Source organism: Enterobacter sp. NFIX58, from assembly GCF_900110475.1.
Lineage (GTDB): Bacteria > Pseudomonadota > Gammaproteobacteria > Enterobacterales > Enterobacteriaceae > Enterobacter > Enterobacter quasiroggenkampii.
In genome coordinates this window covers 148,701-206,371 of record NZ_FODW01000002.1, presented here as the reverse complement: position 1 = coordinate 206,371, position 57,671 = coordinate 148,701, and the positions used below count along the sequence as shown (strand labels likewise).

Genomic DNA, 57,671 nt, shown 5'->3' with positions numbered 1-57,671 from the left:
CCGATCTGGCGAAAACCATTCAGGATCCTCTTGCCGCCAAGTTGCGTGAACGCCTGAAAAGCGACTTTAATGTTGTGAAAAATAGCAAAGGCAAGCTGGGCGTTGACTGCGTGTTCTCGACCGAAGCGCTGGTCTACCCGCAGGCGGATGGCTCCGTGTGTGCGATGAAAAGCACGGCGGAAGGGCCAAAAAGAATGGATTGTGCCTCAGGCTTTGGCGCGGCCACCATGGTGACCGCTTCCTTCGGCTTTGTGGCGGTGTCTCACGCCCTGAAGAAGATGATGGCGAAGGCGGAACGTCAGGCCTGAGCCTGACGGGCGGCGTCCAGTACCGCGTCGCTGAGCGCGATCAACCCCTGACCGCGCGAGGCGCTGAGCTGCGCGCGCAGCCCCAGCTCATCAAATAACGCCAGCGGCGAGTGCGCCAGCAGTTCCGCCGCGCTTTTCCCTTCCACTGCCGTCAACAATACGGCCAGCAGACCCCGAACGATACGGCCTTCGCTGTCGCCGAAGAAGTGCAGTTTCTCGCCGGACACGCTTACGCCCAGCCAGACGCGGTTTTCACAGCCAGCGATCTCTTTCGCCTGCGCCTTGAGATCGTCAGAGAGGGTCGGTAATTGCTTACCAAGAAGAATCAGCTGGCGATATTTATCTTCCCACTGTGAAAGCGGGGCAAAGGTCTGTTTTAACGTCTCTTCAGTGATGACGGTGCCAAACGGATGTCCGGCTAAAGCAGCGTGAGTCATTAATCCACCAGTATTTCAAGCGCGCGGTCAACGGCAGCGACCAGCGCGTCAACATCGCTTTGTGTGTTATAGGGCGCGAACGAGGCACGCAGCGTACCGCTCACGCCGAGCGCCGCCAGCAGCGGCTGCGCACAGTGCTGCCCGGCGCGCAGGGCGATGCCATACCCGGCCAGCAGCGTCACCATGTCGCTGTGATGCACGCCCGTAAAATCAAAGGCGAGCAGGCTTGAGTCCTGAACGCGGAACGAGCGGAAACCCGGGCGCTTTTTCAGTTCTTCCTCTGCCAGCGTCGCCAGTCCCCGGCTCCAGCTTTCAGCCTGAACAACGTCTGTTTCTGCCAGCCACTCCAGCGCCGCGCTTAGGCCAATGACACCCGCCACGTTCGGCGTACCGGCTTCCAGGCGGTAAGGCACATCCTGCGTTTTGAAACCGTCAAAAGTCACTTCGGTGATCATCTTGCCGCCCCCTAGCCACGGCGTCATTTTTGCCAGCAGTTCCGGCTTGCCGTACAACGCCCCTATACCGGTTGGTCCGTAGAGCTTGTGCCCTGAGAAAGCATAGAAGTCGATATCCAGCGCCTGTACGTCGGCCGGGAAGTGCACCACGCCCTGCGCGCCGTCGACCATCACCACCATACCGCTGGCATGGGCTATCCGAATAGCCTGAGCCAGGTCCGGGCAACCACCGGTAACGTTGGACATCTGTCCGAGCGCCAGAATGCGGCTGCGGGGGGTAATCAACTCGGGGAGACGGGCCACATCGGGCAGAAGGTCTGCGCCAAGCGGAAGCTTCACCACACGTGCACCCGTTTGTTCGGCCACCATTAGCCACGGCACCAGGTTGGCGTGATGTTCCGCCTCGCTGATGACGATCTCATCACCCGGCTGAAGAAGCGGGCGCGCGTAGCACTGGGCCACCATATTGATGGCCTCGGTGGTGCCGCGCGTCCAGACGATGTTCTTCCCGCTTTCGGCATTGATCAGGTGCGCAACCCGATCGCGCGCCGCTTCATAGCGCGCGGTTAATCGCTGCGCTTCGGCAAACTGGCTGCGATGCACGTTCCCGGCGCTCAGGCTGTAGAACTGCTGCGTGGCGTCAATGACCGCCTGTGGCTTGAGGGCGGTGGCGGCACTGTCCAGATAAATACCGGCATCGGCCAGCGCCGGAAACTGTGCGCGGAACTGCGCAGGACTGAAAGCGTTCATGGGATTCCTCATTTCAATATCACGATCGTCGCGCAATTTCAGCGGCAGGGCAAGGAGGTTGATATCTATCGGAATTGTCTGCTTATCCAGATGACCCCAAAAAAGCAGGTTATGCTAAATAGTGTTAGGCGGATGTTTTAGCCTGTTATAAATCGAGGTTTGAATAGCATTAATTGCTAAAGGAGAATAATCATGAATAAGACAGCTGCAATCATCTCTGCCTGTGCGTTTACTTTTGCCCTGAGCGCCTGTTCCGGTAACAACTACGTGATGCACACCAACGATGGTCGTTCCATCGTTTCGGAAGGGAAACCGACAACCGATAACGATACCGGGATGATTTCGTACAAAGATGCTAACGGGAACAAGCAGCAGATCAACCGCACGGACGTGAAAGAGATGAAAGAGATCGAGCATTAACAGATCGCAGGCGAAAAAAAAGCACCGCAAATTGGCGGTGCTACATTAATCACTATGGACAGACAGGGTAAATGTACAGGAAGTGAAAAATTGGTAGCGTTGCTACCGTGGTCTGAATCGCAGACCAATTGCAAACACAACAACACAACATCACAACCGTAAGCCAAAAGCCCTTCAGAACACGCATTCCGAAAAAAGCTCTTCGTTCCGGCTCAGGAAGTGCCGCCACTATAGGTATTTGCTGGTAGTTCCTCAACGGACAAATTATAATGGCTCAGATAAAAAAAACTAATAGGTTAAGCGTTGTTTCCTATTTGTTAAATTCCGTTAACATCTAAGCCAGATAACCATGTCAAAGCGATTGCCCCCCCTCAACGCATTACGTGTTTTTGATGCAGCAGCACGTCACCTGAGCTTCACCCGCGCAGCCGATGAGCTTTTTGTGACACAGGCCGCAGTAAGTCACCAAATCAAGTCTCTGGAGGATTTTCTGGGCCTTAAGCTGTTTCGTCGACGCAACCGCTCGTTGCTGTTGACCGAAGAGGGGCAGAGCTATTTTCAGGATATTAAAGAGATTTTTTCGCAGCTCACTGAAGCCACGCGTAAGCTACAGGCCCGCAGTGCAAAAGGTGCCCTGACTGTCAGTTTATTGCCCAGTTTTGCCATTCAGTGGCTGGTGCCAAGACTCTCAAGCTTTAACTCAGCTTATCCGGGGATAGACGTTCGAATCCAGGCCGTGGATCGTCAGGAAGACAAGCTGGCCGATGACGTGGACGTCGCGATTTTTTATGGTCGCGGTAACTGGCCGGGCTTGCGTGTTGAGAAATTATACGCAGAATATCTCCTGCCGGTCTGTTCTCCCCTGCTGTTAACGGGTGACAAGGCGCTGAAGTCCCCCGCTGACCTGGCGCAGCATACGCTTTTACATGATGCCTCTCGACGCGACTGGCAAACTTATACCCGTCAATTAGGTCTTACTCATATAAACGTGCAGCAGGGACCCATCTTTAGCCACAGTGCGATGGTGTTACAGGCTGCCATTCACGGGCAGGGCGTGGCGTTGGCGAACAACGTCATGGCGCAGTCCGAAATTGAGGCAGGTCGCCTGGTCTGCCCTTTTAATGATGTACTGGTCAGCAAGAATGCGTTTTATCTGGTTTGTCATGACAGTCAGGCAGAACTGGGTAAAATAGCCGCCTTCCGGCAGTGGATACTGGCGAAAGCGGCAAGCGAGCAAGAAAAATTCCGCTTCAGGTATGAACAATAACGTTTGTGTGCCGGGCACGCATTAATTCAGGACTTAAACATGACCAGCCGATTCATGCTGATTTTTGCCGCGGTGAGTGGCTTTATTTTTGTTGCACTGGGCGCCTTCGGCGCACATGTCTTAAGCAAGTCGTTGGGCGCTGTAGAGATGGGCTGGATCCAGACCGGCCTTGAATATCAGGCGTTCCATACGCTGGCGATCTTTGGGCTGGCGGTGGCGATGCAGCGCCGTATCAGCATCTGGTTTTACTGGAGCAGCGTCTTCCTGGCGCTGGGCACGGTGCTTTTTAGCGGCAGCCTCTACTGTCTGGCACTTTCGCATTTACGCCTGTGGGCGTTTGTTACACCTGTCGGCGGCGTCAGCTTCCTGGCGGGTTGGGTATTAATGTTTATCGGAGCTATCCGTCTGAAACGCAAGGGCGTTGTTCATGAATAAGGTTGTTTTATATTGTCGCCCGGGGTTTGAGAAAGAGTGCGCCGCGGAAATTACCGATAAAGCGGCGAAGCGCGAAATCTTCGGCTTTGCTCGCGTAAAAGAAAACGCGGGTTACGTGGTTTTTGAATGCTATCAGCCTGAAGATGCGGATAAGCTGGCACGCGAGCTGCCGTTCAGCTCGCTGATCTTTGCGCGCCAGATGTTTGTCGCGGGTGAGTTGCTGAAGGATCTTCCCCCGGAAGACCGCATCACCCCCATTGTCGGCATGCTGCAGGGCGTGGTGGAGAAGGGCGGCGATCTGCGCGTTGAAGTGGCGGATACCAACGAAAGTAAAGAGTTGATGAAATTCTGCCGTAAGTTCACCGTTCCGCTGCGTGCGGCGTTGCGTGATGCGGGCGTGCTGACGAACTACGAAACGCCGAAGCGTCCGGTGGTGCATATCTTCTTTATCGCACCGGGCTGCTGCTATACGGGCTATTCGTACACCACCAACAACTCTCCTTTCTTTATGGGCATCCCGCGTCTGCGCTTCCCGGCCGATGCGCCAAGCCGTTCCACGCTCAAGCTGGAAGAGGCGTTCCACGTCTTTATCCCGGCGGATGAATGGGATGAGCGTCTGGCAAATGGCATGTACGCCGTCGATCTCGGCGCGTGCCCGGGCGGCTGGACCTATCAGCTGGTGAAACGCAACATGTGGGTATCGTCTGTTGATAACGGTCCGATGGCGCAAAGCCTGATGGACACCGGGCAGGTCATCTGGCTGCGTGAAGACGGCTTCCGCTATCGCCCGAACCGTAACAACATCTCATGGATGGTGTGCGACATGGTTGAGAAACCGGCGAAAGTGGCCGCGCTGATGGCCTCCTGGCTGGTAAACGGCTGGTGTCGCGAGACCATTTTCAACCTCAAGCTGCCGATGAAAAAGCGCTATGAGGAAGTGTCGCAGAACCTGGCCTACATTCAGGAGCAGATGGACGAACACGGGATTAACGTGGAGATCCAGGCACGTCAGCTGTATCACGACCGCGAAGAGGTGACGGTGCATATTCGTCGCTGGTGGGCGGCCGTAGGCGGGCGTCGCGACGAGCGATAGTACGTGCTTTGTTTTGCCCGGTGGCGCTGCGCTTACCGGGCCTACAAAACCGTGTCGTCGCTTTAACGTTCTAATCTTAACTGCTGTAAATTCCCGTCCAGCTGTAAATCCGTCTGTAGCGTTGCGATTTCCCGGCAGATAAACGCCATCTCTTTATGCGCCTCCAGCTTCTTGCGCCATTTTTCTGGCACCTCGTCCAGACGCGCGTAAATGCCTTCCAGACTCTGAAAATCGGTCAGCAACTGCGCGGCGCTCTTCGGCCCAATCCCGGCCACTCCCGGTACTTTAGAACTGCTGATGCCAGCCAGGCCCCAGTAATCCGGCAGTTGCTCTGGCGATACGCCAAACTCGCTGGCGATGAACGGCGCGTCCAGCCAGCGTTTTTGAAAATAGTCGCGAATACGGATAGTGGGGGAGAGCAGCTGGCAGTAGCCTTTGTCTGTAGAAACGATAGTGGCCTGATGCCCGGCACTCGCCACCTTTACGGCCAGGGTGGCTGCGAGATCGTCGGCTTCATTTCCCTGTGCGCCCCAGCAGGGGACGCCCCGCTGTTCAAATGCGGCGCGCAGCATGGGCAATTCGGCGTGAAGATCGTCCGGCATCGGTGCGCGTCCTGCTTTGTAGTCGGGCAGACGCTGGTGCCGCCAGCCCGTATTGCGGGCTTCGTCATCAAATACCGCGACCGCATGGGTGGGTTCACTGTGGCGGATAAGCTGTTCCAGCGCGTGCAGGCAGGTGTCTTTACAAGGCGTCCCCTGTACCGCATGGATACGGCGAATCAGGTTAAGTGCATCGACGATAAGTAAATGAACGGCCACAGATAATCTCCCTTCTATCTAATGCATGAAGGGTAACACTGTCAGCAGCATGAAACTATGAATGGTGGGGAAAACAGGAAGAAGCCTCGCAAAACGAGGCTTCCTGAGAGGCTTAATCGCAGGTTACGATCTTCATCGCCAGGCCGCCGCGAGAGGTTTCGCGGTATTTGGCGTTCATATCTTTACCGGTTTCGTACATGGTCTCGATAACTTTATCGAGACAGACGCGCGGTTCGCTGGTGCGGCGCAGCGCCATACGCGCCGCGTTCACCGCCTTCACGGAGGCAATCGCATTACGCTCGATGCACGGAACCTGTACCTGGCCGGCAACCGGGTCACAGGTCAGCCCCAGGTTGTGTTCCATGCCGATTTCCGCAGCAATGCACACCTGCGCCGGGCTTGCGCCCAAGAGCTCCGCCAGACCCGCTGCCGCCATGGAGCACGCCACGCCGACTTCACCCTGACAGCCCACTTCCGCACCGGAAATGGAGGCGTTCATCTTATACAGAGAACCAATCGCACTGGCCACCAGCAGGTAGCGCGCCAGCGAGTTCGCATTCACTTCACGGATAAACTTGTCGTAGTACGCCAGTACCGCCGGAACGATACCGCAGGCACCGTTGGTCGGCGCGGTGACCACACGGCCCCCTGCGGCGTTTTCTTCGTTTACCGCCAGGGCGAACATGTTGATCCAGTCCACCACGGCCATCGGGTCCGTTGTCGTTTTGTCGGTGCTCACCAGCATACGGCGCAGCGCTGCCGCACGACGCGGTACGCGAAGCTTGCCCGGCAGAACGCCTTCGGTGGTGATGCCGCGCTCAATACCGCCGCGCATCACATCCCAGACGTTAGCGAAGTGCTGTTCCAGCTCCTCTTTGCTGTGCAGCGCCAGCTCGTTTTTCATCATCAGACCGGAGAGGGAAAGGCCCGTCTCCTGGCAGTGGCGCTGGAGGTCTGCCGCCGTTTTGTACGGATACGGCACCTCGACAGAGGAAGTACTGGTTTGACCAAAGTGGTCTTCGTCGACGATAAAACCGCCGCCGATAGAGTAATAAGTCTGGCTGTATACCGCTTTGTCGCCGGCCAGCGCGGTGATGCGCATACCGTTTTCGTGCAGCGACAGGTTGTCCGCATGGAAATTCATGCAATGGTCAACCGGGAATTCAACCTCATGCTCGCCGTTCGCCAGCAGCAGGCGCCCGTGGGTGTTCACGTCCTGGATAAAGCCAGGGATCGCATCAATATCAACGGTATCCGGCAGGTTTCCCGCCAGGCCCATGATAATGGCGATATCGGTGTGGTGGCCTTTCCCGGTCAGGGAAAGCGAGCCGTATACATCGACAACCACGCGGGTGACGTCGTGCAAAATGCCGCGTGCAATCAAGTCATCCGTGAACTGCTTACCGGCTTTCATCGGTCCGACGGTGTGAGAGCTGGAAGGACCAATACCGATTTTGAAAATATCGAATACGCTAATCATGATGCGTCCATTGCTTTCAGTCAGAGAGGAGGGAGTGCGCCGTCCGGGGACGGCGCGGGTGAGAATCAGAACATGGTGTACAGGGAGTAGAAGATCGCAGAGATAGCGATAAGCCCCATGATAACCACAAAGACGTTGCTGACATGACCGCTGTACTTACGCATAGCCGGGACTTTCTGAATCGCGTACATCGGCATCAGGAACAGAATCATCGCGATTACCGGGCCGCCCAGGGTTTCAATCATGCCCAGGATGCTTGGGTTCAGCGTCGCTACCGCCCAGGTGGTGAGCAGCATGAACAGTGCAGTGATTTTGTTCAGCTTGTTGATTTCAATGCTCTTGCCTTTACCGCGCAGAGATTTAATCACCATACCGTTGAAGCCTTCACGTGCGCCCAGATAGTGGCCCAGGAAGGATTTGGTGATGGCGATCATCGCGATGATCGGTGCCATCCACGCAATCAGTGGTGCGTTAAAGTGGTTCGCCAGGTAAGACAGAATAGAGATGTTCTGCTCTTTCGCTGCCGCCAGGTCCGCCGGGGAGAGGCTCAGTACGCAGCTGAAGACGAAGAACATAACGGTCAGCACCATCATGACGTGAGCGCGTGCCAGAATGCTGGAGCACTTCTTCTCTGCGCCATCACCGTACTCTTCACGTTTCGCCACGGCGAAAGAGGAGATGATAGGAGAGTGGTTGAAGGAGAAGACCATTACCGGGATCGCCAGCCACAGGGTCATCAGCAGGCCGTTACCGGTCGCAGACGCGCTGCTCAGGGAGAGGGTTTCCAGCGCTGCACCGTTCCACTGTGGGATCAGGTAGCAGGCCAGCAGCATCAGTGCGGCCACAAACGGGAACACCAGTACGCTCATCGCTTTCACAATCATCTGCTCGCCGAAGCGCACGATGGTCATCATGCCGACAATCAGGATCAGAGACAGGATGGCACGCGGTGGCGGCGTCATGTGCAGCTGGTGCAGCATGAAGCTTTCAACGGTGTTGGTGATCGCCACGCTGTAAACCAGCAGGATAGGGTAAATCGCGAAGAAGTAGAGCAGGGTAATCAGTTTACCTGCGCCCACGCCGAAATGCTCTTCAACCACTTCAGTGATGTCTTCACCCGGGTTTTTACCGGACAGCACGAAGCGGGTCAGACCGCGGTGTGCAAAGAAGGTCATCGGGAAAGCAATGATAGCCATAATGATCAGCGGGATCAGACCGCCGACGCCTGCGTTGATAGGAAGGAACAGTACACCAGCGCCGATTGCCGTGCCGTAAAGGCCAAGCATCCACATGGTATCCGTTTTGCGCCAACCACTTCGGGATTCAATCGAAGCAACGGTGCTGGTTTGAGTGGTTTCCATCTGTATCTCCTGGAGGAAGCGAATTGTCAGGTTTTTAGTCAAATCCGATGAAAAAGTGCCTGACGGTAATATGAAATTCGTTCAGTGACGGTTTTTTAATAATTTTTGCCCGTAACTATTGGCGGGCGGAAAGATACATTCTAGTTATGAATCTATCAGTGATCGTGATCCCAAATGCAATAATCCACTTATGATGTGGGCATCTTTAGACCATTAATCTGTTAAAAAAACATCAAAGAGAATTTACGGGCGCGAAGGCTATCACCAACGACATGTGCGCTGAAAGACCGCCCCGTGATATAGGTGTCTTTCGCTGTAAAGAAATGGGTTTTTAGTATTTTCTGGCAGGTAATTTGGATTAAGGCTGATAATTTACGGTTGCAAAATGCAGGTAATCGTTTGCGTATGTGACAACTTTGTAAAAGATATAAGTGATGCCTATGAATTACATCAGGAATAAAAAAAGCCGGGACGCGCAACAGGGCGCCCCGGCTTTGATGAGATATCGCTAAGCGTTAGGTGCAGATTTCGTAGCAAGGAATATAGGCTGAGCCCGGCAGCTTCATGCGGTGCTGGGCGACAAAGCCCTGAAGCATGTCATCCATACGGCGCATCATCTCCGGATCGCCGTGGATCTTGTACGGACCGTACTGCTCAATGGCGCGGATACCGACCTCTTTGACGTTGCCCGCCACAATCCCGGAGAAGGCGCGACGCAGATCGGCGGCCAGGACTTCCACCGGCTGATCCGGGTAGAGTTTCAGGTTCGCCATGTTCTCGTGTGAAGGCTCGAACGGGATCTGCAGATCCGGTGCAATGCGGATTGACCAGTTAAAGCTGTAGGCATCCCCGGTATCGCGACGGTTCTCTTTCACCAGCGGCATCGCTTTTTTCATCTGGCGCGCCACTTCCGCAGCATCGTCGATGATGATGCGATAGTGACGACGCGCGGCTTCACCCAGCGTGTGCACGATAAACTCGTCCAGCACGCGGAAGTAGTCGGCGCTCTCTTTTGGCCCGGTCAGGATCAGCGGCAGAACCTGATCTTTGTTGGCCGGGTTCATCAGAATACCCAGCAGATAGAGCAGCTCTTCCGCTGTCCCCACGCCGCCCGGGAAGATGATGATGCCGTGGGCGATACGGACAAACGCTTCAAGACGTTTCTCAATATCCGGCATGATAATCAGTTCGTTAACCAGCGGGTTAGGTGGCTCTGCGGCGATGATGGACGGCTCGGTCATGCCGATAAACCGTCCCTCTTTGTAGCGCTGCTGCGCGTGACCCACTGCGGCACCTTTCATTGGCGCTTCCATCGCACCCGGACCACACCCGGTACAGATATTGAGTTCGCGCAGGCCAAGCTGGGTGCCCACCCGACGCGCATAAAGGTATTCGGTTTCGTTAATGGAGTGACCGCCCCAGCAGACGACCATGTTCGGCGCTTCACCCACGTGCAGGGCACGGGCGTTGCGCAAAATGGAGAACACCAGGTTGGTGATATGGACCGAGCTTTCCAGATCGAGATGCTGGAAACGGCCTGCGTTGTGGATCTGCCCGTTAACAAACAGGATGTCACGCAGCACGGCAAACAGGTTAGCCTGAAGTGAACGGATGATGCGTCCGTCGACAAACGCCTCTTCCGGCGGGTTGATGACTTCAAGCTTCACGCCGCGCTCGCGGCGCAGCACGTTGATATCAAAGCTTTCGAAGCGGGACAGCAGTTCTTTACTGTTATCTGTCAGGCTTCCGGAGTTCAGAACGGCAAGTGAACAGTTACGAAACAGTTGATAAAGATCGCTGCTGGCCGTGCGTTTAAGCATGTCCACTTCCAGCTGCGACAACATATCCATTGAGCCAAGCGGGCTAATATGTGTAATCAAGTGAGCTCCTTACGGGACGATTATCGTCTTTCCCTGTTGATTACAATAGCCCTGGCGCGTGACGTTTCACAACCTAAAGCGCGGAAGATACCGCGCATATTGTGAAAATATTTATATTACTGACGCACCAGCCGGCCCGTCGCCGGCACAAAATCGGTATTGGTGCGCCACGGGTTAATGTCCAGACCGCCGCGGCGGGTGTAGCGCGCGTAAACGCTCAATTTTTCTGGCTGGCAGAAGCGCTGAATATCGCTAAAGATGCGCTCCACGCACTGCTCGTGGAATTCATTGTGATGGCGGAACGACACCAGGTAGCGCAGCAGCTTTTCCCGGTCAATTTTCGGGCCGCGGTACTGGATCTGCACCGAGCCCCAGTCCGGCTGATGCGTGATCAGACAGTTGGATTTCAGCAGATGGCTGACCAGCGTCTCTTCGACCACCTTGCCGCTCGCCGCGTTTTCGAGGTAGTCCGCGCTGAATTCATAATTCTCCACCTCGATGTCCTGATCGTCGATGCAGGTTCCGTTGAAGTGGGCGACCGGCTGGCCTTCCAGCTCGTGCAGGCGATAGAGTGAGACGCTCACCTTTCCCTGCGCGCAGGCGCTTAAATCACGTTCCAGGGTGTGCTGAACGTCGTCCCAGCTGTTGAATTTGGTCTGGTTAAAGCTGTTGAGATAGAGCTTAAAGCTTTTCGACTCGACGAGATTCACGCTGGCGTAGTCCAGCTCAACGTGACCCACCGCCACCTGCGGCAGGCCGCGCGCGTTGAGCCACGAGAGTTCGTACAGCGTCCAGATATCGCCACCCACGAACGGCAGCGCGTCCGCGTGCAGTCCCAGAGGATCGCGGTTCAGGCTACGCGGCACGCCCTGCAGCAGGCTTGCATCGTAGGTATCGCGGTAATCGGTCGATTTACCCAGCGTTAAGCCGGTTAACGCCTGATGATTTTCGTAAGACATGTTTCATAGCCACTTTACAGGTACACTTATGGCCTGAGTTTATCCTGTCTGACAAGAAGAGAGAAATCGGTGGACATCGAAACTGCAAATGCCCTCACTACCTTTACGACCCGCTACTGCGATGCATGGCATGAAAAGCAGGGCACGTGGCCGCAAAGTGCTGATTTATATGGCGTCCCTTCGCCGTGCATTATCTCTTCGCTTGACGATTACGTGATCTGGCAGCCGAAGCCGAATACCGGCGAGCAGAATGTAAATGCGGTTGAACGGGCAATGGACATTGTGGTACAACCAGCGGTTCATGCGTTTTATGCCACGCAGTTTGCAGGGGATATGCCTGCGCGCTTTGCGGACATGACGCTGACGCTGTTGCAGACCTGGAGCGAAGACGATCTGCAGCGTGTTCAGGAAAACCTGATCGGTCATCTGGTCACGCAAAAGCGCCTTAAGCTTTCTCCGACGCTCTTTATCGCCACGCTGGACAGCGAGCTGGACGTTATCTCCGTCTGTAACCTGTCAGGTGAAGTGATTAAAGAGACTATCGGTACCCGCAATCGCGAGACTCTCGCCCCCTCTCTTGCGGATTTCCTCACCCGACTTGAGCCCCTTCTGTAATCCATGCTGCTACAGCGCGTGTGAGAGATCTCTTACAAGGTTTGTGAGAGATCGCTGGAACATTCAGTATTACCTCATTAAATTCAGATTAATATCACTCTATTTTTCAATGGATTAGTTGTTCATCCTATTATTTTTAGGGAGTCCCGGCGTCTTACAACGCTGGCTGAGTGGGTTGTAAGACGAAGCGGAATAGCGGATTCTATCTCCGTCGACAGGAAGCCGACACGAGAAACGAACATCAGGATGATGGCGTTTCTCACACAGGACTCGTCAGGATGGCGCTGCAGGAAGGCTTCAGGATGAAGCAAAGTGGATAACGCAGGATGCGTAAGGGACACCTCCAGGAAGGAGAACGAGAGCCGGTCAGGATGATCGGTGGGTCAGGAAGGCCAGGACGTTTCAGGATGAAACAAACACGTCAGGAAGATGTGTGCAGGATGCGAAAGGTAGACGGATGACCAGGCCTTCGGGCTTCAGGAAAAGTTGTCACGGATGAGCAGGGAGCACGAATTGTAGCTGGAATGCTGCGGAACGAACCGGGAGCACTGTTTTTACAGTGCTCCCTTTTTTTATTTCTGCCTTTCGCAATGCTATGCTGCGCGCCGTTCACATTTTCAGTTGAGGTTACTATGACGCAACACGATAGCGTTCGTGCTCAGTTGCACGCCATCGAAGCCCTTTTGCGCCAACATCAGCTGTGGCAGGAGACCGCGCCGCAGCCAGAAGCGTTCGCCAGCACCCAGCCCTTCTGCCTGGATACGCTGGCGCCTTTCGAGTGGCTGCAGTGGGTGTTAATTCCGCGCATGCACGCCCTGCTTGAGGGGGGGCACCCCTTGCCGCAGGCGTTTGCTGTCTCTCCCTATTATGAAATGGCGCTCGAAGCGACGCACCCTGCGCGCGACGTCATGCTGGTCGAACTGGAAAAACTGGATGCCCTGTTTGCCGGTGAAGATGCATGACGCTTGAGATCCTCTATCAGGACGAGTGGCTGGTGGCGGTGAATAAACCGTCAGGCTGGCTGGTGCACCGCAGCTGGCTGGATCGCGACGAGAAAGTGGTGGTGATGCAGACCGTTCGCGACCAGATTGGTCAGCATGTATTTACCGCCCATCGCCTCGACCGGCCGACCTCCGGCGTGCTGCTGATGGGGCTTTCAAGCGAAGCTGGCCGTCTGCTGGCGCAGCAGTTCGAACAGCACCAGATCCAGAAGCGCTATCACGCGGTCGTGCGTGGCTGGCTGACCGAGTCTGCCACCCTGGACTACCCGCTGGTGGAGGAACTGGACAAAATCGCCGATAAATTTGCCCGGGATGACAAAGGACCGCAGCCCGCCGTGACGGATTATCGCGGCATGGCGACGACGGAAATGCCGGTAGCCACCAGCAAATTTCCGACCACACGCTACAGCCTGGTTGAGCTTCTGCCCAAAACCGGGCGTAAGCACCAGCTGCGACGCCATCTTGCGCATCTGCGCCACCCGATTATTGGCGACAGCAAACACGGTGATTTGCGCCAGAACCGCAGCGCGGCCGAGCATTTTGGCTGCCATCGTCTGATGTTACACGCAAGCGAGCTCAGCCTGACGCACCCGTTTACCGGCGAGCCGCTGACTATCCGCGCGGGGCTGGACGACGTCTGGATGCAGGCGCTGTCACAGTTTGGCTGGCTCGGACAACTCCCCGAAAATGAAAGGGTTGAGTTTGTATCGGGCAACGTTCAGGATGAAGAGTAAGCGCATTCAATATGGGAAAATAGCATGGCTGAAGTAGGCATTTTTGTCGGCACAATGTACGGCAACTCGCTGCTGGTCGCGGAAGAGGCGGAGGCGATTCTGGCAAGCCAGGGCCATAAAGCCACGGTCTATGAAGATCCTGAGCTGGCGGACTGGGAAAAGTATAAAGATAAATACATTCTGGTGGTGACCTCCACCACCGGGCAGGGCGATCTGCCGGACAGCATCGTGCCGCTGTTCCAGGGCATTAAAGACCAGCTTGGCTATCAGCCTGATGTTCACTACGGCATCATCGCCCTCGGCGACAGCTCTTACGCTAACTTCTGCGGCGGCGGCAAGCAGTTCGATGCGCTCCTGCAGGAGCAGAGCGCCCAGCGCGTGGGCGAGATGCTGCTGATTGATGCGGGTGAGCACCCGGAGCCAGAAAGCGAATCAAATCCGTGGGTGGAGAACTGGGCCTCACTTCTCAAATAACGCTCTGCCCGGCGGCGCTTCGCTTGCGCGGGCCTACGGGTTTTCCAGGCCGGGTCAGGCGTAGCCGCCACCCGGCATTACCCCCCGCCCCAAACGCCATTTCCGTGAACCACCTTCCACTCCTCTGGGCTTATGCCCTAAACAACCTCCCTTACACCCTTTAATACTGTGTTTTTGCACGGTGAGGTGAAGAGGCACTCCTTCATATACTTTTCCGGTCACGATAAAACGGCTTCAGGCCGTACCAAAACGACAAAATCTATCTCATTCTGCTTACCCTACCGGTGCTGTACAGAATGAACCAGGCGAAAGCTATGTTTCAGGAGTGCAACAATGAGTTCATTAAGCCACGCAGCGAGCAGCGCTGAAAAGCGCACCAATGCCCGCTACTGGATAGTGGTGATGCTGTTTATCGTCACGTCCTTTAACTATGGTGACCGCGCCACGCTGTCGATTGCCGGCTCGGAAATGGCAAAAGATATCGGCCTCGATCCCGTGGGCATGGGTTACGTTTTCTCCGCCTTCTCGTGGGCCTACGTCATCGGGCAAATTCCTGGCGGCTGGCTGCTGGACCGCTTTGGCTCTAAACGGGTCTATTTCTGGTCCATCTTCATCTGGTCTGCCTTTACCCTGCTGCAGGGCTTCGTCGATATCTTCAGCGGCTTCGGCATTATCGTGGCGCTCTTCACGCTGCGCTTCCTGGTGGGGTTAGCGGAAGCGCCTTCCTTCCCGGGCAACAGCCGCATTGTAGCGGCCTGGTTCCCGGCGCAGGAGAGGGGAACGGCGGTGGCGATTTTTAACTCCGCACAGTACTTCGCGACGGTGATCTTTGCGCCCATTATGGGCTGGCTGACCCATGAGGTGGGCTGGTCGCACGTGTTCTTCTTTATGGGCGGACTCGGGATCGTCATCAGCTTTATCTGGCTGAAAGTGATCCACGAACCCAACCAGCATCCTGGCGTAAACAAAAAAGAGCTGGAGTACATCGCAGAAGGCGGCGCGCTGATCAATATGGATCAGAAATCCTCGACGGCGAAAGTCCCGTTCAGCCAGAAATGGGCGCAGATCAGGCAGCTCGTCGGTTCGCGCATGATGATCGGGATCTATCTGGGCCAGTACTGTATCAACGCCTTGACCTACTTTTTCATCACCTGGTTCCCGGTTTACCTGGTGCAGGCACGCGGCATGTCGATTCTGAAAGCGGGGTTTGTCGCCTCGGTTCCGGCCATCTGCGGCTTCGTGGGAGGCGTGCTCGGCGGGGTCATTTCCGACTGGCTGATGCGCCGCACTGGTTCCCTGAACATCGCGCGTAAAACGCCTATCGTGCTCGGCATGCTGCTCTCCATGACCATGGTGTTCTGTAACTACGTCAATGCCGAGTGGATGATTATCGGCTTTATGGCGATGGCCTTCTTCGGCAAAGGCATTGGCGCGCTGGGCTGGGCGGTGATGGCGGATACGGCCCCGAAAGAGATCAGCGGCCTGAGCGGCGGTCTGTTCAACATGTTCGGCAATATCTCCGGGATTGTTACACCCATCGCTATCGGCTACATCGTCGGCACCACCGGATCGTTCAACGGTGCGCTAATCTACGTGGGTGTGCATGCGCTGGTGGCGGTCCTGAGTTACCTGGTGCTGGTGGGGGATATCAAACGCGTCGAACTTAAACCTGTTGCGGAGCGTGGCTGATGACAACGCAATCGAGCCCAACCATCACTGAGATGAAGGTCATCCCGGTGGCCGGGCAGGACAGCATGCTGCTCAATATTGGCGGTGCGCATAACGCCTGGTTTACCCGTAATATCGTCGTGCTGAAAGACAGCGCAGGAAATACCGGCGTGGGCGAGGCGCCAGGCGGAGAGGTGATTTACCAGACGCTGGTCGATGCCATTCCGCAGGTCGTGGGGCAGGAGATTGCCCGCCTGAACAAGGTGGTTCAGCGGGTGCATAAGGGCAATCAGTCGGCAGACTTTGAGACGTTCGGAAAAGGTGCCTGGACGTTTGAACTGCGCGTCAACGCGGTTGCCGCCCTGGAAGCGGCTCTGCTTGATTTACTGGGGAAGGCGCTCAATGTCCCGGTCTGCGAACTGCTGGGGCCCGGCAAACAGCGCGATGCGGTCACCGTGCTGGGCTATCTGTTCTACGTTGGCGATCGCAATAAAACCGATCTCCCCTATCTGGCCCGAACCGCGGGCGACCACGACTGGTATCAGTTACGCCACCAGGAGGCGCTCTCCAGCGACGCGGTGGTGCGGCTGGCCGAGGCGGCGCAGGATCGCTACGGCTTCAAGGATTTCAAGCTGAAGGGCGGCGTACTGCCCGGCGAGCAGGAGATTGAAACGGCCCGGGCGCTGAAAAGGCGTTTCCCGGATGCACGGATCACCGTCGATCCCAACGGCGCATGGCTGCTGGATGAAGCCATTAGCCTGTGCAAAGGGCTGGGGGATGTTCTGACCTATGCGGAAGACCCCTGCGGCGCGGAGCAGGGCTTCTCGGGCCGTGAAGTGATGGCCGAGTTCCGACGCGCCACCGGGCTGCCGGTGGCGACCAATATGATCGCCACGAACTGGCGCGAAATGGGTCACGCAGTGATGCTGAACGCCGTCGACATACCGCTGGCGGACCCGCACTTCTGGACGCTCTCCGGCGCAGTGCGCGTGGCCCAGCTGTGCGATGACTGGGGACTCACCTGGGGCTGTCACTCGAACAATCACTTTGATATTTCGCTGGCGATGTTTACTCACGTTGGCGCCGCAGCGCCGGGTAACCCGACCGCCATCGACACCCACTGGATTTGGCAGGAAGGGGAAGCCCGCCTGACGAAAAATCCGCTGGAAATCACAGAGGGCAAAATTGCCGTACCGGATGCGCCGGGCCTGGGCGTGGAGCTGGACTGGGATCGGATCCAGAAAGCCCATGAGGCGTATAAAAAATTGCCGGGCGGCGCGCGTAACGACGCGGGCCCGATGCAGTACCTTATTCCCGGCTGGACATTTGACCGTAAGCGCCCTGTTTTCGGACGTCACTGATAAAAGGATTGAATGATGAGTACTTTTTCTACCCCTGTCGTCACCGCCATGCAGATCGTTCCGGTTGCGGGCCATGACAGCATGTTGATGAACCTGAGCGGCGCGCACGCGCCGTTCTTTACCCGCAACATTGTCATTATCAAAGACAATGCTGGCCATACCGGCGTGGGCGAAATTCCGGGCGGGGAGAAGATCCGCAAAACCCTGGAAGAGGCCATTCCGCTGGTGGTAGGCAAAACGCTGGGCGAATACAAAAATGTCCTCAACACCGTGCGCAATACCTTTGCCGATCGCGATGCCGGGGGCCGGGGCCTGCAGACCTTCGATCTGCGCACCACTATCCACGTGGTGACCGGAATTGAAGCCGCGATGCTGGATCTGCTGGGCCAGCATCTGGGCGTTAACGTTGCGTCGCTGCTGGGCGAGGGGCAGCAGCGCAGCGAAGTGGAAATGCTGGGCTATCTGTTCTTTGTCGGCGACCGCAAGCTGACGCCACTGCCGTACCAGAGCCAGCCCGAAGAACAGTGCGACTGGTACCGGCTTCGCCACGACGAGGCAATGACCCCTGATGCGGTGGTGCGCCTGGCGGAAGCCGCTTACGAGAAATATGGCTTCAACGATTTTAAACTGAAGGGCGGCGTGCTGGCCGGGGAAGAAGAGGCGGAAGCCATCACCGCGCTGGCAAAACGCTTCCCGCAGGCGCGCGTGACGCTGGATCCGAACGGTGCCTGGTCGCTTGATGAAGCGATCGCGATCGGCAAGCAGCTGAAAGGCGTGCTGGCGTATGCGGAAGATCCATGCGGCGCTGAACAAGGCTTCTCTGGCCGTGAAGTGATGGCGGAATTCCGTCGCGCTACAGGGCTGCCAACCGCGACCAATATGATTGCTACCGACTGGCGTCAGATGGGGCATACCTTATCCCTCCAGTCAGTCGACATTCCGCTGGCTGACCCGCACTTCTGGACGATGCAGGGCTCGGTGCGCGTGGCGCAGATGTGCCATGAGTTTGGCCTGACCTGGGGTTCGCACTCCAACAACCACTTTGATATCTCTCTGGCGATGTTCACGCACGTCGCCGCCGCCGCGCCGGGCACCATCACCGCTATCGACACCCACTGGATCTGGCAGGAAGGTAATCAGCGTCTGACTAAGCAGCCGTTTGAGATCAAAGGCGGCATGGTGCAGGTGCCTTCCACGCCGGGGTTGGGGGTTGAGCTGGATATGGATCAGGTCATGAAGGCCCATGAGTTGTATCAGAAACACGGTCTGGGCGCGCGCGACGATGCGATGGCGATGCAGTATTTGATCCCGGACTGGACATTCGACAATAAACGTCCGTGCATGGTACGATAAACGCATTGGGACCGCTCCCACGAGCGGTCTTTTACGTGGTGTATGCTTAACGTAACGACTATGCGTAAGGATGGCTTATGAAAATTGTTATCGCACCGGACTCGTATAAGGAAAGTTTGAGTGCGCTTGAGGTTGCGACAGCGATAGAACGTGGTTTTCGCGAGATCTTTCCCGAGGCGGTTTATGTGAAACTGCCGGTCGCGGACGGTGGCGAAGGGACGGTTGAGGCGATGATCGCAGCAACGCAGGGAAGCATTGTGCATGTTCCGGTGACCGGCCCGCTGGGCGAGCGCGTGGAGGGGTTCTATGGCTTGTCCGGAGATAAGCAGAGCGCCTTTATTGAAATGGCGGCGGCAAGCGGCCTGGAGTTGGTTGCACCTTCGCTGCGTAATCCGCTGAAAACCACCTCCTGGGGCACGGGCGAACTGATTCGTCACGCGCTGGATGCGGGCGTTAAGCATATCATTATTGGCATTGGCGGCAGCGCCACCAATGACGGCGGCGCAGGCATGGTGCAGGCGCTGGGGGCGAAGCTGCTGGATGACAATGAACAGCCTCTTGGGCTGGGCGGGGGCGAGCTGGGAAAACTCGCGCGTATCGACCTGAGCGGGCTGGACAAGCGCCTGGCGGAGTGCCGGATTGAGGTGGCCTGCGATGTCACCAATCCGCTTACCGGGAAGGACGGCGCGTCAGCGGTATTCGGCCCGCAGAAGGGGGCCACATCCGAGATGATCGTCACCCTGGACAACGCGCTTGCGCACTATGCGAGCGTGATTGCCCGGGACCTGGATATTGATGTGCTAAACCTTGCTGGCGGCGGCGCAGCGGGGGGCATGGGCGCGGCGCTCTACGCCTTTTGCGGCGCGCAGCTGCGCCAGGGCATTGAGATCGTGACCGATGCGCTACACCTGGCCGACCAGGTGGCCGATGCGGATTTGGTGATCACCGGTGAAGGCCGCATTGACAGCCAGACGATCCACGGCAAAGTCCCGGTGGGGGTGGCGAAGGTGGCGAAACGCTTTAACAAACCCGTTATCGGCATTGCAGGAAGCCTGACGTCGGACGTTGGCGTGGTACACGATCACGGCATTGATGCGGTGTTTAGCGTGATCTACACCATCTGCTCGCTGGAAGACGCGCTGGAAAATGCCGGCGAGAACGTCAGGATGGCCGCAAGAAATATCGCGGCGGTGCTGAAAGTGGGGCAGGCATTTTAGCTGTGATTGCCGGGTGGCGGCTTCGCCTTACCCGGCCTACGTTAGTGCACCTGTAGGCCCGGTAAGCGGAGCGCCACCGGGCTTTTACCTCAGATCCCCAACACCTTCATTGCTTCCCGCGTCACGTTATCCATTTCATCCAGCAGCTCCAGGAACTCCGGTTCAAGCTCCGATTCCGGCGTGCCCGCACGCAGCTGCTGCTCCAGCAACTGACAGAGGTTTTTCAGCCGCGGTACGCCGCTGTACCCGCAGCTACCGTGCAGCTTGTGGATTGCGTCCAGCAGATCTTCCGGGTTTTCACCCACCAGCTGCTCTTCCACCTTATTGCGAATTTCCGGCAGAAACGCGACCAGCATTTGCAGCATGTCGCGGGCGAGATCGGGTTTACCTGCCGCCTGGCGCAGCGCAAGCTGCCAGTCAAAGGTGGCGTTCTGATTAACGCTTATCTCAGCCTGCTCGCTGGAAACCGTGTACGTTCCGCCAATATGACCCGGCTTGTAGCGCAACAGCAGGCTATGAAGTTTCTCTTCATCGATGGGCTTTGCCAGGTAATCGTTCATTCCGGCGCTCAGCAGCTTCTCCTTCTGGCCCGCCATCGCGTGCGCGGTGACAGCAATAACCGGCGTTTGCTGCTGATGCGGCAGCTGGTGGATCAGCTCGCAGGCCCGGATGCCGTCCATGCCCGGCATCTGTATATCCATCAGGATTAAATCGAACTGCATCTGCTTAGCCTGTTCAACCGCCTGCGCGCCGCTGGTGCACAGCTCAACATGCTGAACCTGGTCTTCAAGCAATGCGCCAATGAGCTTCAGGTTGGCCGGATTATCATCCACCGCCATCACGCTCATCGGCAATTTTTGCTCATCGTTAATCAGCGGAAGGGCATGCTGGCTAAGACGGCAATATTCCGTGAGCGCGGGCAGCAGGCGGGTCGCAGTGAGCGGTTTAAGCAAGCAGGCGGCGGCTCCGTCATTTTTCAACTCTTCTGCATTCAGCTGCGCGTGGCAAGGCAGCGCCAGCAGCAGGTAGTCGGTCATCGACGCGGCTTTCGCCAGCCGCTCCTGCTGCATGGTCAGCTCGCCGGTGAAGGTGACCGGGATCCCCATCAGCAGGATGTCGTAATGCTCAACGGCCAGAGCGGAGAAGGTTGGGCTGTAGACCACCTCCAGCGGCGTGGTGCTTAAGATGTCGAGCGCACACTGCGCCGCCGCAGCGTTAGGTTCAACGTAGGCCAGACGCTTGCCTTTCAGGCAGTCCGTTACCGGGCCATCGGTCAGCACGTTCGGATTGAGGTCCAGATTAATGTGGAACCAGAAAGTTGAACCGCGATTTGGCTGGCTGTGGAAAGAGATATCGCCGCCCATCTCGTTAACCAGACGCTGGGTGATCACCAGCCCCAGACCGGTGCCGCCATGACGGCGGGAGATACTGGCATCCGCCTGACGGAACGCCTGGAACAGACGCGACTGGTCGCGCTCCGGAATGCCGATGCCGGTATCGCGGATCTGGACTTCAATCTGGACCTTATTGCTGCTGATCGAGCGTTTCTCTACCAGGACGTCGATATTACCGCTTTCGGTGAATTTAATGGCGTTCCCGACAAGGTTAGTAATGACCTGCTGCAGGCGCAGCGGATCGCCAATGACGTTATCCGGCACGTCGTTTTTAATGTTAAGCGTCAGCTCAAGGCCTTTGTCGTGAGACGAGTGCGCGAGCAGCGTCACCACTTCATCGAGCGTGCTGCGCAGCGGGAAGGGAATACTCTCGAGGATCAGCTTGCCCGCTTCCAGCTTGGAGAAGTCCAGCACGTCGTTGATGATCGCTAGCAGGTTGTTGGCCGAGCGTTCAATGGTGTGCAGGTGATCGCGCTGAGTAGGGTTGAGCTCGCTTTTCAGGGTCAGACGGGTAAAGCCGATCACGCCATTGAGCGGCGTGCGCAGCTCGTGCGACATATTGGCAAGGAATTCCGATTTGATACGCGCCGCTTCCTGAGCGCGCTTTTTCGCCAGATCCAGCTCAACGTTCTGGATCTCCATCTGCTCCAGCGTTTCGCGCAGGTCGGACGTCGCCTGGTCAACGTTGTGCTGCATCTCTTCGTGATAGGCCGCCAGCGACATCGCCATCGAGTTGATGCCGTTTTTCAGCATATCCAGCTCGCCCAGCATAAACCCTTCCACACGGCTGTCGAGCTGTCCCCGGCGAATGCGGTCAACCGTGTTAACCATGTTGCGGATGGGACCCGTCACGTCGCGCATCAGGCGCCAACCGAAGATCAGCGCAATGCCGATGCAGAACAGCATCATCACGCCGGAGATGAAAATCTCTTTGTACTGCTGTAGCCGGACCGACTTGAGATCCAGCTCCAGCGCCACATATCCCAGCATATTATTGCTGGATTTGGCGTCGGATTGCGCAGACTCATCGGGGGAATAACTCTCCGACACGATCGGCGTGCGCAGGATCATGATATCGCCGCGCCGCAATACGGTGAGGTGACGCGGGAACGGCGTACCGTCCGGGATCTTCAGGGCTGCCGGATCGAGATGAAAATTCGAGGTGACAAACAGGCGGTTATGTTCGTCGTAAACGGAAATGGCGCGTACGATGTCCGAGTGGCGGCGGTGGAGTACGCTGATTAACTGCCCAATGGATTCGCGGTTTTGCAGATTCATGCCGTACTCGCTGGAGACGGCAAGCGGTTCGATAATGCTGGCGCCTGCATCCTCCAGCTGTCGCTGCAAATCGTTATAGCGGTGCACCACAAAGAAGATACTCAGCAGCAAACCGATGAGAACGGTGGGGGCGAGGATCAAAATCATCATGCGCGCGCGCAGGCTGTAGTTGGTCATGGCGTTCCGTTATGGGACAATTAAGATAATTATGTTTATGTGAGAAAAATCTCGGCGATGGCGCAATTCTACTCTGCAAAGCGACGCGTGACGACGCGTCAAATCATCACTGTTGAGGCCACGGACCTTGATCCGTTTGGTCAGGGAGTGGCACGCCACAATGGTAAGGCTCTGTTTATAACAGGTTTACTGCCAGCAGAACGAGCAGAAATTACGCTGACGGAAGATAAACGCCAGTTTGCGCGCGGGCAGGTTAAGCGTCGCCTCAACGATAGCCCGGAGCGTGTGGCGCCCCGCTGTCCTCATTTTGGCGTGTGCGGCGGCTGCCAGCAACAGCACGCGAGCACAGAATTACAGCAAAAAAGCAAAAGCCGCGCGCTGGCGCGTCTGCTTAAACATGACGTTAACGAAATCCTTGCCGATGAGCCCTGGGGCTATCGTCGTCGCGCGCGGCTGAGTCTCAGCTATCAGCCAAAAACGGAGCGGCTGGAGATGGGGTTTCGCAAGGCCGGCTCCAGCGACATCGTTGATGTGAAGCAGTGCCCCATTTTGGTGCCCCATCTTGAGGCATTGCTTCCGGAAGTGCGCATCTGCCTCTCCGGACTGGACGGCGTTCGCCATCTTGGGCATGTCGAACTGGTCATGGCAAACAATGGCCCGCTGATGGTGCTGCGCCATACCGCGCCGTTGTCGAAAAAAGATCGCGAAAAACTGGAACGCTTTTCGCATTCCCACGACCTGGCGCTTTTCCTTGCACCACAAAGCGAGATACTTGAACAGGTTACCGGTGAGGCGCCCTGGTATGCGTCAAACGGGCTACGCTTAACGTTCAGCCCGCGGGATTTTATTCAGGTCAATGATGGCGTTAACCAGCAGATGGTGGCGAAAGCGCTGGCGTGGCTGGATGTTCAGAAAAGCGACCGGGTGCTCGATCTGTTCTGCGGAATGGGCAACTTCACGCTGCCGCTGGCGCGAGAAGCGGCCAGCGTCGTCGGCGTGGAAGGCGTTGAGGCGCTGGTGGCGAAAGGGCAGGAAAACGCGCGGCAGAACGGCTTGCAAAATGTGACATTCTTTCATCAAAATCTTGAGGAAGATGTCACCCAACAGCCGTGGGCAAAGCAGGGCTTCGATAAAATTTTGCTCGACCCGGCACGTGCCGGTGCCCCGGGCGTGATGGCACATATTATTAAACTCGCGCCGAAGCGTGTGGTCTATGTTTCCTGTAACCCAGCAACGCTTGCCCGGGACAGCGAGGCATTACTCAGCGCGGGTTACCAGATTCAGCGTCTGGCAATGCTGGACATGTTCCCGCACACTGGGCATCTGGAATCGATGGTGTTGTTCGAGCACATCTAATTTGTTTGGCTTGTCGACTTCGACAGGCCCTGGTCCCTAAAGGAGAGGACAATGGTTGCGGTAAGAAGTGCACATCTCAATAAAGCTGGGGAGTTTGACCCACAAAAATGGATCGCAAGTCTGGGAATTTCCAGCCAGCAGTCGTGTGAACGCTTAACCGAAACCTGGGCCTATTGTCTGCGCACCACGCAGGGGCATCCCGACGCCGATCTTCTCCTGTGGCGCGGCGTGGAGATGGTTGAAATCCTGTCCATGCTGAACATGGACATCGAAACGCTGCAGGCCGCGCTGCTGTTCCCCCTCGCGGATGCGGACGTGGTCAGCGAAGACGTGCTGCGCGACAGCGTCGGGAAATCCGTCGTCGCGCTGATCCACGGCGTACGCGATATGGCGGCTATCCGCCAGCTTAAAGCCGCGCATACCGATTCCGTCTCCTCAGAGCAGGTTGATAACGTTCGCCGGATGCTGCTGGCCATGGTGGATGATTTCCGCTGCGTGGTCATCAAGCTGGCCGAGCGTATTGCCCACCTGCGAGAGGTGAAGGATGCGCCGGAAGACGAGCGCGTGCTGGCTGCCAAAGAGTGTACAAACATCTATGCGCCGCTGGCGAACCGCTTAGGGATTGGTCAGCTGAAATGGGAGCTGGAAGATTACTGCTTCCGCTATCTGCACCCGGCGGAATACAAACGGATTGCCAAACTCCTGCACGAGCGCCGTATCGATCGCGAGCATTATATCGAGGAGTTTGTCGGCGGCCTGCGTCAGGCGATGAAAGAAGAGAACGTGCGCGCCGAAGTCTACGGTCGACCAAAACACATCTACAGCATCTGGCGCAAAATGCAGAAGAAACACCTCGCCTTTGACGAGCTGTTTGACGTGCGTGCCGTGCGTATCGTGGCGGAGCGTCTGCAGGACTGCTACGCCGCGCTGGGGATAGTACACACGCACTTCCGTCATCTGCCGGATGAGTTCGATGACTATGTCGCTAACCCCAAACCGAACGGCTATCAGTCTATCCATACCGTGGTGCTTGGCCCGGGCGGTAAAACGGTCGAGATTCAGATCCGCACCAAACAGATGCATGAAGATGCCGAACTGGGCGTTGCCGCGCACTGGAAATACAAAGAAGGCACGTCCGGCGGGGCGCGTTCAGGCCACGAAGACCGCATTGCCTGGCTGCGTAAGCTGATTGCGTGGCAGGAAGAGATGGCCGATTCCGGCGAGATGCTCGACGAAGTGCGCAGCCAGGTCTTTGACGATCGGGTGTATGTCTTTACGCCGAAAGGGGACGTTGTTGACCTGCCGGCCGGCTCTACGCCGCTCGATTTTGCCTACCACATCCATAGCGATGTGGGGCACCGCTGCATCGGGGCGAAAATTGGCGGGCGTATCGTACCGTTCACCTATCAACTGCAGATGGGTGACCAGATTGAAATCATTACCCAGAAGCAGCCGAACCCGAGCCGGGACTGGCTTAACCCGAACCTGGGGTATGTCACCACCAGCCGCGGACGCTCGAAAATTCACGCCTGGTTCCGTAAACAGGATCGTGACAAGAATATCCTTGCCGGTCGTCAGATCCTCGACGACGAGCTGGAGCATATCGGAATCAGCCTGAAAGAGGCGGAGAAATTCCTGCTGCCGCGCTACAACTTCAACGAGCTTGATGAGCTGTTAGCGGCCATTGGCGGCGGTGATATTCGTCTGAATCAGATGGTGAACTTCCTGCAGGCGCAGTTCAATAAGCCAAGCGCGGAAGAGCAGGACGCGGCGGCGCTGAAGCAGTTGCAGCAGAAAACCTACGCGCCGCAGCAGCGCAGCAAGGACAACGGCCGTGTGGTGGTCGAAGGTGTCGGTAACCTGATGCACCACATTGCTCGCTGCTGCCAGCCAATCCCAGGGGATGATATCGTCGGCTTTATCACCCAGGGGCGCGGAATTTCGATTCACCGTTCCGACTGCGACCAGCTTGCCGAGCTTCAGTCCCATGCGCCGGAGCGCATCGTGGAAGCGGTCTGGGGGGAAAGCTATTCTGCTGGCTATTCGCTGGTGGTGCGCGTTACCGCCAACGACCGCAGCGGCCTGCTGCGCGACATTACGACCATTCTCGCCAACGAGAAGGTCAACGTGCTGGGCGTCGCCAGCCGCAGCGATACCCGCGAGCAGCTTGCCACCATCGATATGACTATCGAAATCTACAACCTGCAGGTGCTGGGCCGCGTGCTTGGCAAGCTGAACCAGGTGCCGGATGTGATTGACGCGCGTCGTCTGCACGGCGGCTAAACATCCTCTTCCGTAGGCCGGGTAAGGCAATGCCGCCACCCGGCATTTTTTCATCAGGACAGAACTATGACTCAAATCGACCGCCTGCTCGGCATCATGACACGCCTGCGCGACCCGGAAAACGGCTGCCCGTGGGACAAAGAGCAGACTTTCGCCACCATCGCCCCGTACACCCTTGAAGAGACCTACGAGGTGCTGGACGCCATTTCCCGTGAAGATTTTGACGACCTGCGCGGCGAGCTGGGCGATCTGCTGTTCCAGGTGGTGTTCTACGCGCAGATGGCGCAGGAAGAAGGGCGCTTTAACTTTGACGATATTTGCGCTGCCATCAGCGACAAGCTTGAGCGCCGTCATCCCCATATTTTTGGTGACGCCACCGCAGAAAACAGCACCGAAGTGCTGGCCCGCTGGGAGCAGATCAAAAGTGCAGAGCGGGCAGAAAAATCCCAGCACTCCGCGCTGGATGATATCCCGCTGAGCCTGCCCGCGCTGATGCGCGCGCACAAAATCCAGAAACGCTGCTCCGCGGTGGGGTTTGACTGGACCTCCCTCGGCCCGGTGCTGGATAAAGTGCACGAAGAGATTGACGAGGTCATGCACGAAGCGCAGCAGGCGGTGGTGGATGAAGCAAAGCTTGAGGAAGAGATGGGCGATCTGCTGTTTGCGACCGTCAACCTTTCTCGCCACCTGGGTGTAAAAGCGGAAACGGCACTGCAAAAAGCCAACCTGAAATTCGAACGCCGCTTTCGCGAAGTGGAGCGGATTGTCGCCTCGCGAGGCCTGGAAATGAGCGGTATTGACCTCGACGCGATGGAAGAAGTCTGGCAGGAAGTAAAGCGCCAGGAATCTGATCTCTAACGAAATTTTGCGATCAAGCGCAATTTGTGTGATTTTTTAAATGACAAGCGCTTGATTTGCGTCAAAAACATTTACCCAAAAGGGGCTATTTTCTCACTCCTTATGTTTGTCATGGCCTGGAATGGAGACGGAGAATGAAAGTTTGTGGCGCTCGCCGTGTTCGGGTATACTACTTTCCCGTCCTGGTTATTCCATCGTTTCACCCTAACTTCTCAGGTTCAGCATGACAACGAACTATATTTTTGTGACCGGCGGGGTCGTATCCTCTCTGGGTAAAGGCATTGCCGCAGCCTCCCTCGCAGCCATTCTTGAAGCCCGTGGCCTCAATGTGACCATGATGAAACTGGATCCGTACATCAACGTCGATCCTGGCACCATGAGCCCAATCCAACACGGGGAAGTGTTCGTTACTGAAGACGGCGCTGAAACCGATCTGGATCTTGGCCACTACGAGCGTTTCATCCGCACCAAAATGACCCGTCGTAACAACTTCACGACCGGCCGCATTTACTCCGACGTTCTGCGTAAAGAGCGCCGTGGTGATTATCTGGGTGCCACCGTTCAGGTTATCCCGCACATCACTAACGCCATCAAAGAACGCATTGTTGCGGGTGGCGAAGGCCACGACGTGGTGCTGGTTGAAATCGGCGGTACCGTGGGTGATATCGAATCCCTGCCATTCCTGGAAGCGATTCGTCAGCTGGCGGTAGACATTGGCCGTGAACACGCGCTGTTCATGCACCTGACGCTGGTGCCGTACATGGCCGCTGCAGGTGAAGTGAAAACCAAACCGACTCAGCACTCTGTTAAAGAGCTGCTCTCCATTGGTATTCAGCCAGACATCCTGGTTTGCCGTTCCGATCGTGCGGTGCCGGCGAACGAACGTGCGAAAATTGCATTGTTCTGTAACGTGCCTGAAAAAGCCGTTATTTCAATGAAAGATGTCGATTCCATTTATAAAATCCCGGGCCTGTTGAAATCTCAGGGCCTGGACGATTATATTTGTAAACGATTCAGCTTGAACTGTCCGGAAGCTAACCTGTCTGAATGGGAACAGGTTATTTACGAAGAAGCCAACCCGGCAGGCGAAGTGACTATCGGTATGGTCGGCAAGTACATCGAGCTGCCGGATGCCTATAAGTCCGTGATCGAAGCGCTGAAACACGGTGGTCTGAAGAACCGTGTCTCCGTGAACATCAAGCTGATTGATTCGCAGGATGTTGAAACGCGTGGCGTTGAAATCCTGAAAGATCTGGATGCTATTCTTATCCCTGGCGGCTTCGGCTACCGTGGTGTAGAAGGCAAGATCGCCACCGCGCGCTATGCGCGTGAAAACAATATTCCATACCTCGGCATCTGTCTGGGTATGCAGGTCGCGCTGATCGAATTTGCGCGCAACGTAGCGGGAATGGAAAACGCGAACTCTACGGAATTTGTGCCAGACTGTAAGTACCCTGTTGTGGCGCTTATCACCGAATGGCGTGACGAAGAAGGTAACGTCGAAGTCCGTACCGAGAAGAGCGATCTGGGTGGCACCATGCGTCTTGGCGCACAGGCCTGCCAGCTGACTGACGATAGCGTGGTTCGCAAGCTGTATGGCGAGCCGGTCATCACCGAGCGCCATCGTCACCGCTATGAAGTCAACAACATGTTGTTGAAACCTATTGAAGCCGCGGGCCTGCGTGTTGCGGGACGCTCCGGGGATGATCAGTTAGTCGAGATCATTGAAGTGCCAAACCATCCGTGGTTTGTCGCCTGCCAGTTCCACCCGGAATTTACTTCAACGCCACGTGACGGGCATCCGCTGTTTGCAGGCTTTGTTAAGGCCGCCAGCGACTACCAGAAGCGTCAGGCGAAGTAAAAAAAGTTAGAACGGCAACGCGTACCTTTGGTACGCGTTGTTTGTCTGGAGTTTTAGTTTAACTTGTACTGAGGAAAATCTAATGTCCAAAATCGTTAAAGTCATCGGTCGTGAAATCATCGACTCCCGTGGTAACCCGACCGTTGAAGCCGAAGTTCACCTGGAAGGTGGTTTCGTTGGTATGGCTGCTGCTCCATCAGGTGCTTCTACCGGTTCCCGCGAAGCGCTGGAACTGCGCGATGGCGACAAATCTCGCTTCCTGGGTAAAGGCGTACTGAAAGCGGTTGGCGCTGTAAACGGTCCTATTGCTCAGGCAATCATTGGCAAAGACGCCAAAGACCAGGCTGGCATCGACAAGATCATGATCGATCTGGACGGTACTGAAAACAAATCTAACTTCGGTGCGAACGCAATCCTGGCTGTTTCTCTGGCAAACGCCAAAGCGGCTGCGGCTGCGAAAGGTATGCCACTGTTCGAGCACATCGCTGAACTGAACGGCACCCCAGGCAAATACTCCATGCCTGTACCAATGATGAACATCATCAACGGTGGTGAGCACGCAGACAACAACGTTGATATTCAGGAATTCATGATTCAGCCAGTTGGCGCGAAATCCCTGAAAGAAGCGGTACGTATGGGTTCTGAAGTGTTCCACAACCTGGCTAAAGTTCTGAAAGCTAAAGGCATGAACACGGCTGTTGGTGACGAAGGTGGCTATGCGCCAAACCTGGGTTCTAACGCAGAAGCACTGGCTGTTATCGCAGAAGCAGTAAAAGCTGCAGGCTACGAGCTGGGCAAAGACATCACCCTGGCGATGGACTGTGCAGCATCTGAATTCTACAAAGACGGTAAATACGTTCTGGCTGGCGAAGGCAACAAAGCGTTCACCTCCGAAGAGTTCACTCACTTCCTGGAAGACCTGACCAAACAGTACCCAATCGTGTCTATCGAAGACGGTCTGGACGAGTCTGACTGGGCTGGCTTCGCATACCAGACTAAAGTACTGGGCGACAAAATCCAGCTGGTGGGTGACGACCTGTTCGTAACCAACACCAAGATCCTGAAAGAAGGTATCGAGAAAGGCATCGTTAACTCCATCCTGATCAAATTCAACCAGATCGGTTCTCTGACCGAAACGCTGGCTGCGATCAAAATGGCGAAAGACGCTGGCTACACCGCGGTTATCTCTCACCGTTCTGGCGAAACTGAAGACGCTACCATTGCCGACCTGGCTGTGGGTACCGCTGCAGGCCAGATCAAAACTGGTTCTATGAGCCGTTCTGACCGTGTTGCTAAATACAACCAGCTGATTCGTATCGAAGAAGCGCTGGGCGAAAAAGCACCATACAACGGTCGTAAAGAGATCAAAGGTCAGGCATAATCGCCTACGCCTTAAAATGAAAATGCCAGTCGAATGACTGGCATTTTTTTTGGCTATTTAAAATCGACCGCCATTTGCTCCGGAATCGTCAGCCCCTGGGTGGTTTGCACGCAGCGGGCGATATAATCCGTAAACCGGGGTGGCTTCGGCATCCCCATGCTCAGCAGCTTATCGTTGCTGAAGCGCACGTTAAGCGTGGCAAACGCACCGTATAACCGCATGGCTTTTAGCATCAGACGTTCGTTGCACGGGCCAAAAATCGTTTTCAACTCGCGGCGCATTCTGACCAGCGTTTCGTAGCTGACCTGAGCATATTTATCCCCGACGGGGGCTTTCTCCAGCGCCTGCGCCATTGCCTGATCGATATCCGCAAAGCGAACGCTGTTCTCTTCACCGGCAGAAATGTGTACCACTTCCCCCGGACGCGCGTTGCTGTTCAGCAGCATTAACAGCGCGTCGGCGCAATAATCCACCGGAACAACGTCGATCCTGTCTTCCATGGAGCACATAAACTTCTGCAGCATCAGGCCCATGCTAAAGACCCAGAAAATGCTGCTCGACGGCGTGCAGCCGTGGCGGGTATGGCCGACAACGATGGACGGACGCGCGATGAGCAGCGGCAGGTTCGGACATTCCTGACGCATCAGCTGTTCGATGGTTGACTTCGAATAAGTGTATTCCACCAGGTGTTCAGCATTCTCTCTGAATTCCGCGCTTTCGGCGACCAGGGAATCCTGCTCCGGTGTGCATGACATTGCCGTGCCTACGTGGAGGAAACGCTGCAGTCCTGAGACTTGCTCCATACGGCGCGCCAGCGCCAGCGTTCCTTCAACGTTGACCTTCCAGATGAGCGGGTTGTTACCAAATGAGGCGACAGCCGCACAGTTCACGACATGAGTGACCCGATCCAGACGGGTATCGTTCAGGAAGGCTTCAGGCTGGCTGAGGTCGCCAATCAGGATATTATCCACATTCAGAGAGGCCAGTTTGTCCTCAGGAACGTTGAACTTGCGCATGTTCTCCAGCACGCGCTCCAGCCCGCTCTGCGGATCGCTGGCACGCGCGAGCAAAAGCAGTTTTACGGGTTGATCGCTGGTGAGTATTTTTTCCAGTACTGCACCGCCCAGAAATCCGGTCACGCCTGTAATCAATAACATCTTCATTAATACCGTCTCATTATGATTGATGAGGCGGATTGTAGGCGGGCAAAAGTAAACGGCATTTAAATAATAAAACGCCGAAATCAATGGCGTCTTAAGCTTATTTTAAGGAAAGAAAATCAGGTGGAGATATTGGACATTACAGGTTGGGTAAAAATTCAATTTATTAAAATTAATATTTTAATCTGTTGATTTTAGTGTTTTTTATGGCTTGGCCACCAGGGGGTTAGCTTAATTCAAAATGTAATAAATATAATACTTTGTTACACCAAACATTTACCGGATAAATGATTTAAACCCCCCTTAACGGAAATCAGACGACACAAGACGCAGGCTGTTTTATTTAGCCTGCGAATGATTTTCAGAGCAAAAGGGGAAGCGTGGCGCTGGCTGTTTGCTGGCTAACGTCACCGTAACGGCCATCCAGCGCAATCAGGGATGTAGTCAGCAGCTCGACCAGCAGCATGACCCCAACCTTAGCATTGAGCGCGCCCGCGCTAAGCGGCCCCTCTGGCTTGGCGGCCACCAACTGCATGTCGCTCAGGGACGCCAGCGGGCTGCGGGGCGTATTGCTGAGAGCCAGTACCTTAACGCCACGTTTGCGGGCAAGCTTCACCACGTGGAGTAAATCCCGCGTTGAACCCGAGCTGGAGATAGCCACCACCAGGGTCTCTTTTGAAAGCGTTGTCGCATTCATGGCCGCGCGGTGCATATCGCTAAACAGCTGTGCGGGTTTCCCCAGACGCAACAGCTTGTAGTGGAGATACTCCCCGAGGATCGCGCTGGCCGCAACGCCATAAATCTGCACCGACTGCGCCTGATGCAGCGCCAGCGCGGCCTTTTCAAGCAGCGTGCGGTCAAGAAGCCTGGCGGTATCCTGCAATGCCTGCACCGACTCATCCACCACGTTATCAATCTCATCCCCCGCCTGACGCGCGGGCTGGCCCTGCTGAATATCCAGCGCAAGCGCCATTTTAAATTCGTTATAGCCCTTGCAGCCCAGCGTCCGGCAAAGACGCGTGACGCTGGCCTCGCTGGTGTGGCTCTCGCGCGCCAGCTCGGTGATCGTCAGGTAGAGCACCCGGGCTGGATCGCTGAGGACAAACTCACCGAGTTTTTGTTGTGTTGGGCTGTACCCGGAAGCCTCCTGGCGTAGCTTCAGCAGCAGGTTTTCATGGTCTGACATGCTCGATCCTTAATGCGTTTCTCTGCGACTAGTGTGGCGGAAAGCGGGGGAAAGATGCCAGTCATTTTGAAAAAGTATGATCGTCGTCCTGGTTTGTGATGATAATTTTCACTATTAAATATTTATATGGTAAAAATTTTCATCGTTTAATGAGGGGATGAAAAAATGATGCAAATATTCAGTGGGGCTTCTTCAGGAGGATGGTTTGAAAAAGCGCAGCGCTTTGGCAAATCCTTTATGTTGCCGATTGCCGTGTTGCCTGCGGCGGGTCTGTTGCTGGGGATAGGCGGCGCGTTATCGAATCCCAACACGCTGGCAGCCTATCCGTTTTTAGACGTGAGCTGGCTGCAGGCCATTTTCACCATCATGAGCAGCGCAGGATCCATCGTGTTTGCGAACCTCTCGGTGTTGTTTGCCGTTGGGGTGGCCGTTGGGCTGGCAAAAAGCGATAAGGGCACGGCGGGTCTGGCGGCGTTACTCGCGTTTCTGGTGATGAATGCCACCATCAACGCGCTGCTGATCCTCACCGGCAAACTGGCGCATGAGAACCCGGGGGCCGTGGGGCAGGGCATGACGCTGGGTATTCAGACGCTGGAAACCGGCGTGTTTGGCGGCGTGGTGATTGGGCTGGCGACCTGCGCGCTCCATCATCGGTTTAATAAAATTGCGCTTCCGCAGTTCCTGGGCTTTTTTGGCGGCTCGCGCTTTGTTCCTATTATCAGTTCGCTGGCGGCGATACTCGTCGGTGCGCTCATGACCGTGGTCTGGCCGCATTTCCAGAAGCTGATTTTTGGTCTGGGCGGGCTGGTGGATGCGACCGGCTATCTGGGCACCCTGCTGTACGGCTTTATTCTCCGCATGCTGGGCCCGTTCGGTCTGCACCACATCTTCTATCTGCCTTTCTGGACCACCGCGCTTGGCGGGAGTGAAATCGTCAACGGCCATCTGGTTGAGGGCACACAGCGGATCTTCTTCGCTCAGCTGGCTGACCCGAACACGCAACATTTCTATGAGGGCACGTCACGCTTCATGTCCGGGCGCTTTATCACGATGATGTTTGGCCTGCTCGGGGCGTGCCTGGCGATGTACCACACGGCAAAACCCGAGAACAAAAAACGCGTTGCCGGACTGCTGCTTTCTGCGGCGTTAACCTCGTTCCTGACGGGGATTACCGAGCCTATCGAATTCTCGTTCCTGTTTATTGCGCCGGTACTCTACGTCATCCATGCGCTGTTTGACGGGCTGGCATTCATGCTCGCGCACATGCTGCATATCACCATCGGGCAAACCTTCTCCGGCGGTTTCATCGACTTCGTGCTGTTCGGCATTTTGCAGGGAGAGGCCAAAACCAACTGGATGTTCGTTCCGCTGGTCGGCGTACCGTGGTTCTTCCTTTACTACTTTACCTTCCGCTATCTGATTAACCGCTTTGATTTCGCGACGCCGGGTCGGGAAAAGGAGGCGATGGCTGACGAAGTCAGTCTGCCGCAAAACGAACGCGCTGCTGCGGTGATCGCCGGATTAGGCGGAAAAGACAATCTGGACGAGGTGGACTGCTGCGCCACGCGTCTTCGCGTGACGGTTAAAGACGGCAGCAAAGTGAATGACGCGGCGCTGAAAGCCACCGGGGCGCGCGGCGTTATCGTGCGCGGCAACGGCGTTCAGGTCATCTATGGCCCGCACGTCACGATTATCAAAAACGAAGTGGAAGAGATCTTATCGTAATGAAAACTGTACTGGATACCCTGAAGGGAAAACTGGTCGTCTCCTGTCAGGCGCTGGAAAATGAACCGCTGCACAGCCCATTTATTATGTCGCGCATGGCGCTGGCGGCGGCACAGGGCGGGGCCGCGGCTATTCGCGCCAACAGCGTGGCGGATATTGAGGCCATAAAGCAGCAGGTGTCTTTGCCGGTCATCGGCATCATCAAACGGGATTATCCAGAAAGCGAGGTGTTTATCACCGCGACAATGAAAGAGGTGGATGAGCTCATGCGCGTCTCGCCGGACATCATTGCGCTTGATGCGACGGCGCGGGAACGTCCCGGCGGAGAATCCCTGGAAACGCTGGTCTCGCGCATCCGCTCTCGCTATCCCGCGGTGCTGCTGATGGCGGATATCTCCTCCGTGGACGAAGCCGTGACGGCGCAGGCGCTGGGCTTCGACTGCGTCGGCACCACGCTTTACGGCTACACGGCGGAAACCGCGGGCCATACGTTGCCTGACAACGACTGCGCGTTCCTGAAAGCGGTGCTGGCGGCCGTGACGGTGCCCGTGGTTGCCGAAGGCAACGTGGATACGCCTGAACGTGCGGCCAGATGCCTGGCGCTGGGCGCGCATACGGTGGTGGTCGGCGGCGCGATCACCCGTCCACAGCAAATCACGGAACGGTTCATGGCGGCGATTGGCGCGTAAAGCACCGATGGAGCATGACCATCCGGCGGGGATCTGCGATACTTATCGTTTATCCCCTTTACTGAGATGACTATGCAGTACCCGATTAACGAGATGTTCCAGACCCTGCAAGGCGAGGGTTACTTTACCGGCGTTCCCGCTATTTTCATTCGTTTACAGGGATGCCCGGTTGGCTGTGCCTGGTGTGACACCAAACATACGTGGGATAAGCTCGCAGATCGGGAAGTGTCGCTGTTTAGCATTCTGGCGAAAACCAAAGAGAGCGATAAGTGGGGCGCGGGCAGTGCCGAAGATCTGCTGGCCATTATTGGCCGTCAGGGCTGGACGGCCCGTCACGTCGTGATCACCGGCGGTGAACCCTGCATCCACGATCTGACCCCGCTGACCGAGCTGCTCGAAAAGAACGGCTACAGCTGCCAGATCGAAACCAGCGGCACCCATGAAGTGCGCTGCTCGCACACCACCTGGGTGACGGTATCGCCAAAAGTGAATATGCGCGGCGGGTACGACGTGCTGTCTCAGGCGCTGGAGCGCGCGGATGAGATTAAGCACCCGGTAGGGCGCGTGCGAGATATCGAAGCGCTGGATGAACTGCTGGCCACCCTGACGGATGAAAAGCAGCGGGTGATTGCCCTGCAGCCTATCAGCCAGAAAGACGATGCAACGCGCCTGTGCATTGAAACCTGTATTGCGCGCAACTGGCGCCTGTCGATGCAGACGCACAAATATCTGAATATTGCCTGACCCTTTCGTGGCCCCGCCTATCGCGGGGCCCGACCTGAAGGGAGTAACGCCCAGGTCACTCCCACCGAAGCGAGACACATCGCGCTGTTAAAAAGAAGCGCATACTGTGCGGCGCTGGCCATGCCCAGCGGCAGCAGCAGCGCATAGAGCGACGCGGTAACCGCGATCCCCATCGCTCCCCCCAGCGAACTGCCCATTTTGTACACCCCAGAGGCCACCCCGACTTTGTTTTCTGGCGCGTTCATCACCGCCGTATCCGTTGACGGCGTAGCGTAACATCCCAGCCCCAGCCCAAATAAAATGTTACTGAGAAAGACGGTGATGATGTAGATCTCCTTGCTTAAAAACGTGCAGGAGATAAGCGTGATGCCCGTTGCGGTCAGCAGCGGCCCGGTCATCATCGGCAGGCGCGCGCCGTAGCGCTGAAGCAGCTTTTCCCCCACCCGGATCATCGCCAGCACGGTAATCAGATACCCCAACGTCATCATGCCGGTTTGCAGTGGTGACAGACGGTGGCCTTGTTGCAGCCAGATGCTGGCAATCATCATGGTACCAATGCAGCCGTTGAGCAAAAAGTTAGAGAATACCGAGGCGCTGTAGGCTCGGTTTTTAAACAGGGCAAAATCAATCAGCGCCGCATCACCCTTACGTCGCCCGGTGAGCACAAAGCAGGCCGCTGCCAGCGCGGTGCCCCCCAGCACCAGCAATGACAGGCCGCTGCTCCAGCCCCAACCGTGGCCTTTGCTGATAAACAGATTCAGCAGCACCAGCATAAGGACAAAACTCACCAGGCCGCTAGTATCCAGCTTATGGCGACGTGCGCCGTCGCTTCGGCTTTCCGGCGTACCGCGAATCAGCAGGAGTGCCACCGCCGCCACCAGCATGGAAAAAATAAAGATCCAGCGCCAGCCGAGCGTGGTGGCGATGGCGCCGCCGACAAATGAGCTCAGGCCGCTGCCGCCCCATGAGCCGATGACCCAAAAGCTGATTGCCCGCTGGCGAGCGTTGCCTTGATACCAGGTTTTAATCAGCGCCAGCGTGGCGGGCATGATGCAGGACGCTGACAGACCTTGTATCGCTCTCCCCAGCAAAAACAGAACGGGCTCCCACGATACGAAGAGTAAGGCACTGCCGATGATGCTCAGCATCAGGCCAATGTACGTCATGCGCACGCGGCCAAACTTATCGGCAAATCCCCCGCAGGCAACGACAAAACAGCCGCTGAATAGCGCACTGAGGCTGACCGCCAGCGTAAGAGTTTCAAGAGAGATTGCGAGGCTGTTTTTCATTGCCGGCACAACGTTAATCACAGACTGCGCAAATAACCAGAATGTCAGGACGCTCATCACAATACCGGCCAGCAGCCGATCGTTACCTGTGTAGGACGTTGTGTCTGTCAGTGGAACGGTACTCATCGTGCAGCCCTCAGATTGGCGCGAATCAGCGCAGATAGTGTTCGGTTAACGCAGTCCAGAGCGCCGCCCCGGTCAGCAGGAGCTTGTCGTTGAAGTCGTAGCCTGGGTTATGCACCATACAGCGGTCCGGCTCATCTCCGGCACCGAGGGTGAAGTAACAGCCGTTGGGGTTTTTCTCGAGCATGAATGCAAAATCTTCGCTTCCCATAAAGGCATTCACCGACGTGACGGCATCCTTACCGAACAGGTCTGTCGCGACCGTGCGCACCATGTCATTGGCCTGCGGGCTATTGCGCAACACCGGGCTGCCATTCACGTGACGAATCGTGGCCGTGGCGTTGAAGCTCTCAGCCTGCGCCACGGCAATGTCGTGGATCCGCTGCAGGACGGTTTGACGCACCACTTCATCCAGCGTGCGCACGGTCAGCTTCATTAATACCTTATCGTTGATAATATTCGGGGCATGTCCCGCCTGGATGCTGCCCACGGTCACGACGACCGGCTGGAATGGGGTGATATTCCTCGACACAATCGACTGCAGGGCGAGGGTGATGTGACAGGCAACCAGCGTAGCATCAACGGTGTGTTCCGGAACGGCACCGTGTCCCCCTACGCCGTTCACTTCAATATGAATGGTGTCAGAGGAGGCCATCATGGCGCCATCACGCAGGCCAATTTTCCCAAGCGGCTGGGAGGGCATGTTATGCAGGCCAAAAATATGGTCGCAGGGGAATTGTTCAAACAGGCCGTCTTCAACCATGACGCGCCCGCCATACAGCAGTTCTTCGGCTGGCTGAAAAATCAGATGCAGCGTGCCGCTAAAGTTGCGGGTACGGGCCAGATACTCTGCGGCATAAAGCAGGGTAGTGGTGTGCCCATCGTGTCCGCAGCCGTGAAATTTACCTTCAACCGTGCTGCTCCACGCTTTGCCGCTATTTTCCTGCATCGGCAGTGCGTCCATGTCGGCGCGCAGGCCCAGACGTTTGCTGCCGTTGCCCACCTTCAGGGTGCCGACCACGCCGGTTTTGGCCATTCCCCGATGGACCTCATAGCCCCATTGCTTCAGGAGTGCCGCGACGCGGTCGCTGGTTTTATGCTCCTCGAAGCCGATTTCGGGATGCCGGTGAAACTCGCGTCGTAATTCAGTGAACTGAGCCTCGGAGCCTCGCAGCGCGTCAACAATTGGATGTGTCATTTTTGTTATCCTTTTCCTGCCAAATGGTGTTAGTTTCGAGTTTATGTCGATCGCATTGCCGGAAAACGCCCTTTTTTGTTGTGAATCGACGCCTTTTTTCTGATTGTTTTTCATACGATTCAGTTATGACAAAAAAGAGGATGTCATTATTTGTCCTGGCAGGAGCAGCAAATGAAGCAGCGTAAAAGTGAGTTTGCGGTAACCGTTGAGGACATCCGACGCTATGCGCAGGATGAAGGTGATTCGCTGACGATACTCTGGGTGCTGGAGGGTGAGGGGGAGTTGCACGCCGACGCGGGGCCAGAAACGATGCAGACAAACGGTCTTGCGATAATAAACCGCCATCAGCGCTGGCGGTTCAGCAGCCGGAGTGCTAACGTCACCCTGCGTGTCACCCTCTCCGGGGGCTGGGTCATCCAGCTGTACGAAGACTTTTTTGCCCATGACTATGCGATTCCGGCGGAGCCCGGCGGGAGCTTGCCGCAGTGCGACGCGCTTCGGCACCTGCTGCGCCAGCTTCTGGTGGTGACGCTGGTGAACGATCCGCGCCGCTATCGGCTGGAGGCGAATCGCTGGCTGAGCGAGATCCTGTTGCTGCTAACCGGTCGCTTTCAGCAGCCCACCCGCCAGAAACCCCGGCACCAGCACGCGAACGTAAGCAAGCGCATCGCCCGTGTCCTGGAGCGGATCGACGCCAGCTACACCCGCCGCATTACGCTGGCCGAAATCGCAGAGAGTGAGTTCGTCTCAGAAGCGTGGCTCTCCCGTCTCTTTCGAAAAGAGACGGGAGTCAGTTTTATGCAGTACATCACCGCCCTGCGGCTGGAAAAAGCGGCTGACGCCCTGCGTCTCACCAGCCGTCCTCTGCATCAGATTGCGATGGAGCACGGGTTTGCCAGCACGCGCATAATGACCGATCGCTTCCGGCGCTATCACAACATGTCTCCGGGCGAGTTTCGCAAGGCCGGGCGCCATCGCCCAGAGGCGTCCCGCCTGCGGGCGAGTGCGGACGAGCAGCGCTTTCCCGTTGCGGTGGATACGCTTTTCGGCCTGCTTAACGGCGCTGAGGCGCACGGCTGGGAACCCCCTCCGCTCGCCCACGCGCCGCGTCAGGAGCGGATCCTGAATCTGGCGCAGCTTCACCCGATCTCGGCTTCGCTGCGCCGCACGCGGCTTGTTGTGACCCTGCGCGAGCTCGACGATTTGTTGCGGGAGGATGTTCGCCAGCATCTGGAGGCGCTTCATGAAGCGATCCCCATTGAGGGTATTGATATCGCGGAACCTTTTCTCAGCAGCCGTCTGTTCGCCACGGGGTGGGACGATCCCGAGATGGCCGGCTACGCCTGCTGGTACAATCTGCAGCAGGTGTTCAACTGGGTGGCCAAAAAGGGCTGGACAGTGCTGCTGCACACGGGCGTCACCACTCGATGCGATCTGCTGACGCGTTTTTTGCAGCTATCGATTAACCGTTTTTCGCCCGACGTCACCGCAGGCTGGCACGCGGTTATGCACTGGTCTTCTCAGGCCAACGCGGAAACGCAGGAGCACGCCTGGCACACGCAGCGAGCGGTGCTCAAGTCGTACCTTCCGCAGGCGAAGTTTGGCGTATGGCATCGTTTCTTACCCACGGGAACCGGGCCTGGCGGTGACGCGCTGTTCCAGTCAGCTATCCTGAACCAGGCTGATTTCCTCGCGTGTCCGGCCGATGCCAATGAGCTGCTCGATCTGGCGCAGCTGGATCCCGCGCATCTTTCCTCGTCTGAAAATTACCCTGTGCTAAAGGTCCTCCAGATCCTCGCCGCCCTTCGCCAGCGGCAGCGGACGCTGCCGGTATGGTTACTCTCATGGAATACCCTTACCGGCAACACGCGGGCGACCAACGGCTGGTTTTTCCGCGGCGCGCTGCTGATGCAAAACCTGCTCGGGCTTTCAGAACAGGTCTGGCTGGCGGGATTCTGGCTGAATTCTGGTTTACAGGGAGAAGCGAGGGCGAACAACACCCTCGATACATCGAGCCTTGCGCTTCAATATAATCACGGCCTTCCACGGCCCATCTATTGGGTACTCTGGCTGTGGCAGCGTCTGCGGGGAGAGGTGCTCGTTAACGACAAGAGCGTGCTACTGCTGCGTCATGAAGGTGGCTACCAACTGCTGCTGCGCAACGTGGTGGTATTCAATCCGCTGTTGTCGAGTGAAGAGGCCTTTATCCAGCGTTTTCAGCAGCACCACCACCTGCAGCTGCAGGGAGCGCGCGGCAGATGGCGCATCAAGCGCCATCTGTTCGATCGTCATAACGGCGCGCTTTACCCGCTGCTGGAAGGCGTTCGAAGCGAAAGCGGGCCTGACGAAGAGATGTGGAACTGGATTGCGCATAAAGCGCGTCCAACGCTTTCCGTACACGATGAACGGCTTTATGACGGCTGGCAAATCACGGAGTCGCTGGAAAGTAACGCGCTCGTTCTTTATGAACTCACGCCGTTAAACGCCTGCGAGGATGAGGACGATCACTCCCCGCGATAGATGCAGCCCGCGGTGCAGGTCTCTTTGATCATCACCGCGCTCAGCAGCGGTACCCGCGGTTTCATCTGATCCCAAATCCATTTTGCCAGCACTTCGCTGGTTGGGTTTTCAAGGCCCGGGATCTCATTCAGGTAGTAGTGATCCAGACGATCGTAGGTCGGCTTAAACGCCGCCTTCAGCTCGGCAAAATCCATGATCCAACCGGTATGCGGATCAACTTCACCGGTGATCTCAAGACGCACCATGAACGAATGCCCGTGCAGACGGCCACATTTATGCCCTTCAGGGACATGCGGAAGGTGGTGGGCGGCTTCGAAGGTGAAATCTTTAAACAGTGTGGTGGACATGATCGCTCTCAGTAATGCGGAAAAAACCGCCGCATAGTACCGGAAAGCACAATTTTTAGCATTAACTAAAACGGCTCTGAGCGGCAACCGCCTCGCATTCAGGGTGTTTATTGCTATTTATTCTTTTATTTCATAAGGTTATTTAATCGGTTTTATCGCTAAGCATGACAACCAAAACAGGTTAGTCCATTTGGTTATTTATTATTTCCATCCCTTCTTTAATTGTTATTATCCTCGCCGTTAACCTTATCTTCAGTTTGGATTTATTCGCTTAAAGTCCGCTTGGCTACTGGAACATAACGACGCATGACAACACAGGCCCCACCTTCAAATTTGCTTCCCCTGAACCCGGAGCAACTGGCGCGCCTTCAGGCTGCCACCTCTGATTTTTCTCCCACTCAGCTTGCCTGGGTCTCCGGTTATTTCTGGGGAATGCTCAATCAGCAGCCTGGCGCTGTGGCGGGTGCTCCGGCCACGGCCGTTGAAATTCCGGCCATTACCCTCATTTCCGCCTCGCAGACGGGCAATGCCCGCCGCGTGGCCGAAGCGCTACGCGACGACCTGCTGGCCGCGAAACTGAACGTGAACCTGGTCAACGCCGGGGATTACAAATTTAAGCAAATCGCGTCGGAAAAACTGCTGGTGGTGGTTGCCTCTACGCAGGGTGAAGGTGAACCCGCTGAAGAAGCGGTGGCGCTGCATAAGTTCCTGTTCTCGAAAAAAGCGCCGAAGCTGGATGGCACGGCGTTTGCCGTCTTTGGCCTGGGCGATACTTCCTATGAATTCTTCTGCCAGTCCGGCAAAGACTTCGACAGCAAGCTGGCGGAGCTGGGCGCGGAGCGCCTGCTGGACCGCGTTGACGCGGATGTCGAATACCAGGCCGCCGCCGCCGAATGGCGCGCCCGCATCGTTGAGGTGCTAAAAGCGCGCGTGCCGAAAGAGACGTCGACGCAGGCCGCGTTCACCGCGACGGGTGCTGTTAACGACATCCACACCAGCCCGTACACCAAAGAGGCGCCGCTGACGGCGAGCCTGTCGGTGAACCAGAAAATTACCGGCCGCGATTCAGAAAAAGATGTGCGCCATATCGAAATCGATCTGGGCGACTCGGGCCTGCGCTATCAGCCTGGCGATGCGTTGGGCGTCTGGTATCAGAACGATCCGGCGCTGGTGAAAGAGCTGGTTGAGCTGCTGTGGCTGAAAGGCGACGAACCTGTCACCGTTGACGGTAAAACGCAGCCGCTTTCTGAAGCGTTGCAGTGGCATTTTGAGCTGACGGTGAACACCCCGAATATCGTCGAAAATTATGCCACGTTGACGCGCAGCGAATCCCTGCTGCCGCTGGTGGGCGACAAGGCGAAGCTGCAGCATTACGCCGCGACGACGCCGATTGTCGATATGGTGCGCTTCTCTCCGGCTCAGCTGGATGCCGATGCGCTGATCGGTCTGCTGCGTCCGCTCACTCCGCGCCTGTACTCCATCGCCTCTTCCCAGGCTGAAGTGGAGAGTGAAGTGCATATTACCGTCGGCGTGGTGCGTTACGATATCGAAGGCCGCGCCCGCACGGGTGGGGCATCAGGCTTCCTAGCGGATCGCGTGGAAGAAGAGGGCGAAGTGCGCGTCTTTATCGAGCACAACGATAACTTCCGCCTGCCGGCAAACCCGGAAACGCCGGTCATTATGATTGGTCCGGGCACCGGCATTGCGCCGTTCCGCGCCTTCATGCAGCAGCGCGCGGCAGACGGCGCGCCGGGTAAAAACTGGCTTTTCTTTGGCAATCCGCACTTTACCGAAGATTTCCTCTACCAGGTTGAGTGGCAGCGCTATGTGAAAGAAGGCGTACTGACCCGCATCGATCTGGCCTGGTCCCGCGACCAGAAAGAAAAAGTATACGTACAAGACAAACTGCGCGAACAGGGCGCAGAGCTGTGGCGCTGGATCAATGACGGTGCCCACATTTATGTCTGCGGCGACGCCAATCGCATGGCGAAAGACGTTGAGCAGACTTTGCTGGAAGTGATTGCCGAATTCGGCGGTATGGATGCCGAAGCGGCGGACGAATTTTTAAGTGAGCTGCGCGTTGAGCGCCGTTATCAGCGAGATGTCTACTAATGAGCGAAAAACATCCAGGGCCACTGGTGGTCGAAGGTAAACTGACAGACGCCGAGCGCATGAAGCTGGAAAGCAACTATCTGCGTGGCACCATTGCTGAAGATCTGAATGACGGTCTCACCGGCGGTTTCAAAGGCGACAACTTCCTGCTGATCCGTTTCCACGGCATGTACCAGCAGGACGACCGCGACATCCGCGCCGAGCGTGCAGAGCAGAAGCTGGAGCCGCGTCACGCGATGCTGCTGCGCTGCCGTCTGCCGGGCGGGGTGATTACCACCAAACAGTGGCAGGCGATCGACAAGTTTGCCGGTGAAAACACGATCTACGGCAGCATCCGTCTGACCAACCGTCAGACCTTCCAGTTCCACGGCATTCTGAAGAAGAACGTCAAGCCGGTGCACCAGATGCTGCACTCCGTTGGGCTGGACGCGCTGGCGACCGCCAACGACATGAACCGTAACGTGCTCTGCACCTCGAATCCGTATGAGTCCGAGCTGCACGCCGAAGCGTACGAGTGGGCGAAGAAGATCTCCGAGCACCTGCTGCCGCGCACGCGCGCCTATGCAGAGATCTGGCTCGATCAGGAAAAAGTCGCCACCACCGACGAAGAGCCGATCCTCGGTCAGACCTACCTGCCGCGTAAGTTTAAAACTACGGTGGTGATCCCGCCGCAGAACGATATCGACCTGCACGCCAACGACATGAACTTCGTGGCGATTGCCGAAAACGGCAAGCTGGTGGGCTTTAACCTGCTGGTGGGCGGCGGCCTGTCCATCGAACACGGTAACAAGAAAACCTACGCCCGTACCGCCAGCGAGTTCGGCTTCCTGCCGCTGGAGCATACGCTGGCCGTGGCGGAAGCGGTGGTGACGACCCAGCGCGACTGGGGTAACCGTACCGACCGTAAAAACGCGAAAACCAAATACACCCTGGAGCGCGTGGGCGTGGAGACGTTCAAAGCGGAAGTGGAGCGTCGCGCGGGCATCAAGTTTGAGCCGATCCGCCCTTATGAATTCACCGGTCGCGGCGATCGCATTGGCTGGGTGAAGGGTATCGACAATAAATGGCACCTGACGCTGTTTATCGAAAACGGCCGTATTCTGGATTATCCGGGGCGTCCGCTGAAAACCGGTCTGCTGGAAATTGCGAAGATCCACAAGGGCGAGTTCCGCATTACGGCTAACCAGAACCTGATCATTGCCGGTGTGCCGGAAAGCCAGAAGGCGAAGATCGAGAAGCTGGCGCGCGAACATGGGTTGATGGATGCGGTGAAGCCGCAGCGCGAAAACTCAATGGCCTGCGTGTCGTTCCCGACCTGTCCGCTGGCGATGGCGGAAGCGGAACGTTTCCTGCCGTCGTTTACCGATAAAGTGGAAGCGATTCTGGAAAAACACGGCATTCCGGACGAGCATATTGTTATGCGCGTCACCGGGTGTCCGAACGGCTGCGGTCGCGCGATGCTGGCCGAGCTCGGACTGGTGGGGAAAGCGCCGGGTCGTTACAACCTGCACCTGGGCGGTAACCGTATCGGTACGCGCATTCCGCGTATGTTCCGCGAGAACATCACCGAGCCGGAAATTCTTGATTCCATCGACGAGCTTGTCGGGCGCTGGGCGAAAGAGCGCGAAGCGGGTGAAGGCTTCGGCGACTTTACGGTGCGTGCGGGCATCATTCGCCCGGTGCTCGATCCCGCCAGGGATTTCTGGGAGTAAACACGAGAGGTAATTATGTCCGTACTCGATCTAAACGCCCTTAATGACCTGCCAAAAGTCGAACGCATTCTGGCGCTGGCAGAAACCAATGCCCATCTTGAAAAGCTGGACGCCGAAGGGCGCGTGGCGTGGGCGCTGGAAAACCTGCCGGGAGAGTATGTGCTCTCGTCGAGCTTTGGTATTCAGGCGGCGGTCAGTCTGCATCTGGTGAATCAGATCCGTCCGGACATTCCGGTGATCCTCACCGATACCGGCTACCTGTTCCCGGAAACCTACCAATTTATTGACGAGCTGACGGACAAGCTCGGGCTGAACCTCAAAGTTTACCGCGCGACGGAGAGCGCGGCCTGGCAGGAGGCGCGCTACGGCAAGCTGTGGGAGCAGGGCGTGGAGGGCATTGAGAAGTACAATGAGATTAACAAAGTTGAGCCGATGAACCGGGCGCTGAAAGAGCTTAATGCGCAGACGTGGTTTGCGGGTCTGCGCCGCGAGCAGTCCGGTAGCCGGGCAACCTTACCGGTGCTGGCGGTGCAGCGCGGGGTCTTTAAAGTGCTGCCGATTATCGACTGGGATAACCGGACGGTGTATCAGTATCTGCAAAAGCACGGGCTGAAATACCATCCGCTGTGGGACCAGGGCTATCTGTCGGTGGGCGATACCCACACCACGCGTAAGTGGGAACCGGGAATGGCGGAAGAAGAGACGCGATTCTTCGGGCTGAAGCGCGAGTGCGGGTTGCACGAAGGGTGATAACCTTTTTGCCCGGTGGCGCTGCGCTTACCGGGCCTACAAAGGCTCGTTCCCTATGTAGGCCCGGTAAGGCGTAGCCGCCACCGGGCTTAACGGCCTCAGGCTTTCCCCGCTTTCGCCAGCTCTTTTACCAGCGGCAGCATCACCTTCACCACATCACGACTGCGGTGCTCAATCCGCTGCGGCAGCGCGCGATCGATGTGCTGCTGATTGTCCAGCATCACGTTGTGCCAGCTCGTCCCGTCCGGGAAGGCCTTCGATTTAGCCCGCTGCTGGTAGCCATCTTTTTTGCCCAGCGCCCAGTTTGTCGCTTCCACGTACAGCACCGGAATGCCCGCCTTATCGAACACTTCCCCGTCGTTGCAGCAGCCTGTGCCTCGCGGATAATCCGGGTTACCGCCAGGGTTGCTGGTGGCATAAACACCATGGCTGCGGGCTATCGCCAGGGCCCGGTCGCGCGTCAGTTTCCGCACGGTACCCGGCGTACTCTGCCCGCTATTGAAATAGAGCTTGTCGCCGACGATCAGGTTGTCGAGGTTAATCACCAGCAGTGTATTTTTCTTCTCCTCAGCGGTCATGCGCTTAAGGAGATTCTCAGCGCCGAGTTTGCCCTCTTCTTCACCGCTGGTGGCAACAAAACGAATGCCATATTGGGTGGGAATATCTTTCATCCGCTCGGCCAGTTCGAGCATCACGCCGAGGCCTGCGGCATTGTCGTCCATGCCCTGCAGCGTCAGCCCGCCAAGATTATTATCCGTATCGGCGTCACTCATCGGGGCGTAGGTATCGAGGTGCGCCATAATAATAATTTGCTCTTTTGCGGTGCCTTCGTGGGCCGCAATCACCGTACTGCCGGTCACGTTATGCCAGTTTTTCGTTTTATTTCGTGAGGTATAGACGTAGCGGCTGTGAAACGACCGGATATCGCTCTGATAACCCATGTCGGCAAACTGCTGGCGAAGATAGTCTGCGGAGAGCATTTCCGCAGGCGATCCGGTCATGCGCCCGGGGAAAACGGTGGCAATATGCCGCGCCTGCATATTGGCGATTTCACCATAAGGTTGGTTTTTTGCCTGAGCGGGAAGAATAAAGCAAACGCCGAGCGCCAGGGCAGCAATACGGTGGCGCGTTGCGGAAAACATAGTGAGTCCTTAAAAACAGAGCAAAATAGTCACCCGCCTAGTATGAAACTGTGATCGTCCATACACAATTTGAATTGCTCTTAAATGCCCGAAATATCGCGTGTTAAGCACTTTTTGGTATTAGCATTTTCATCGCGTTATTCCATTGAGTAACTACTCATTCCAATTCGTAATTTCATTCGGTCTAAGCCGCCCCCTATAGTCCCTCTATTCCTCGTTGTTAGTGAGTTGTTGCTTGTGGACTATCTGCCCTTATTTGCTGCGATTAAAGAGAAACCGGTGCTGGTTGTTGGCACGGGTGAAATCGCCGATCGCAAAATTGCGTTTCTGCAGCGCGCAGGGGCGCAGGTGCAGGTCGTTGCAGAGGCAGATTTTCACGAGTCACAAATCGATAGCGTCGTGCTGGTGATTGCGGCGACCGAAGATCGTGACCTCAACCGGCGGATCTCCGACGCCGCTCAGGCCCGTTACCGCCTGGTGAACGTGGTAGACGACCAGCCTTTATGCTCGTTTATTTTCCCGTCGATCGTTGACCGCTCGCCGCTGCTGGTGGCGATCTCCTCCGGCGGGACCGCACCGGTGCTGGCACGCGTGCTGCGGGAAAAAATCGAAGCGCTGCTACCGACCAGCCTCGGGCGGATGGCTGAGAAAGCCAGTTACTGGCGCAACCATCTGAAAACGCGCCTGACCAGCGTGACGGAACGCCGTCGCTTCTGGGAGCGCGTGTTTCGCGGCCGCTTTGCCAGCCTGATGCATGCCGGTAATGAGACAGCGGCGCAGAAAATTCTTGAAGACGAACTGGATAACCCCGGCAGCACCGGCGGGGAGATCATTCTGGTGGGCGCGGGGCCGGGCGATGCCGGGCTTCTGACGCTGCGCGGCCTGCAGGTGCTGCAGGACGCGGACGTGGTGTTCTACGACCATCTGGTCACCGACGGCGTGCGCGAGCTGATCCGTCGCGACGCGGAGCAAATCTGCGTGGGTAAACGGGCAGGCGAGCACTCTGTGCCGCAGCACGACACCAACCAGATGCTGGTTGACGCCGCCAAAGCGGGCAAAACCGTGGTGCGCCTGAAGGGGGGCGATCCGTTTATCTTCGGTCGCGGCGGCGAAGAGCTGCAGGCGGCGGCCGAAGCGGGCATACCGTTCCAGGTGGTGCCCGGCATCACGGCGGCCTCTGCGGTGACGGCTTACGCCGGTATCCCGTTGACCCACCGCGATTACGCCCAGAGCGTCACCTTTGTGACCGGCCACTATAAGGCGGACAGCACGCCGTTTGACTGGTCGCATCTCGCCCAGAGCCGCCAGACGCTGGCGATATACATGGGCACGATGAAGGCGGCGGACATCAGTGAACAGCTTATTCAGCACGGCCGCGAGGCGACGACGCCCGTTGCCGTCATTTCTCGCGGCACGCGCGTCGATCAGCACGTTGCGACGGGCACCCTGGAACATCTTGCAACCCTGGCGAAAGACGCCCCTATGCCCGCCCTGATCGTGGTGGGGGAAGTGGTGCAGCTGCACAGCACGCTCGCCTGGTTTCAGCACACAACCGATACAGAAGGCTTTGGTTCTTCTGTTGTAAATTTGGCTTAAGGAACGGTTATGGACCAAAAACGTCTTACACACCTGCGGCAGCTCGAAGCGGAAAGTATCCATATCATCCGCGAAGTGGCCGCCGAGTTTTCTAACCCGGTGATGATGTACTCCATCGGTAAAGATTCCAGCGTCATGCTGCATCTGGCGCGTAAAGCGTTTTATCCAGGTACGCTGCCGTTCCCGCTGCTGCACGTGGATACCGGCTGGAAATTCCGCGAGATGTACGAGTTCCGCGATCGTACCGCGAAAGCCTACGGCTGCGAGCTGCTGGTGCATAAAAACCCGGAAGGGGTAGCGATGGGCATTAACCCGTTCGTCCACGGCAGCGCCAAACACACCGATATCATGAAGACCGAAGGGTTGAAGCAGGCGCTGAACAAATACGGTTTTGATGCGGCCTTCGGCGGTGCGCGCCGTGACGAAGAGAAATCCCGCGCTAAAGAGCGTATCTACTCCTTCCGCGACCGCTTCCACCGCTGGGACCCTAAAAACCAGCGTCCGGAGCTGTGGCACAACTACAACGGCCAGATTAACAAGGGCGAAAGCATCCGCGTCTTCCCGCTCTCCAACTGGACCGAGCTGGATATCTGGCAGTACATCTATCTGGAAAACATCGAGATCGTTCCGCTGTACCTGGCCGCCGAGCGCCCGGTGCTGGAGCGCGACGGCATGCTGATGATGATCGACGACGATCGCATCGACCTGCAGCCGGGCGAAGTCATCAAAAAACAGATGGTCCGTTTCCGCACCCTCGGCTGCTGGCCGCTGACCGGCGCGGTGGAGTCCAGTGCGCAGACGCTGCCGGAGATCATCGAAGAGATGCTGGTGTCGACCACCAGCGAGCGACAGGGGCGCGTGATTGACCGCGACCAGGCAGGCTCCATGGAGCTGAAGAAACGTCAGGGTTATTTCTAAGGAGCCGCCATGAACACCACTATTGCTCAACAAATTGCCAAAGAAGGCGGTGTGGAAGCGTATCTGCATGCGCAACAACACAAAAGCCTGCTGCGTTTTCTGACCTGCGGCAGCGTGGATGACGGGAAAAGTACCCTGATTGGCCGCCTGCTGCACGATACGCGCCAGATTTATGAAGATCAGCTCTCTTCCCTGCATAATGACAGTAAGCGTCACGGTACCCAGGGTGAAAAGCTGGATCTGGCGCTGCTGGTGGATGGCCTGCAGGCGGAGCGCGAGCAGGGCATCACCATCGATGTGGCCTACCGCTATTTCTCTACCGAGAAGCGCAAATTTATTATCGCCGACACCCCGGGGCACGAACAGTACACCCGCAATATGGCGACCGGCGCGTCGACCTGCGACCTGGCGATCCTGCTGATCGACGCGCGTAAAGGCGTGCTGGATCAGACCCGTCGCCACAGCTTTATCTCCACGCTGCTGGGGATCAAACACCTGGTGGTGGCGGTCAACAAGATGGATCTGGTGAACTTCAGCGAAGAGAAGTTCGAGGAGATCCGCCAGAGCTATCTGACCTTTGCCGAACAGCTGCCGGGCAACCTGGATATCCGCTTTGTGCCGCTCTCGGCGCTGGAAGGGGATAACGTCGCCTCCCAGAGCGCGAACATGCCGTGGTACAGCGGCCCGACGCTGCTGGAAGTGCTGGAAACGGTTGAAATCCAGCGCGTGGTCGACACCCAGCCGATGCGCTTCCCGGTGCAGTACGTCAACCGTCCAAACCTCGACTTCCGCGGTTTCTCCGGCACCCTTGCGTCAGGCTCCGTGAAGGTCGGTCAGCGCGTTAAGGTGCTGCCATCCGGCGTGGAATCGACCATCGCCCGTATCGTCACCTTCGACGGTGACCTGCAGGACGCGGGCGCCGGTGAAGCGGTTACGCTGGTGCTGAAAGACGAGATTGATATCAGCCGGGGCGATCTGCTGGTGGATGCCCAGGAAACCCTGGCCGCCGTACAGGGGGCTTCCGTGGACGTGGTGTGGATGGCGGAGCAACCGCTGACGCCGGGCCAAAGCTACGACATCAAAATTGCCGGCAAGAAGACCCGCGCCCGCGTGGACGGTATTCAGTTCCAGGTGGACATCAACAATCTGACCCAGCGCGAAGTTACCGAGCTGCCGCTGAACGGTATTGGTCTGGTCGATCTGACCTTCGACGAACCGCTGGTGCTGGATCCGTATCAGCAGAACCCGGTGACGGGCGGGCTTATCTTTATCGACAGGCTGACCAACGTTACCGTCGGTGCCGGTATGGTACGCGAACCGATTAAACAGGCTGCTGTGGCCTCTGAATTCAGCGCCTTTGAGCTGGAACTGAACGCGCTGGTGCGTAAACACTTCCCGCACTGGGGCGCGCGCGATCTGCTGGGAGGCAAGTAATGGCTGCCCATGATGAGAACGTCGTCTGGCATCCTCATCCGGTCACCGTCGCCCAGCGCGAACAGCTCCACGGTCACCGTGGGGTTGTGCTGTGGTTTACCGGGCTGTCCGGCTCGGGTAAATCGACGGTGGCGGGCGCGCTGGAAGAGGCATTGCATCAGCAGGGCGTAAGCACGTACCTGCTGGATGGCGACAACGTGCGCCATGGCCTGTGCAGCGATTTAGGGTTCAGCGACGACGACCGCAAAGAGAACATCCGCCGGGTCGGGGAAGTCGCCAGCCTGATGGCCGACGCCGGGCTGGTGGTGCTGACCGCGTTTATATCTCCCCACCGCGCCGAGCGCCAGATGGTGCGCGAACGCGTCGGTCATGATCGCTTTATTGAAGTGTTTGTGGATACGCCGCTGGAGGTTTGCGAAGCGCGCGACCCGAAAGGGCTGTACAAAAAAGCGCGTGCCGGGGAGCTGCGCAACTTCACCGGAATTGACGCGGTCTACGAAGCGCCTGAATCGCCTGAAATTCACCTGGAGGGTCAACAATTGGTAACAAATTTAGTAAGCCAATTATTAGACCTGCTCAGACGGGACGATATTATCAGATCCTGAGACGGTATCGTTCGGGAGCTGTCTTCCCGAACGATGAGTCACGGTCACAGGACTAGCTATGCGCAACAGTGAACATTACATTACCACTACCGGGTCGGAGCCGCTTGCGACCGACGACGAAACGACCTGGTCATTTCCTGGGGCCATCATTGGCTTCGTCTCATGGTTGCTGGCGCTGGGTATCCCGTTTCTTATCTACGGCGGCAACACGCTGTTCTTCTTTCTCTACACCTGGCCTTTCTTTCTGGCGCTGATGCCCGTGGCGGTTGTCGTCGGCATTGCGCTGCACTCGCTGCTCAATGGCAAGCTGCTCTACAGTACCGTGGTCACGATTGTGACGGTGGTTCTGATGTTTGGTCTGTTATTTTTGTGGCTCATGGGCTAACTTCAGCCATAATTCAAACCGTAACCAACTGTGTAACGATATTGAGCAGGACGATTCTGCGGAAAAAATGTGGTACATTTGCCCGCGATGTTGCGGCATCTCTGTTACCCCGGCGTAGTGCTCTGGGGAAGTCTTGGGATGATGATGCCGTTTTTCAGGGGGCAGGATGGGTAAACTAACGCTGCTGTTGCTGGCTTTGCTAATCTGGCTGCAATATTCGCTGTGGTTCGGTAAGAACGGACTGCACGACTATAGCCGGGTGAGCGATGACGTCGCGGCTCAGCAGGCAACAAACGCCAAACTTAAGGCGCGAAACGATCAACTCTTCGCTGAAATTGATGACCTCAATGGCGGGCAAGAGGCGATTGAGGAACGCGCACGCAATGAACTCAGTATGACTAAGCCGGGCGAAACCTTTTATCGTCTGGTTCCGGATGCGTCTAAACGCAATCAGGGCTCAGCACAAAACAATCGATAATCAGGCCCAGGATTACGACATGGCAGTAACTTTTTCGGACGTATGCGCCGTGGTGCCGGCCGCAGGTTTTGGCCGGCGCATGCAGACAGAATGTCCCAAGCAATACCTCTCTATTGGCGATAAAACGATCCTCGAGCACGCCGTGGCGGCGCTGCTGGCGCACCCGCGGGTGACGCGGGTGATCATCGCTATCAGCCCGGGCGATGCGCGCTTCGCGCAGCTACCGCTGGCAAATCATCCACAGATTACCGTTGTCGATGGCGGTGCCGAGCGCGCCGATTCCGTGCTGGCAGGCATTCAGGCTGCCGATAACGCGCCGTGGGTGCTGGTGCATGACGCGGCGCGTCCGTGCCTGCATCAGGACGATCTCGCTCGCCTGCTGGCGTTGAGCGAAACCAGCAAAGTGGGTGGCATTCTGGCCGCCCCCGTGCGCGACACCATGAAGCGTGCCGAGCCGGGCAAACGGGCTATCGCCCACACCGTCGATCGCGTCGATCTATGGCACGCGCTGACGCCGCAATTTTTCCCCCGCGAATTACTCCATGACTGCTTAACGCGCGCGCTTAACGAAGGTGCGACCATTACGGACGAAGCCTCTGCGCTGGAGTACTGCGGTTTCCACCCAACGCTTGTTGAAGGACGTGCTGATAATATTAAAGTGACGCGTCCGGAAGATTTACAGCTCGCGGAATTTTATCTTACCCGTTTGACCCATCAGGAGAAGGCATAATGCGAATTGGACACGGTTTTGATGTACACGCCTTTGGCGGCGAAGGCCCAATTATCATTGGCGGCGTGCGCATTCCTTATGAAAAAGGGCTGCTGGCGCATTCTGATGGCGACGTGGCGCTGCATGCGCTGACCGACGCGCTGTTGGGCGCGGCCGCACTGGGTGATATCGGCAAGCTGTTCCCGGACACCGACCCGGCGTTTAAAGGGGCAGACAGCCGTGAACTGCTGCGCGAAGCGTGGCGCCGCATCCAGGCGAAAGGCTACACCCTTGGCAACGTCGACGTGACGATTATCGCCCAGGCCCCGAAAATGCTGCCGCACATTCCGCAGATGCGCGTGTTTATCGCAGAAGATCTGGGCTGTCATATGGACGACGTGAACGTCAAAGCGACGACGACCGAGAAGCTGGGCTTCACCGGGCGTGGCGAAGGGATTGCCTGTGAAGCCGTGGCGCTGCTGGTGAAGGCGAGCAAATGACAGACTTCGACAACCTGACATATCTGCACGGCAAACCGCAGGGGAACGGGGTACTGAAAGCCAGCCCCGAAGATTTCCTCGTGGTCGAGGATCTGGGCTTTGAGCCGGATGGCGAAGGCGAACATATCCTGGTGCGAATTCTGAAAAATGGCTGCAATACCCGCTTTGTGGCCGACGCGCTGGCAAAATTTCTCAAAATTCATGCCCGCGAGGTGAGCTTTGCCGGGCAGAAAGATAAACACGCCGTCACCGAACAGTGGCTCTGCGCGCGCGTTCCCGGCAATACGATGCCTGATTTAAGCAAATTTGAGCTTGAGGGCTGTAAGGTACTGGAATATGCCCGCCACAAGCGCAAACTGCGTCTGGGGGCGTTGAAAGGCAACGCGTTTACGCTGGTGCTGCGCGAAGTGACTGATCGTGAAGACGTTGAAAAACGTCTGAACGCCATCAGTGACCGCGGCGTACCGAACTACTTTGGCGCGCAACGTTTCGGCATTGGCGGCAGCAACCTGCAGGGCGCACTGCGCTGGGCGCAAAGCGACGCGCCGGTGCGGGACAGGAATAAACGCAGTTTTTGGTTGTCGGCGGCCCGCAGTGCGTTGTTTAATCAGATTGTGAGCGAAAGGCTGAAAAAACCGGACGCGAATCAAGTTGTTGTTGGCGATGCGCTACAATTAGCGGGACGCGGAAGCTGGTTTGTGGCAACGGCCGAAGAGATGGCCGATGTCCAGTCGCGCGTGGACGCAAAAGGGCTGCTGATCACCGCAGCGTTGCCCGGTACGGGCGACTGGGGAACACAGGGCGACGCGCTGGCCGCCGAGCAGTCAGCCGTGGCGGATGCGCCAGAATTGCAGTCCTTGCTGGTGCGGGAAAAAGTCGACGCGGCACGCCGCGCGATGCTGCTCTATCCGCAGCAGTTAAGCTGGAACTGGTGGGATGACGTGACCGTCGAGTTACGCTTCTGGCTGCCGGCAGGCAGCTTTGCCACCAGTGTTGTCAGGGAACTTATCAACACCTCGGGTGATTATGCGAATATTGCTGAGTAACGATGACGGGATCCACGCGCCAGGCATTCAGACCCTGGCGAAACACCTCCGCGAGTTTGCGGATGTGCAGGTCGTGGCACCCGATCGTAACCGCAGTGGAGCGTCTAACTCGCTGACGCTGGAGTCGTCGCTTCGCACCTTTACCTTTGAAAATGGCGATATTGCCGTACAGATGGGCACGCCAACCGACTGTGTTTTTCTGGGCGTGAACGCGCTGATGCGGCCGCGTCCGGATATCGTCGTCTCCGGCATTAACGCCGGGCCTAACCTCGGCGATGACGTGATTTACTCCGGCACCGTGGCAGCCGCAATGGAAGGACGTCACCTGGGGTTCCCGGCGCTGGCGGTCTCGTTGAACGGCTACACGCACTACGACACCGCCGCCGCGGTGACCTGTTCGATCCTGCGGGCGCTCGGCCGCGAGCCGTTGCGTACCGGACGCATCCTCAACATCAACGTGCCGGATCTTCCTCTTGATGAAATTAAAGGCATCCGCGTCACCCGTTGCGGGAGTCGACATCCTGCCGATCAGGTGATCCCGCAGCAGGATCCGCGCGGCAACACGCTTTACTGGATCGGCCCTCCCGGCGATAAGTGCGATGCGGGTCCGGATACCGACTTTGCCGCCGTGGAGGAAGGCTATGTTTCGGTTACCCCGCTGCACGTAGATTTAACCGCGTATAGCGCGCATGATGTGGTGTCGGGCTGGCTGGATCGCGCAGGAGTGAACGCGCAATGGTAAACAAACGTGTACAAACTCTTCTGGAACAACTACGCGCGCAGGGGATCCGCGACGAGCACGTGCTTGAAGCGCTCGCCCTGGTTCCGCGTGAGAAATTTGTAGACGAGGCGTTTGAACACAAAGCGTGGGAAAACGTGGCGCTGCCCATCGGGCAGGGCCAGACGATTTCGCAGCCTTACATGGTGGCTCGCATGACGGAGCTGCTGGAGCTGACGCCCGACTCCCGCGTGCTGGAGATTGGCACCGGGTCGGGGTATCAGACCGCGATCCTGGCGCATCTGGTGCATCATGTTTGCTCCGTTGAGCGGATCAAAGGTTTACAGTGGCAGGCGCGTCGTCGCCTGAAACAACTTGATTTACATAATGTTTCGACACGACACGGTGATGGATGGCAGGGTTGGAAGGCTCGTGCCCCGTTTGACGCGATCATCGTGACGGCGGCCCCGCCTGAAATTCCAGCAGCCCTGTTGTCGCAGCTGGACGAGGGGGGCATTCTGGTTCTGCCGGTCGGGGACGAGCAGCAGCTGTTGAAGCGCGTTCGTCGGCGCGGCGGCGAGTTTATTATCGACACCGTGGAAGCCGTGCGCTTTGTGCCTCTGGTGAAGGGGGAGTTGGCCTGAGACTCGGAATTATCCAGGGTTATTAAGGCAAATTCAGCGTATGGTGTGGCGCGAAAGATTCGTGCCATCACGGTAAATTTTAAGTCACTGGTAGTTAACACATTCCTGGGGGATAAATGAGCGCGGGAAGCCCTAAATTCACCATCAGCCGTGTTGCGGCATTATCACTGGTTTCGCTCTGGCTGGCAGGCTGTACAAGTTCTAACAACGCGCCTGCGCCCGTCAGTTCCGTCGGCGGAAACAGCGGCTCCGGTAACACGTCCAGCGGAATGTTAATCACGCCGCCACCTAAAATGGGAACTGCTGCGCCGCAGCAAACACCACAAATTCAGCCTGTGCAACATCCTGTTACACAGCCAATGCAGGTTCAGCCAGTTGAACAGCCTGTTCAGACCCAAAATGGCCGCATAGTCTATAACCGCCAGTATGGGAACATTCCGAAAGGCAGCTACACCGGTGGCAGCACCTATACCGTGAAACGCGGCGATACGCTGTTCTACATTGCGTGGATCACCGGGAACGATTTCCGTGACCTCGCGCAGCGCAATAACGTCCAGGCCCCATACGGTCTGGAAGTCGGGCAAACGCTCCAGGTGGGCAACGCGACGGGTACGCCGCTTACGCCTGGCAACACGGTTTCAGCGGCCGATGTGACGGCTCAAAATAACAGCGTTAAGCCTGCACAAAAATCCACCACGGTGGTTGCTTCACAACCTGTAATTACGTATTCTGAGGATTCAGGTGATCAGACTGCTAACAAAATGTTGCCGAATAATAAAGGGACTGCGACTGCTGTCACAGCACCGGTTACGGCACCTGTGGTTAGCTCTACTGAACCGACTGCCAGCAGTATGACCTCCAGTTCGCCGATTTCTGCATGGCGCTGGCCGACTGACGGCAAGGTTATCGAGAACTTCTCTTCCTCCGAAGGGGGAAATAAAGGGATCGATATCGCAGGGAGTAAAGGACAGGCTATCATCGCGACCGCAGATGGACGCGTTGTGTATGCCGGTAACGCTCTGCGCGGTTACGGTAATCTTATTATCATCAAACATAACGATGATTACCTGAGTGCCTACGCCCATAACGACACAATGCTGGTCCGGGAACAACAAGAAGTTAAGGCGGGGCAAAAAATCGCTACCATGGGTAGCACCGGAACCAGTTCTACACGCTTGCATTTTGAAATTCGTTACAAGGGGAAATCCGTAAACCCGCTGCAGTATTTGCCGCAGCGATAATTTGACGGGGCATGCCAGCCAGGGTG

At 56.9% G+C, this 57,671-nt stretch carries 51 protein-coding genes (1 of these 51 only partly in view); 37 read left to right on the top strand and 14 right to left on the bottom strand.

Annotated features, from left to right (window positions below; genetic code table 11):
* Positions 1-308, top strand: partial view of a tRNA cyclic N6-threonylcarbamoyladenosine(37) synthase TcdA gene (gene tcdA / locus BMW97_RS10600; RefSeq protein WP_045908461.1) — the 3' end only. 499 nt of this gene lie to the left of the window's left edge; 308 of the gene's 807 nt are visible here — the last part of the coding sequence; its start codon lies beyond the left edge, outside the window; the stop codon is at positions 306-308.
* Here the strand turns inward: tcdA and csdE are convergent.
* The gene (csdE, locus tag BMW97_RS10595; RefSeq protein WP_045908462.1) at positions 299-745 is read right to left on the bottom strand and encodes a cysteine desulfurase sulfur acceptor subunit CsdE; all 447 of its coding nucleotides are present in this window, start codon (positions 743-745) and stop codon (positions 299-301) included. The two genes, tcdA and csdE, sit on opposite strands and share 10 nt — an antisense overlap.
* Positions 745-1,950, bottom strand: a complete 1,206-nt coding sequence (gene csdA / locus BMW97_RS10590; RefSeq protein WP_045908463.1) for a cysteine desulfurase CsdA — start codon at positions 1,948-1,950, stop codon at positions 745-747. The genes csdE and csdA overlap by 1 nt, the downstream gene beginning before the upstream one ends.
* 192 nt (positions 1,951-2,142) lie before the next feature.
* On the opposite strand from csdA, the gene BMW97_RS10585 reads away from it, so the two are divergent.
* From BMW97_RS10585 to rlmM, 4 genes are all read left to right on the top strand, one after another.
* Positions 2,143-2,370 (top strand): YgdI/YgdR family lipoprotein, encoded by a 228-nt coding sequence (locus BMW97_RS10585; RefSeq protein WP_008499648.1) that lies wholly within the window; start codon positions 2,143-2,145, stop codon positions 2,368-2,370.
* Positions 2,371-2,719: 349 nt separating this feature from the next.
* The gene (gcvA, locus tag BMW97_RS10580; protein WP_008499647.1) at positions 2,720-3,637 is read left to right on the top strand and encodes a glycine cleavage system transcriptional regulator GcvA; all 918 of its coding nucleotides are present in this window, start codon (positions 2,720-2,722) and stop codon (positions 3,635-3,637) included.
* A 39-nt stretch (positions 3,638-3,676) separates the two neighbouring features.
* Entirely contained in the window at positions 3,677-4,072 is a 396-nt protein-coding gene (locus BMW97_RS10575) for a DUF423 domain-containing protein (RefSeq protein WP_008499646.1), read from the top strand.
* Positions 4,065-5,165 carry a 23S rRNA (cytidine(2498)-2'-O)-methyltransferase RlmM gene (gene rlmM / locus BMW97_RS10570; RefSeq protein ID WP_045908464.1) on the top strand — a complete coding sequence of 367 codons (1,101 nt, stop codon included), beginning with the start codon at positions 4,065-4,067 and terminating at the stop codon, positions 5,163-5,165. The genes BMW97_RS10575 and rlmM overlap by 8 nt, the downstream gene beginning before the upstream one ends.
* Positions 5,166-5,227: 62 nt before the next feature.
* Here the strand turns inward: rlmM and xni are convergent, their stop codons facing one another.
* From xni to queF, 5 genes are all read right to left on the bottom strand, one after another.
* A complete protein-coding gene (gene xni / locus BMW97_RS10565) occupies positions 5,228-5,983 on the bottom strand; it encodes a flap endonuclease Xni (RefSeq protein ID WP_021241892.1) in 756 nt (251 codons plus the stop codon).
* A gap of 112 nt (positions 5,984-6,095) precedes the next feature.
* Entirely contained in the window at positions 6,096-7,463 is a 1,368-nt protein-coding gene (sdaB, locus tag BMW97_RS10560; RefSeq protein ID WP_045908465.1) for an L-serine ammonia-lyase II, read from the bottom strand.
* A 65-nt stretch (positions 7,464-7,528) separates the two neighbouring features.
* The gene (locus tag BMW97_RS10555) at positions 7,529-8,824 is read right to left on the bottom strand and encodes an HAAAP family serine/threonine permease (RefSeq protein WP_045908466.1); all 1,296 of its coding nucleotides are present in this window, start codon (positions 8,822-8,824) and stop codon (positions 7,529-7,531) included.
* A 515-nt stretch (positions 8,825-9,339) separates the two neighbouring features.
* On the bottom strand, positions 9,340-10,704 hold the full coding sequence (gene ppnN / locus BMW97_RS10550) for a nucleotide 5'-monophosphate nucleosidase PpnN (protein WP_008499641.1): 1,365 nt from the start codon (positions 10,702-10,704) through the stop codon (positions 9,340-9,342).
* Between the two features lie 116 nt (positions 10,705-10,820).
* On the bottom strand, positions 10,821-11,663 hold the full coding sequence (gene queF / locus BMW97_RS10545; RefSeq protein WP_021241894.1) for an NADPH-dependent 7-cyano-7-deazaguanine reductase QueF: 843 nt from the start codon (positions 11,661-11,663) through the stop codon (positions 10,821-10,823).
* 69 nt (positions 11,664-11,732) lie between these two features.
* On the opposite strand from queF, the gene syd reads away from it, so the two are divergent.
* The 8 genes from syd to BMW97_RS10495 all read left to right on the top strand — a co-directional run bounded on the left by syd (position 11,733) and on the right by BMW97_RS10495 (position 20,086).
* Positions 11,733-12,278 carry a SecY-interacting protein gene (gene syd, locus BMW97_RS10540; RefSeq protein WP_045908467.1) on the top strand — a complete coding sequence of 182 codons (546 nt, stop codon included), beginning with the start codon at positions 11,733-11,735 and terminating at the stop codon, positions 12,276-12,278.
* Between the two features lie 632 nt (positions 12,279-12,910).
* Complete coding sequence (locus BMW97_RS10530) at positions 12,911-13,240, top strand: YqcC family protein (protein ID WP_023309024.1); 330 nt, start codon at positions 12,911-12,913, stop codon at positions 13,238-13,240.
* Entirely contained in the window at positions 13,237-14,013 is a 777-nt protein-coding gene (truC, locus tag BMW97_RS10525) for a tRNA pseudouridine(65) synthase TruC (RefSeq protein WP_045908468.1), read from the top strand. Before BMW97_RS10530 ends, truC begins: the two co-directional genes overlap by 4 nt.
* 24 nt (positions 14,014-14,037) lie before the next feature.
* Entirely contained in the window at positions 14,038-14,487 is a 450-nt protein-coding gene (locus tag BMW97_RS10520) for a flavodoxin (protein ID WP_023294459.1), read from the top strand.
* A gap of 333 nt (positions 14,488-14,820) precedes the next feature.
* Entirely contained in the window at positions 14,821-16,176 is a 1,356-nt protein-coding gene (gene gudP, locus BMW97_RS10510; RefSeq protein ID WP_032675441.1) for a galactarate/glucarate/glycerate transporter GudP, read from the top strand.
* Positions 16,176-17,516, top strand: coding sequence for an enolase C-terminal domain-like protein (locus BMW97_RS10505; protein WP_045908469.1), 1,341 nt, complete (start codon positions 16,176-16,178; stop codon positions 17,514-17,516). Before gudP ends, BMW97_RS10505 begins: the two co-directional genes overlap by 1 nt.
* A 12-nt stretch (positions 17,517-17,528) precedes the next feature.
* Positions 17,529-18,869 carry a glucarate dehydratase gene (gene gudD, locus BMW97_RS10500; RefSeq protein WP_045908470.1) on the top strand — a complete coding sequence of 447 codons (1,341 nt, stop codon included), beginning with the start codon at positions 17,529-17,531 and terminating at the stop codon, positions 18,867-18,869.
* A 77-nt stretch (positions 18,870-18,946) separates the two neighbouring features.
* Positions 18,947-20,086 carry a glycerate kinase gene (locus BMW97_RS10495; protein WP_045908471.1) on the top strand — a complete coding sequence of 380 codons (1,140 nt, stop codon included), beginning with the start codon at positions 18,947-18,949 and terminating at the stop codon, positions 20,084-20,086.
* An 89-nt stretch (positions 20,087-20,175) separates the two neighbouring features.
* On the opposite strand, the gene barA is transcribed toward BMW97_RS10495, so the two are convergent.
* Positions 20,176-22,935 carry a two-component sensor histidine kinase BarA gene (gene barA, locus BMW97_RS10490; protein WP_045908472.1) on the bottom strand — a complete coding sequence of 920 codons (2,760 nt, stop codon included), beginning with the start codon at positions 22,933-22,935 and terminating at the stop codon, positions 20,176-20,178.
* Positions 22,936-22,992: 57 nt separating this feature from the next.
* On the opposite strand from barA, the gene rlmD reads away from it, so the two are divergent.
* The 5 genes from rlmD to eno all read left to right on the top strand — a co-directional run bounded on the left by rlmD (position 22,993) and on the right by eno (position 30,674).
* On the top strand, positions 22,993-24,291 hold the full coding sequence (gene rlmD, locus BMW97_RS10485; RefSeq protein WP_045908473.1) for a 23S rRNA (uracil(1939)-C(5))-methyltransferase RlmD: 1,299 nt from the start codon (positions 22,993-22,995) through the stop codon (positions 24,289-24,291).
* A 51-nt stretch (positions 24,292-24,342) separates the two neighbouring features.
* Positions 24,343-26,574 (top strand): GTP diphosphokinase, encoded by a 2,232-nt coding sequence (gene relA, locus BMW97_RS10480; RefSeq protein WP_008499628.1) that lies wholly within the window; start codon positions 24,343-24,345, stop codon positions 26,572-26,574.
* A gap of 66 nt (positions 26,575-26,640) precedes the next feature.
* Positions 26,641-27,432 (top strand): nucleoside triphosphate pyrophosphohydrolase, encoded by a 792-nt coding sequence (mazG, locus tag BMW97_RS10475; protein ID WP_045908474.1) that lies wholly within the window; start codon positions 26,641-26,643, stop codon positions 27,430-27,432.
* Positions 27,433-27,655: 223 nt separating this feature from the next.
* The gene (gene pyrG / locus BMW97_RS10470) at positions 27,656-29,293 is read left to right on the top strand and encodes a glutamine hydrolyzing CTP synthase (protein WP_032648095.1); all 1,638 of its coding nucleotides are present in this window, start codon (positions 27,656-27,658) and stop codon (positions 29,291-29,293) included.
* Between the two features lie 82 nt (positions 29,294-29,375).
* A complete protein-coding gene (gene eno / locus BMW97_RS10465; RefSeq protein WP_024909267.1) occupies positions 29,376-30,674 on the top strand; it encodes a phosphopyruvate hydratase in 1,299 nt (432 codons plus the stop codon).
* A 53-nt stretch (positions 30,675-30,727) separates the two neighbouring features.
* On the opposite strand, the gene BMW97_RS10460 is transcribed toward eno, so the two are convergent.
* Both BMW97_RS10460 and BMW97_RS10455 read right to left on the bottom strand, forming a co-directional pair.
* Complete coding sequence (locus BMW97_RS10460) at positions 30,728-31,837, bottom strand: SDR family oxidoreductase (protein ID WP_045908475.1); 1,110 nt, start codon at positions 31,835-31,837, stop codon at positions 30,728-30,730.
* 358 nt (positions 31,838-32,195) lie between these two features.
* On the bottom strand, positions 32,196-33,020 hold the full coding sequence (locus tag BMW97_RS10455; protein WP_045908476.1) for a MurR/RpiR family transcriptional regulator: 825 nt from the start codon (positions 33,018-33,020) through the stop codon (positions 32,196-32,198).
* 165 nt (positions 33,021-33,185) lie between these two features.
* Between BMW97_RS10455 and BMW97_RS10450 the strand changes: the two genes are divergently transcribed.
* The 3 genes from BMW97_RS10450 (at position 33,186) to queE (ending at position 36,178) form a co-directional block, all read left to right on the top strand.
* A complete protein-coding gene (locus BMW97_RS10450) occupies positions 33,186-34,745 on the top strand; it encodes a PTS transporter subunit EIIC (protein WP_045908477.1) in 1,560 nt (519 codons plus the stop codon).
* A complete protein-coding gene (locus BMW97_RS10445; RefSeq protein WP_045908478.1) occupies positions 34,745-35,434 on the top strand; it encodes an N-acetylmannosamine-6-phosphate 2-epimerase in 690 nt (229 codons plus the stop codon). Before BMW97_RS10450 ends, BMW97_RS10445 begins: the two co-directional genes overlap by 1 nt.
* 72 nt (positions 35,435-35,506) lie before the next feature.
* On the top strand, positions 35,507-36,178 hold the full coding sequence (queE, locus tag BMW97_RS10440) for a 7-carboxy-7-deazaguanine synthase QueE (protein WP_021241905.1): 672 nt from the start codon (positions 35,507-35,509) through the stop codon (positions 36,176-36,178).
* Positions 36,179-36,195: 17 nt separating this feature from the next.
* Here queE and BMW97_RS10435 read toward each other — a convergent pair whose 3' ends face one another.
* On the bottom strand, positions 36,196-37,593 hold the full coding sequence (locus tag BMW97_RS10435; RefSeq protein WP_045908479.1) for an MFS transporter: 1,398 nt from the start codon (positions 37,591-37,593) through the stop codon (positions 36,196-36,198).
* 25 nt (positions 37,594-37,618) lie between these two features.
* A complete protein-coding gene (locus BMW97_RS10430; RefSeq protein ID WP_045908480.1) occupies positions 37,619-38,788 on the bottom strand; it encodes a M20 aminoacylase family protein in 1,170 nt (389 codons plus the stop codon).
* 171 nt (positions 38,789-38,959) lie between these two features.
* Here BMW97_RS10430 and BMW97_RS10425 point away from each other — a divergent pair, with 171 nt between their 5' ends.
* Positions 38,960-41,308, top strand: coding sequence for a helix-turn-helix transcriptional regulator (locus BMW97_RS10425; RefSeq protein WP_045908481.1), 2,349 nt, complete (start codon positions 38,960-38,962; stop codon positions 41,306-41,308).
* On the opposite strand, the gene queD is transcribed toward BMW97_RS10425, so the two are convergent.
* Positions 41,293-41,655 (bottom strand): 6-carboxytetrahydropterin synthase QueD, encoded by a 363-nt coding sequence (gene queD, locus BMW97_RS10420; RefSeq protein ID WP_023294450.1) that lies wholly within the window; start codon positions 41,653-41,655, stop codon positions 41,293-41,295. The genes BMW97_RS10425 and queD overlap by 16 nt on opposite strands.
* Before the next feature lie 306 nt (positions 41,656-41,961).
* On the opposite strand from queD, the gene cysJ reads away from it, so the two are divergent.
* From cysJ to cysH, 3 genes are read left to right on the top strand one after another with little or no spacing between them, the layout of a single operon-like run.
* The gene (gene cysJ, locus BMW97_RS10415; RefSeq protein ID WP_045908482.1) at positions 41,962-43,767 is read left to right on the top strand and encodes an NADPH-dependent assimilatory sulfite reductase flavoprotein subunit; all 1,806 of its coding nucleotides are present in this window, start codon (positions 41,962-41,964) and stop codon (positions 43,765-43,767) included.
* The gene (gene cysI, locus BMW97_RS10410) at positions 43,767-45,479 is read left to right on the top strand and encodes an assimilatory sulfite reductase (NADPH) hemoprotein subunit (RefSeq protein WP_008499617.1); all 1,713 of its coding nucleotides are present in this window, start codon (positions 43,767-43,769) and stop codon (positions 45,477-45,479) included. The genes cysJ and cysI overlap by 1 nt, the downstream gene beginning before the upstream one ends.
* 15 nt (positions 45,480-45,494) lie before the next feature.
* Positions 45,495-46,229, top strand: coding sequence for a phosphoadenosine phosphosulfate reductase (gene cysH, locus BMW97_RS10405; protein ID WP_045908483.1), 735 nt, complete (start codon positions 45,495-45,497; stop codon positions 46,227-46,229).
* A 98-nt stretch (positions 46,230-46,327) separates the two neighbouring features.
* On the opposite strand, the gene BMW97_RS10400 is transcribed toward cysH, so the two are convergent.
* Positions 46,328-47,371 (bottom strand): aminopeptidase, encoded by a 1,044-nt coding sequence (locus tag BMW97_RS10400; protein WP_045908484.1) that lies wholly within the window; start codon positions 47,369-47,371, stop codon positions 46,328-46,330.
* A gap of 246 nt (positions 47,372-47,617) precedes the next feature.
* Here BMW97_RS10400 and cysG point away from each other — a divergent pair, with 246 nt between their 5' ends.
* The 12 genes from cysG (at position 47,618) to nlpD (ending at position 57,645) form a co-directional block, all read left to right on the top strand.
* Positions 47,618-48,967: a siroheme synthase CysG gene (gene cysG / locus BMW97_RS10395; RefSeq protein WP_162270769.1), complete on the top strand. Its 1,350-nt coding sequence runs from the start codon at positions 47,618-47,620 to the stop codon at positions 48,965-48,967.
* A gap of 9 nt (positions 48,968-48,976) precedes the next feature.
* Positions 48,977-49,885: a sulfate adenylyltransferase subunit CysD gene (gene cysD / locus BMW97_RS10390; RefSeq protein ID WP_006811770.1), complete on the top strand. Its 909-nt coding sequence runs from the start codon at positions 48,977-48,979 to the stop codon at positions 49,883-49,885.
* Between the two features lie 9 nt (positions 49,886-49,894).
* The gene (cysN, locus tag BMW97_RS10385; RefSeq protein WP_032653189.1) at positions 49,895-51,319 is read left to right on the top strand and encodes a sulfate adenylyltransferase subunit CysN; all 1,425 of its coding nucleotides are present in this window, start codon (positions 49,895-49,897) and stop codon (positions 51,317-51,319) included.
* Entirely contained in the window at positions 51,319-51,924 is a 606-nt protein-coding gene (gene cysC / locus BMW97_RS10380) for an adenylyl-sulfate kinase (protein ID WP_045908486.1), read from the top strand. The genes cysN and cysC overlap by 1 nt, the downstream gene beginning before the upstream one ends.
* Positions 51,925-51,982: 58 nt before the next feature.
* Positions 51,983-52,309, top strand: a complete 327-nt coding sequence (locus BMW97_RS10375) for a DUF3561 family protein (protein WP_008499610.1) — start codon at positions 51,983-51,985, stop codon at positions 52,307-52,309.
* Between the two features lie 166 nt (positions 52,310-52,475).
* Positions 52,476-52,787 carry a cell division protein FtsB gene (gene ftsB, locus BMW97_RS10365; RefSeq protein WP_008499609.1) on the top strand — a complete coding sequence of 104 codons (312 nt, stop codon included), beginning with the start codon at positions 52,476-52,478 and terminating at the stop codon, positions 52,785-52,787.
* Positions 52,788-52,806: 19 nt separating this feature from the next.
* Positions 52,807-53,517, top strand: a complete 711-nt coding sequence (gene ispD, locus BMW97_RS10360; protein WP_045908487.1) for a 2-C-methyl-D-erythritol 4-phosphate cytidylyltransferase — start codon at positions 52,807-52,809, stop codon at positions 53,515-53,517.
* The gene (gene ispF, locus BMW97_RS10355) at positions 53,517-53,996 is read left to right on the top strand and encodes a 2-C-methyl-D-erythritol 2,4-cyclodiphosphate synthase (RefSeq protein ID WP_008499607.1); all 480 of its coding nucleotides are present in this window, start codon (positions 53,517-53,519) and stop codon (positions 53,994-53,996) included. Before ispD ends, ispF begins: the two co-directional genes overlap by 1 nt.
* A complete protein-coding gene (truD, locus tag BMW97_RS10350) occupies positions 53,993-55,042 on the top strand; it encodes a tRNA pseudouridine(13) synthase TruD (protein ID WP_045908488.1) in 1,050 nt (349 codons plus the stop codon). Before ispF ends, truD begins: the two co-directional genes overlap by 4 nt.
* Complete coding sequence (surE, locus tag BMW97_RS10345) at positions 55,023-55,784, top strand: 5'/3'-nucleotidase SurE (RefSeq protein WP_021241911.1); 762 nt, start codon at positions 55,023-55,025, stop codon at positions 55,782-55,784. Before truD ends, surE begins: the two co-directional genes overlap by 20 nt.
* Positions 55,778-56,404: a protein-L-isoaspartate(D-aspartate) O-methyltransferase gene (locus BMW97_RS10340; protein ID WP_008499604.1), complete on the top strand. Its 627-nt coding sequence runs from the start codon at positions 55,778-55,780 to the stop codon at positions 56,402-56,404. Before surE ends, BMW97_RS10340 begins: the two co-directional genes overlap by 7 nt.
* 116 nt (positions 56,405-56,520) lie before the next feature.
* Entirely contained in the window at positions 56,521-57,645 is a 1,125-nt protein-coding gene (gene nlpD / locus BMW97_RS10335) for a murein hydrolase activator NlpD (protein ID WP_008499601.1), read from the top strand.
* The last annotated feature ends 26 nt before the right edge of the window (positions 57,646-57,671 follow it).

What these genes read in the sequence shown, in the direction of transcription:
- BMW97_RS10425 (WP_045908481.1), top strand. Translation starts at nt 38,960, where the DNA reads ATGAAGCAGCGTAAAAGTGAGTTTGCGGTAACCGTTGAGGACATCCGA.
- rlmM (WP_045908464.1), top strand. Translation starts at nt 4,065, where the DNA reads ATGAATAAGGTTGTTTTATATTGTCGCCCGGGGTTTGAGAAAGAGTGC.
- ispD (WP_045908487.1), top strand. Translation starts at nt 52,807, where the DNA reads ATGGCAGTAACTTTTTCGGACGTATGCGCCGTGGTGCCGGCCGCAGGT.
- BMW97_RS10450 (WP_045908477.1), top strand. Translation starts at nt 33,186, where the DNA reads ATGATGCAAATATTCAGTGGGGCTTCTTCAGGAGGATGGTTTGAAAAA.
- BMW97_RS10400 (WP_045908484.1), bottom strand. Translation starts at nt 47,371, where the DNA reads ATGTTTTCCGCAACGCGCCACCGTATTGCTGCCCTGGCGCTCGGCGTT.
- nlpD (WP_008499601.1), top strand. Translation starts at nt 56,521, where the DNA reads ATGAGCGCGGGAAGCCCTAAATTCACCATCAGCCGTGTTGCGGCATTA.
- sdaB (WP_045908465.1), bottom strand. Translation starts at nt 7,463, where the DNA reads ATGATTAGCGTATTCGATATTTTCAAAATCGGTATTGGTCCTTCCAGC.
- queE (WP_021241905.1), top strand. Translation starts at nt 35,507, where the DNA reads ATGCAGTACCCGATTAACGAGATGTTCCAGACCCTGCAAGGCGAGGGT.
- BMW97_RS10520 (WP_023294459.1), top strand. Translation starts at nt 14,038, where the DNA reads ATGGCTGAAGTAGGCATTTTTGTCGGCACAATGTACGGCAACTCGCTG.
- cysH (WP_045908483.1), top strand. Translation starts at nt 45,495, where the DNA reads ATGTCCGTACTCGATCTAAACGCCCTTAATGACCTGCCAAAAGTCGAA.
- BMW97_RS10555 (WP_045908466.1), bottom strand. Translation starts at nt 8,824, where the DNA reads ATGGAAACCACTCAAACCAGCACCGTTGCTTCGATTGAATCCCGAAGT.
- BMW97_RS10435 (WP_045908479.1), bottom strand. Translation starts at nt 37,593, where the DNA reads ATGAGTACCGTTCCACTGACAGACACAACGTCCTACACAGGTAACGAT.
- cysD (WP_006811770.1), top strand. Translation starts at nt 48,977, where the DNA reads ATGGACCAAAAACGTCTTACACACCTGCGGCAGCTCGAAGCGGAAAGT.
- ftsB (WP_008499609.1), top strand. Translation starts at nt 52,476, where the DNA reads ATGGGTAAACTAACGCTGCTGTTGCTGGCTTTGCTAATCTGGCTGCAA.
- eno (WP_024909267.1), top strand. Translation starts at nt 29,376, where the DNA reads ATGTCCAAAATCGTTAAAGTCATCGGTCGTGAAATCATCGACTCCCGT.
- BMW97_RS10585 (WP_008499648.1), top strand. Translation starts at nt 2,143, where the DNA reads ATGAATAAGACAGCTGCAATCATCTCTGCCTGTGCGTTTACTTTTGCC.
- queD (WP_023294450.1), bottom strand. Translation starts at nt 41,655, where the DNA reads ATGTCCACCACACTGTTTAAAGATTTCACCTTCGAAGCCGCCCACCAC.
- surE (WP_021241911.1), top strand. Translation starts at nt 55,023, where the DNA reads ATGCGAATATTGCTGAGTAACGATGACGGGATCCACGCGCCAGGCATT.
- rlmD (WP_045908473.1), top strand. Translation starts at nt 22,993, where the DNA reads ATGGCGCAATTCTACTCTGCAAAGCGACGCGTGACGACGCGTCAAATC.
- gcvA (WP_008499647.1), top strand. Translation starts at nt 2,720, where the DNA reads ATGTCAAAGCGATTGCCCCCCCTCAACGCATTACGTGTTTTTGATGCA.
- BMW97_RS10460 (WP_045908475.1), bottom strand. Translation starts at nt 31,837, where the DNA reads ATGAAGATGTTATTGATTACAGGCGTGACCGGATTTCTGGGCGGTGCA.
- queF (WP_021241894.1), bottom strand. Translation starts at nt 11,663, where the DNA reads ATGTCTTACGAAAATCATCAGGCGTTAACCGGCTTAACGCTGGGTAAA.
- cysN (WP_032653189.1), top strand. Translation starts at nt 49,895, where the DNA reads ATGAACACCACTATTGCTCAACAAATTGCCAAAGAAGGCGGTGTGGAA.
- cysI (WP_008499617.1), top strand. Translation starts at nt 43,767, where the DNA reads ATGAGCGAAAAACATCCAGGGCCACTGGTGGTCGAAGGTAAACTGACA.
- BMW97_RS10505 (WP_045908469.1), top strand. Translation starts at nt 16,176, where the DNA reads ATGACAACGCAATCGAGCCCAACCATCACTGAGATGAAGGTCATCCCG.
- BMW97_RS10445 (WP_045908478.1), top strand. Translation starts at nt 34,745, where the DNA reads ATGAAAACTGTACTGGATACCCTGAAGGGAAAACTGGTCGTCTCCTGT.
- csdA (WP_045908463.1), bottom strand. Translation starts at nt 1,950, where the DNA reads ATGAACGCTTTCAGTCCTGCGCAGTTCCGCGCACAGTTTCCGGCGCTG.
- relA (WP_008499628.1), top strand. Translation starts at nt 24,343, where the DNA reads ATGGTTGCGGTAAGAAGTGCACATCTCAATAAAGCTGGGGAGTTTGAC.
- BMW97_RS10495 (WP_045908471.1), top strand. Translation starts at nt 18,947, where the DNA reads ATGAAAATTGTTATCGCACCGGACTCGTATAAGGAAAGTTTGAGTGCG.
- BMW97_RS10530 (WP_023309024.1), top strand. Translation starts at nt 12,911, where the DNA reads ATGACGCAACACGATAGCGTTCGTGCTCAGTTGCACGCCATCGAAGCC.
- cysJ (WP_045908482.1), top strand. Translation starts at nt 41,962, where the DNA reads ATGACAACACAGGCCCCACCTTCAAATTTGCTTCCCCTGAACCCGGAG.
- gudP (WP_032675441.1), top strand. Translation starts at nt 14,821, where the DNA reads ATGAGTTCATTAAGCCACGCAGCGAGCAGCGCTGAAAAGCGCACCAAT.
- csdE (WP_045908462.1), bottom strand. Translation starts at nt 745, where the DNA reads ATGACTCACGCTGCTTTAGCCGGACATCCGTTTGGCACCGTCATCACT.
- mazG (WP_045908474.1), top strand. Translation starts at nt 26,641, where the DNA reads ATGACTCAAATCGACCGCCTGCTCGGCATCATGACACGCCTGCGCGAC.
- BMW97_RS10340 (WP_008499604.1), top strand. Translation starts at nt 55,778, where the DNA reads ATGGTAAACAAACGTGTACAAACTCTTCTGGAACAACTACGCGCGCAG.
- BMW97_RS10575 (WP_008499646.1), top strand. Translation starts at nt 3,677, where the DNA reads ATGACCAGCCGATTCATGCTGATTTTTGCCGCGGTGAGTGGCTTTATT.
- ispF (WP_008499607.1), top strand. Translation starts at nt 53,517, where the DNA reads ATGCGAATTGGACACGGTTTTGATGTACACGCCTTTGGCGGCGAAGGC.
- truD (WP_045908488.1), top strand. Translation starts at nt 53,993, where the DNA reads ATGACAGACTTCGACAACCTGACATATCTGCACGGCAAACCGCAGGGG.
- BMW97_RS10455 (WP_045908476.1), bottom strand. Translation starts at nt 33,020, where the DNA reads ATGTCAGACCATGAAAACCTGCTGCTGAAGCTACGCCAGGAGGCTTCC.
- truC (WP_045908468.1), top strand. Translation starts at nt 13,237, where the DNA reads ATGACGCTTGAGATCCTCTATCAGGACGAGTGGCTGGTGGCGGTGAAT.
- cysC (WP_045908486.1), top strand. Translation starts at nt 51,319, where the DNA reads ATGGCTGCCCATGATGAGAACGTCGTCTGGCATCCTCATCCGGTCACC.
- barA (WP_045908472.1), bottom strand. Translation starts at nt 22,935, where the DNA reads ATGACCAACTACAGCCTGCGCGCGCGCATGATGATTTTGATCCTCGCC.
- BMW97_RS10375 (WP_008499610.1), top strand. Translation starts at nt 51,983, where the DNA reads ATGCGCAACAGTGAACATTACATTACCACTACCGGGTCGGAGCCGCTT.
- gudD (WP_045908470.1), top strand. Translation starts at nt 17,529, where the DNA reads ATGATGAGTACTTTTTCTACCCCTGTCGTCACCGCCATGCAGATCGTT.
- pyrG (WP_032648095.1), top strand. Translation starts at nt 27,656, where the DNA reads ATGACAACGAACTATATTTTTGTGACCGGCGGGGTCGTATCCTCTCTG.
- BMW97_RS10430 (WP_045908480.1), bottom strand. Translation starts at nt 38,788, where the DNA reads ATGACACATCCAATTGTTGACGCGCTGCGAGGCTCCGAGGCTCAGTTC.